Raw genomic sequence first — 57,186 nt, 5'->3', positions numbered from 1 at the left:
CGCGCGGTGGTGCGCTGGCTCACCGAGGAAGGGCTCAACCTCGACGTGTGCTCCGGCACCGAGCTGGCCGTCGCGCTGGACGCCGGGATGCCCGCCGAGCGGATCGCGCTGCACGGCAACAACAAGAGCACCGCCGAGATCGAGCGCGCGGTGACCGCCGGCGTGGGCCGGATCGTGCTGGACTCCTTCCAGGAGATCGCCCGGGTCGCGGCCGTGGCCGCCGAGCACGGGGTGCGCCAGCGGGTGCAGATCCGCGTCACCGTCGGTGTCGAGGCGCACACCCACGAGTTCATCGCCACTGCCCACGAGGACCAGAAGTTCGGGCTGTCGCTCGCCGACGGGCAGGCCGCCGAGGCGGTGCGCCGGGTGCTGATGCTGGACAGCCTGGAACTGGCCGGCATCCACAGCCACATCGGCTCCCAGATCTTCGACATGGCCGGCTTCGAGGTGGCGGCCCGCCGGGTGGTCTCGCTGCTCGGCGAGATCCGCGACGAGCACGGCGTGGAGCTGCCCGAGATCGACCTCGGCGGCGGCCTCGGCATCGCCTACACCACCGACGACGACCCGCGCGAGCCGCACGAGATCGCCAAGGCGCTCGGCGAGATCGTCGCCCGCGAGTGCGACGCCGCCCGGCTCACCCCGCCGCGGCTGTCGGTGGAGCCCGGCCGGGCCATCGTCGGCCCCACCGCCTTCACCCTCTACGAGGTCGGCACCGTCAAGCCGCTGGAGGGCCTGCGCACCTACGTGAGTGTGGACGGCGGCATGTCCGACAACATCCGCACCGCGCTCTACGACGCCGAGTACAGCGTCTCGCTGGTCTCGCGGGCCAGCGACGCCGAGCCGATGCTGGTGCGGGTGGTCGGCAAGCACTGCGAGAGCGGCGACATCGTGGTCAAGGACGCCTTCCTGCCGGCCGACACCGCCCCCGGCGACCTGCTCGCCGTGCCGGCCACGGGCGCGTACTGCCGCTCGATGGCGAGCAACTACAACCACGCGCTGCGGCCGCCGGTGGTGGCCGTGGCGGACGGGCGGGCGAGGGTGATCGTCCGCCGCGAGACGGAAGAGGATCTGCTGCGTCTGGACGTCGGCTGACCCGAAACGCCGGAGGAATGGCGGGCGGACGGCAAAAACCCCGCTGTCCGCGTCCGGTCTCGCAATCCGGACAGGTGGTGGCTTTGCCCGTCCGGTGCGTGAGACTGGACTCCTCCGAACCCCACCGCGGGGGAGGGGCGGGCCCGGGTGACGACAGGACCCGGCCGTACGGGGCTGTACGAGAGGCGAGGTCGGATGATGCGTACGCGTCCGCTGAAAGTGGCGCTGCTGGGCTGCGGTGTGGTCGGCTCCGAGGTCACGCGCATCCTCACGACGCAGGCGGACGACCTCGCCGCGCGGATCGGCGCCCCGGTGGAGCTGGCCGGGATCGCCGTGCGGCGGCCTCACCGGGTACGCGAGGGCGTGCCCGCGGAACTGCTCACCACGGACGCCACCGCGCTGGTCAAACGCGGCGACATCGACGTCGTCGTCGAGGTCATCGGCGGCATCGAGCCGGTGCGCACCCTGATCACCACCGCCTTCGAGCACGGCGCCTCGGTGGTGTCGGCGAACAAGGCGCTGCTGGCCGCCGACGGCGCCAATCTGCACGCCCGCGCGGTCGAGAACGGCGTCGACCTCTACTACGAGGCCGCGGTCGCCGGCGCCATCCCGCTGATCCGCCCGCTGCGCGAGTCGCTCGCCGGCGACAAGGTGAACCGGGTGCTCGGCATCGTCAACGGCACCACCAACTTCATCCTCGACAAGATGGACTCCACCGGCGCCGGCTACAGCGAGGCCCTGGACGAGGCCACCGCGCTCGGCTACGCCGAGGCCGACCCGACCGCCGACGTGGAGGGCTTCGACGCCGCCGCGAAGGCCGCGATCCTCGCCGGGATCGCCTTCCACACCCGCGTCACCATCGACGACGTGCACCGCGAGGGCCTCACCGAGGTCACCGCGGGCGACATCGCCTCGGCGCGCAAGATGGGCTGTATCGTCAAGATGCTCGCGATCTGCGAGCGCAGTGCCGACGGCCGTTCGGTCACCGCCCGGGTCCACCCGGCGATGATCCCGCTCAGCCACCCGCTCGCCTCGGTCCGCGAGGCGTACAACGCGGTGTTCGTGGAGGCGGAGGCGGCCGGCCGGCTGATGTTCTACGGTCGCGGCGCCGGCGGTGCACCCACCGCCTCCGCCGTCCTCGGCGACCTGGTGGCCGCCTGCCGCAACAAGCTCGCGGCGACCACCGGAGCCGGCGAGTCCGCGTACGCGCAGCTGCCGGTGAGCCCGATGGGGGATGTGGTCACCCGCTACCACATCAGCCTCGACGTGGCGGACAAGCCCGGCGTCCTGGCCCAGGTCGCCACGGTGTTCGCCGAGCACGGCGTGTCCATCGACACGGTGCGGCAGCAGAGCAGGAACCAGGGCGGCGGCGACGAAGGAGCCGTCGAGCAGGGCGCCGGTGGCGGGCGACGGGAGGGCGGCGAGGCATCGCTCGTCGTCGTCACCCACCGCGCGCAGGACGCCGCGCTCTCGGCGACCGTGTCCAGCCTGCGGAAGCTCGACACCGTACGCGGCGTGGCCAGCATCATGCGCGTGGAAGGGGAGTAACCCGCTATGAACGCAACCATCGACCAGCCCCGAATGTCCGGCACCCACCAGTGGCGCGGGGTCATCGAGGAGTACCGGGACCGGCTGCCGGTCACCGCGAGCACCCCGGTGGTCTCCCTGCTGGAGGGTGGCACCCCGCTCGTGCCGGCCCAGCTGCTCTCCGAGCGCACCGGCTGCGACGTCTACCTGAAGGTCGAGGGGGCCAACCCCACCGGGTCCTTCAAGGACCGCGGGATGACCATGGCGATCTCCAAGGCCAAGGAGGAGGGCGCCCAGGCGGTCATCTGCGCCTCCACCGGCAACACCTCGGCCTCGGCCGCCGCCTACGCGGTGCGGGCCGGGATGGTGTGCGCGGTGCTGGTGCCGCAGGGCAAGATCGCGCTGGGCAAGATGGGCCAGGCGCTGGTGCACGGCAGCCGCATCCTGCAGGTCGACGGCAACTTCGACGACTGCCTCGACCTCGCCCGCGGGCTCAGCGAGAAGTACCCGGTGGCGCTGGTCAACTCGGTGAACCCGGTGCGGATCGAGGGCCAGAAGACGGCCGCCTTCGAGGTGGTGGACGCCCTCGGCGCGGCGCCGGACGTGCACGTGCTGCCGGTGGGCAACGCGGGCAACATCACGGCGTACTGGAAGGGCTACCGCGAGTACGCCGCCGACGGCATGGCCGAGGGCACCCCGCGGATGTGGGGCTTCCAGGCGGCCGGCTCGGCGCCGATCGTCAACGGGGCGCCGGTGCGCGAGCCGCAGACCATCGCCACCGCCATCCGGATCGGCAACCCGGCGTCCTGGCGGTTCGCCGAGCAGGCGCGCGACGAGTCCGGCGGGCTCATCGACGCGGTGACGGACCGCCAGATCCTCGCCGCCTACCGGCTGCTGGCGGCCCGTGAGGGCGTCTTCGTGGAGCCGGCCTCCGCGGCGTCGGTCGCGGGCCTGCTCAAGGCGGCGGACGCCGGCCTGGTCGACCCGGGCCAGCGGATCGTCTGCACGGTGACCGGCAACGGCCTGAAGGACCCGGACTGGGCCGTCGCGGGCGCCCCGCGCCCCACCACGGTCCCCGTCGACGCGGACGCCGCTGCCCAGCACCTCGGCCTGGCCTGAGCGGACCCTGAGCAGCAAGGGCACCGCCTGAACGGACAGGGTTCGCCCCAGGGGCGCCGTGGGCGCCGCCGGGGCGAAGCCCGGGGGAGGAACCGCGTGCAATCGGCGGGGTGCCGCGCTTCGACACCGGCCGGGGGCAGCCCGGTGCGCGCCCGTGCCGCCGGGCCGGAACCGTTGGGTGAAAAGGGCTCCCCGCCCAGGCGGGAGGGGGTGCCGGCGGAACGCGGGGCGAGGTGATCCCGGGGGCGCACGGCCGCGAGCGCGACACGCTTCGCGCGCGGTACGTGCGCCCTATGTCGCGGGGGAACCTTGTTTCGATACGCTTACCTCAGCGGCGCGCGAGCGCGCCGACATCCGGCTGGTGCCCCCGCACCGCCACTCCCCGCCCCGCCGCCCGGCAACGGAGCCGCGCCCGCAGGGCGACCCGCAGCAAGGAGATTCGTCGAACGATGGCCGGTCCCGCGTTCCGCGCCGCCGCAGTACGAGTGCGCGTCCCCGCGACCAGCGCGAACCTCGGCCCCGGATTCGACGCCTTCGGCCTCGCCCTCGGGCTGTACGACGACGTGGTGGTCCGGGTGGCCGACGCCGGGCTGCACGTGGACATCGCCGGCGAGGGCGCGGACACGCTGGCCCGCGACGAGAAACACCTGGTCGTACGCTCGCTGCGGACCGCGTTCGACCTGCTCGGCGGCCAGCCGCGCGGCCTGGAGGTGGTGTGCGCCAACCGCATCCCGCACGGCCGCGGCCTCGGCTCCTCCTCCGCCGCCATCTGCGCGGGCATCATCGCCGCCCGCGCGGTCACCATAGGCGGGCCCGCCCAGCTCGACGACACCGCGCTGCTGGAGCTGGCCACCGAGATCGAGGGCCACCCCGACAACGTCGCCGCGTGCCTGATGGGCGGGTTCACCGTCGCCTGGACCGAGGGCGGCGCCGCGCGGGCGGTCCGGATGGACCCGGCCCCGTCGCTGGTTCCGGTGGTTTTCGTGCCCGGCGTGCCGGTGCTCACCGAGACGGCCCGCGGCCTGCTGCCGCGCACCGTCCCCCATGTGGACGCCGCCGCCAACGCCGGCCGGGCCGCGCTGCTGGTCGAGGCGCTGACCAGGCGTCCCGAGCTGCTGCTGCCGGCCACCGAGGACCGGCTGCACCAGGAGTACCGCGCCGCCGCGATGCCCGCGACGCTGGCTCTGGTGAACCGTCTACGCGCGGAGGGCGTCCCTGCTGTCGTGTCGGGTGCCGGCCCGACGGTCCTGGCGCTGACCGAGGACGGCGCCGCGGACAAGGTCTCCCGGCTCGCGGGCGAGGGCTGGGCGGCCAACCGCCTCGCCCTGGACGCCGCCGGGGCGAGTGTCCTGCCCCTCGCAGGTGGGCAGTGACACGATTGCCGGTCGAGGAGAGGGGGAATATGTGGTGGACCGGGTAGTGTTAACCTCAAGCCAGCATTCGTCGCCCACTGGGCGCGATGGGCTGTGTCCCCGCCGTGGGACCGCACTTCTTCCGGGAGCCTCCCACACCGCGTAGGCAGCACGTCCGGCCATGGGCCGGGTGATCTGTCCGGCAGTGTCGAGCACGCTCCGGATTCGGTACGAGATTCTCCCCCGTGCCGAGAGCACGTATGTATTTCTGCCGCCGACAGGCGGACCACCGCCCCGGATTCGAACAGCGGGAACGCCGAGTCCGGACAGCACGACCGGTCGCCGAGCCACTCAGGCCGACGCCCGCTCCAGGGAAGGACCCTTCGTGAGCGACACCACCGATCTGATGGGCGTGCGCGCAGACAACACTGTCGCCGCGTCCGAAGCCGCCGCGCCTGCCAACGGTGCTGCCACGGCCCCCGCACGGCGGCGGCGGTCCGGTACCGGCCTGGAGGGCATGGTCCTGGCCGAGCTCCAGCAGGTCGCCGCGGGCCTGGGCATCAAGGGCACCGCCCGGATGCGCAAGGGCCAGCTGATCGAGACGATCCGCGAGCGTCAGGCCGGCGGCTCCGCCCCGGCCGCGCCGGCCGCCGACGGCGCCGCTGCCGACAAGCCCAAGCGCCGCGCGACCTCGCGGGCCCGCCTGGAGCAGGCCGAGCCGATCGCCCCGGCGGGCGGCCCCTCGGCCACCGCGTCGAGCAACGGCACCGCCACCGCGACCGAGGCCCCGGCGAAGCAGCAGCAGATCGAGATCCCGGGCCAGCCGGCCGGGGAGAAGGCGAAGGCCGCGGTCGGCCAGGCCGCCGAGCGGACCGCGGAGGCGGCCGCCGACACCGCCGAGGGCCGCGCGGAGGCGAAGGACGGCCGCGAGGCCAAGGGCGAGGCCGCGGGCCGCCAGGGCGGCGGCGACGGCCAGCAGGGCGGCCAGGACGGCCGCCGCGGCCAGCGCGGCGACCGCCGGGAGCGCCAGCGCGACCGCCAGCGCAACCGCGGCGAGGACGGCGGGGACGGCCAGCAGGGCCAGTCCCAGGGCCAGCCGGCGAGCCGCCGCGAGCGGCAGCAGCAGGGCGGCCAGCAGGGCCAGGGCCAGCAGCAGGGCCAGCAGGGCGCGCAGCAGGACGACGACGAGTTCGGCGAGGGCCGCGGCCGGCGGCGCGGCCGCTACCGCGACCGCCGGGGCCGCGGCCGGGGCCGTGACGACTTCGGCGGCGGCGAGCCGCAGGTCGCCGACGACGACGTGCTGATCCCCGTCGCCGGCATCCTCGACATCCTCGACAACTACGCGTTCATCCGCACCTCCGGCTACCTGCCGGGCCCCAACGACGTGTACGTCTCGCTCGCCCAGGTCCGCAAGAACGGCCTGCGCAAGGGCGACCACGTCACCGGCGCGGTGCGCCAGCCCAAGGACGGCGAGCGCCGCGAGAAGTTCAACGCGCTGGTCCGCCTGGACTCCGCCAACGGCATGGGCGCCGACTCCGGCCGCGGCCGGCCGGAGTTCAACAAGCTCACCCCGCTCTACCCGCAGGACCGGCTCCGGCTGGAGAGCGACCCGGGCGTGCTGACCACGCGGATCATCGACCTGGTCTCGCCGATCGGCAAGGGCCAGCGCGGCCTGATCGTCGCCCCGCCGAAGACCGGCAAGACGATGATCATGCAGGCGATCGCCAACGCGATCACCACCAACAACCCCGAGTGCCACCTGATGGTCGTCCTCGTCGACGAGCGGCCCGAAGAGGTCACCGACATGCAGCGCTCGGTGAAGGGCGAGGTCATCTCCTCGACCTTCGACCGGCCCGCCGAGGACCACACCACCGTCGCCGAGCTCGCCATCGAGCGGGCCAAGCGGCTGGTGGAGCTGGGTCACGACGTGGTGGTGCTGCTGGACTCCATCACCCGTCTGGGCCGCGCCTACAACCTGGCGGCGCCGGCCTCCGGCCGCATCCTGTCCGGTGGTGTGGACTCCACCGCGCTCTACCCGCCCAAGCGGTTCTTCGGCGCGGCCCGCAACATCGAGGACGGCGGCTCGCTGACCATCCTGGCCACCGCGCTGGTCGAGACCGGCTCGCGGATGGACGAGGTGATCTTCGAGGAGTTCAAGGGCACCGGCAACATGGAGCTCAAGCTCGACCGCAAGCTCGCCGACAAGCGCATCTTCCCCGCGGTGGACGTCGACGCGTCCGGCACCCGCAAGGAGGAGATCCTGCTCGGCGGCGAGGAGCTGGGCATCGTCTGGAAGCTGCGGCGGGTGCTGCACGCGCTGGACCAGCAGCAGGCCATCGAGCTGCTGCTGGACAAGATGAAGCAGACGAAGTCCAACGCCGAGTTCCTGATGCAGATCGCCAAGACGACCCCTGGCCAGAACAACGACTGACGGTCACCGCGCCGCCAGGCACCCACCGAAGCCCGCGTATCCCGGCAGACCCGGGGTACGCGGGCTTTCGTGTGCCTGCGGGCGCCCTCGGGGGACCTGTGCGGCCACCGGGCCGGCACCGTGCGGAGCCCCTCGGATGGCGGCACCGCGGCAGGCGGCGCACGATGGAACGTCCGAGCCGGAAACGACCCAGGAGCCCGCCGCACATCCCCGCCACACCCCCTGCGCGGACCGCCGCAACCGCCCGCGCAAGCCGTCCGGGAAAGCCGAGGTGCCGCCATGCTGGACCACCAGCCGCCGCACACCGGCGCCAGCCCCAGCGGGGCCGGCCGGGCCCGGCGGCGCCGCCGCGGCCTGCGGATCGCGGCCTGGTCCGCGGCCGGCGTGGTGCTGCTGGGGGCGGCCGGCGCGGGCTACGTGTACCACCGGCTGGACGCGAACATCCACAGCGTGGACATCGACGGCGCCCTGCACGGCCACCGCCCCGCCCCGCTCGGCAACGGCTCCTCCGACATCCTCGTGCTCGGCTCCGACTCGCGCTCCGGCGCCAACCGCGAGTACGGGCACGACAGCGGCACCGCCCGCTCGGACACCGCGATGATCGTCCACCTGGCCAAAGGCCACCGCAAAGCGACCGTGGTGAGCATCCCGCGCGACACACTGGTGGCCCGCCCGGCGTGCACCGGACCGAAGGGCGCCGCCGTGCCGGCCGCCTCCCAGGCGATGTTCAACAGTGCCTACGAGGTCGGCGGGCCGGTGTGCGCGGTCAAGACCGTCGAGCAGCTGACCGGGCTGCGCATGGACCACTACGTCGAGGTCGACTTCACCGGCTTCAAGGACCTGGTGAACACCCTCGGCGGGGTCCCGCTGACCACCACGGCCGCCATCCACGACCCCAAGAGCCACCTGGACCTGGCGGCCGGCACCCACAAGCTCGACGGCGAGCAGGCGCTCGGCCTGGTCCGCACCCGGCACGGCGTCGGCGACGGCAGCGACCTGGGCCGCATCCAGCTCCAGCAGGCGTTCCTCAAGGCGCTCATGGACCGCATCGGCGGCCTCGGCCTGACCACGAACCCCGCCAAGCTGTTCTCGGTCGCCGACACCGCCACCCGGTCGGTCACCACCGACACCGGCCTCGGCTCGATCAACAAGCTGATGGGCCTGGCGCAGAGCCTGCAGCACCTGCACTCGGGCAATGTGCAGATGGTGACGCTGCCGGTGCGCTACGACCCCGCCGACCCGAACCGGGTCGAGCCGATGCCCAGGCAGGCCGCCATGGTGTGGGCCGCGATGCGCGCCGACCGGCCGGTGCCGGCCGCCGCCACCAAGGACTCGGCCGCGAGCCGGACCGACACCGGCCGGGTGGTGGAGAGCGGGCCCGCCCCCACCCCCGCCCCCAAGCGCCCCTGACCTGCGGCTGCGCCCCGGGAATGATCGCGGCCCCGATCCGGTTTTGGAAGGTGCGGGCAGTGCTGGCAGACTTGTCCGCTGGCCCCGGTTCACGCATCGGCAAACCCGCCGCTGCGACCCGGCGCCCTCCCGAACCTAGGAGCACCCTTGAAGCGCGACATCCACCCCGAGTACGTCGAGACCCAGGTCACCTGCACCTGCGGTGCCTCGTTCACCACCCGCAGCACCGAGAGCAGCGGCCAGATCCGCGCCGACGTGTGCTCCGAGTGCCACCCGTTCTACACGGGCAAGCAGAAGATCCTCGACACCGGCGGCCGCGTGGCCCGCTTCGAGGCCCGCTTCGGCAAGAACGCCGGGTCCGCCAAGAAGTAGCGACCTCATCCGCGCCGGTCTCCGGTCGCCCTCGCCAGGGTGACCGGACCGGCGCTTTGTCGTCCTGGCCACCGGGCCCCGCCCGCCGGCCGCACGCCCTACTCTCGTTCGGGAAGCCAAGATGTTCGAGGCGGTCGAGGAACTGATCGGCGAGCACGCCGACCTGGAGAAGCAGCTTGCCGACCCGTCGGTGCACGCCGACCAGGCCGGCGCACGCAGGCTCAGCAAGCGCTACGCCGAGCTCACCCCCATCGTCGCGGCCTACCGCTCCTGGCGGCAGACCGGCGAGGACATCGACACCGCCCGCGAACTGGCCGCCGACGACCCGGACTTCGCCGCCGAGGTCAAGGAGCTGGAGAAGGACCGCGAGGAACTCACCGAGCGGCTGCGGCTGCTGCTCGTGCCGCGCGACCCCAGCGACGACAAGGACGTGATCCTGGAGGTCAAGGCAGGCGAGGGCGGCGAGGAGTCCGCGCTGTTCGCCGGCGACCTGCTGCGGATGTACCTGCGCTACGCCGAGCGCCTCGGCTGGAAGACCGAGATCCTCGACGCCAACGCCTCCGACCTCGGCGGCTACAAGGACGTCCAGGTCGCGGTGAAGGCCCGCGCCTCGCACGAGCCGGGGCAGGGCGTGTGGGCCCGGCTGAAGTACGAGGGCGGGGTGCATCGGGTGCAGCGGGTGCCGGCCACCGAGTCCCAGGGCCGCATCCACACCTCGGCGGCCGGCGTGCTGGTCACGCCCGAGGCCGAGGAGGTCGAGGTCGAGATCAACCCCAACGACCTGCGGATCGACGTCTACCGCTCCTCCGGGCCCGGCGGCCAGTCGGTCAACACCACCGACTCCGCGGTGCGCATCACCCACCTGCCCTCCGGCCTCGTCGTCTCCTGCCAGAACGAGAAGAGCCAGCTGCAGAACAAGGAGTCGGCGATGCGCATCCTGCGCTCCCGGCTGCTGGCCGCGGCCCAGGAGGAGGCCGAGCGCGAGGCGTCCGACGCCCGCCGCAGCCAGGTGCGCACCGTCGACCGCTCCGAGCGGATCCGCACCTACAACTTCCCCGAGAACCGCATCTCCGACCACCGGGTCGGCTTCAAGGCGTACAACCTGGACCAGGTCCTCGACGGCGACCTGGACGCGCTCATCCAGGCGTGCGTGGACGCCGACTCCGCCGCCAAGCTCGCCGCGGCCGGCGACGGCAGCTGACCGGGAGGGGAGACGTGAACCTGCTGCTCGCCGAGGTCGCGCAGGCCGCCCAGCGGCTCGCCGACGCCGGGGTGCCCTCGCCGCGGTTCGACGCCGAGGAGCTGGCCGCCTTCGTCCACGGGGTCAAGCGCGGCGCGCTGCACACCGTCCCCGACGCCGAGTTCGACGCGCGCTACTGGGAGGCGGTGGCCCGCCGCGAGGCCCGCGAACCGCTCCAGCACATCACCGGCCGCGCCTTCTTCCGCTACCTCGAACTCCAGGTGGGGCCGGGGGTGTTCGTGCCGCGGCCGGAGACCGAGTCGGTGGTCGGCTGGGCGATAGACGCGGTGCGGGCGATGGACGTGGCCGAGCCGCTCATCGTCGACCTGTGCACCGGCTCGGGCGCCATCGCGCTCGCCCTGGCCCAGGAGGTGCCGCGCTCGCGGGTGCACGCCGTGGAGCTGTCCGAACAGGCCCTGGAGTGGGCCCGCAAGAACACCGCGGGCAGCAAGGTGGACCTGCGGCACGGCGACGCCTTCACCGCCTTTCCCGACCTGGACGGGCAGGTCGACCTCGTCATCTCCAACCCGCCCTACATCCCGCTCACCGAGTGGGAGCACGTCGCCCCCGAGGCCCGCGACCACGACCCCGAACTCGCCCTGTTCTCCGGGCCGGACGGCCTGCACGCCATCCGGGGCATCGCCCGCGCCGCCCACCGGCTGCTGCGCCCGGGCGGGGTCGTCGTGGTCGAGCACGCCGACTCCCAGGGCGGCCAGGTGCCCTGGATCTTCGAGGAGGACGCCGGCTGGGCCGACGCCGCCGACCACCCCGACCTCAACAACCGCCCGCGCTTCACCACCGCCCGCAGGGCCATGCCGTGACCGGGCCCGCCCCCCACCCGCACCAGCAGCACAACAGCCCAACGGAGGTCCCCTGATGGCACGGCGATACGACTGCGCGGACGCGACCGACCGGGCCACCGGCCTGCGCGAGGCCACCTCCGCCGTCAAGCGCGGCGAACTCGTCGTCCTGCCCACCGACACCGTCTACGGCATCGGCGCCGACGCCTTCGACAAGGAGGCCGTCGGCGACCTGCTGGAGGCCAAGGGGCGCGGCCGCAACATGCCCTCCCCGGTGCTGGTCGGCTCGCCCAACACCCTGCACGGCATCGTCACCGACTTCTCCGAGCTGGCGTGGGACCTGGTCGACGCCTTCTGGCCCGGCGCGCTCACCCTGGTCACCAAGCACCAGCCGTCGCTGCAGTGGGACCTCGGCGACACCCGCGGCACCGTCGCGGTCCGGATGCCGCTGCACCCGGTGGCGATCGAACTGCTCACCGAGACCGGCCCGATGGCCGTCTCCAGCGCCAACCTCACCGGCATGCCCTCGCCGCAGGACTGCGACGCCGCCCAGGGCATGCTGGGCGACTCGGTGGCCGTCTACCTGGACGCCGGCCCGACCCCCGCCGCGGTGCCCTCCTCCATCGTCGACGTCACCGGCCGCGTGCCCAAGCTGCTGCGGGCCGGCGCGATCAGCGCGGACGAACTGCGCAAGGTCGTACCCGACCTGGAGGAGCGCAGTTGACCACGCCCGACGGGCGTGCCATAGGGGGGTTCGCGCACCAGGGCGCGCCCCCCGGGGGAGGGCGCGACGTCCTGCGCGTCCTGCACGTGTGCACGGGCAACGTGTGCCGCTCGCCCATGGCCGAGCGGCTGATGCGGCACGGGCTGGCCCAGCGGCTCGGCACCCTGGCCGACGCCATCTCGGTGGAGTCCGCCGGCACCTGGGGCCACGAGGGCGCGCCCATGGAGCAGCACGCGGCCGCCGTGCTCGCCGAGTACGGCGCCGACGCCGCGGGCTTCCGCGGCCGCGAACTGCTCGACGACCACGTCATCGACGCCGACCTGGTGCTCACCGCGACCCGCGACCACCGGGCCCAGGTGATCTCCATGGGCCACGCGGCGGGCCTGCGCACCTTCACCCTCAAGGAGTTCACCCGCCTGGTGCGGGCGATAGACCCGGCCACCCTGCCCGAGGGCAGCGTCACCGAGCGGGCCCGCGCCCTGGTGCGGGCGGCTGCCGCGCTGCGCGGCTGGCTGCTGGCGCCGAGCCCGGACGCCGACGAGGTGCACGACCCCTACGGCGCCCCGCTGTCGTACTTCCGCAGCATCGGCGAGGAGATCCACGAGGCGCTCGACCCGGTGACGACCGCGCTGACCGGGATTCCGGCCACCGTGTAGGGGGCGCGCACGGTCACCGGCCGGCCGCGTGCGGTGACCGTGAAGGCGAATTCCGGCCGAAGCGGGCCCGGGACGGGGGAGTGATGCCGGGCGAGGCGGCGGGCGCAAACCGGTCGGCAGTGGGGCAGTTCCGGTAACGGCCGCGCGGGCGGCGGGCGTTGGGCGACCTTGTTACCTGCCCGCAACCCCGGTGCCGCAACCGCGCGGGGTCCCTGTGAGTCTTGACCGGTGTTCGCCGTCGCCACTCCGCCACCACTAGGGTGTGACGCTGTGAGGATCTCCCGGACGTGTGCGCGAGCCCGGCGCACTCCCGAGACCGTCGGAGGCTGCTCGTGCGCGAGTATCTGCTGACCCTGTGCGTCTCCGCCGCGGTCACCTACCTGCTGACCGGACCGGTGCGCAAGTTCGCCATCGCGGCGGGCGCCATGCCGCCGATCCGGGCGCGCGACGTGCACCGCGAGCCGACGCCGCGGCTCGGCGGCATCGCCATGTTCGGCGGCCTGTGCGCGGGCCTGCTGGTGGCGGCCCACCTGAGCAACCTGTCGTCGGTCTACAAGCTCTCCAGCGAGCCGCGGGCGCTGCTGTCGGGCGCGGGGCTGATCTGGCTGCTGGGCGTGCTGGACGACAAGTGGGGCGTGGACGCGCTGATCAAGCTCGGTGTGCAGATGATCGCCGCCGGTGTGATGGTCTTCCAGGGCCTGGCGATCCTGTGGATCCCGGTGCCGGGCATCGGCACGGTGATCCTCACGCCCGTGCAGTCCACGCTGCTCACCGTCGCCCTGGTGGTCATCACCATCAACGCGGTCAACTTCGTGGACGGCCTGGACGGCCTGGCCGCCGGCATGGTCTGCATCGCCGCCCTCGCGTTCTTCATGTACGCCTACCGCATGTGGTACGGCTACGGCATCGAGCAGGCCGCGCCCGCCACCTTGTTCGCCGCGGTGCTGATCGGGATGTGCCTGGGCTTCCTGCCGCACAACATCCACCCGGCCCGGATCTTCATGGGCGACTCCGGCTCGATGCTGATCGGCCTGGTGCTCTCCTCGGGTGCCATCTCCATCACCGGCCAGGTGGACCCCGACGCCATCACCGACTTCACCGGGTCCACCCGGGAGACGGTCCACTTCATGGTGCCGGTCTACATGCCGCTGCTGCTGCCGCTGACGATGATCGCGATCCCGGCCGCCGACCTGGTGCTGGCCGTGGTGCGGCGCACCTGGCGCGGCCAGTCGCCCTTCGCCGCCGACCGCGGCCACCTGCACCACCGGCTGCTGGAGATCGGCCACTCGCACAGCCGGGCTGTGATGATCATGTACTTCTGGGCCGCGCTGATCGCCTTCGCCGCCGTCGCGTTCTCGGTGACGTCCTCCAGCCTGTGGATCGTGCTGGTGATCGTGGCGCTCAGCGCCGTCGGCCTGGTCGTGCTGCTGCTGCCCACGTTCCGGCCGCACGCCCCGCGCTGGGCGGAGTCCGTGGTGCCGCCGCGCTACCGCAGGCGCCGCCGCCGGCTGAAGGCCGCCGCGGCCGCCGCCGAGCGCGAGATGCGCAACCCCGACCCGGCCGAGCGGCCCGCGCTCAACGGCGCGACGGCGATCGGCGATCGGCCCCGGCTGCCCGAACGCCCCACCGCGGGCAGCGGCCAGAGCATGTGAGCGGGAGTTCGAGCCGGGTGCCACGTCCGAGGTCCGGGCAGGCGCCCGGCTCAAACTCCCCCAAAAGGGACGGCGTGTCGCTAGCGTGAACCTGTGACAGGCAGCACACCTCCATGGTAAAGACCGCATCAAATACTTTGTGATACCGTTCACGAAAGCAGGGGACTCGCCGAAAGACCTCGAGTACGACGGTCTTCCGGCGAGACGCGCACCCTCGCCCCGCCCCCCGCTCGTCTCCGACGACACCCGCTCGCCCCAACTCCCGCCGGAGGAGCCGCCCCATGCAGCCCAACGACGCCCGGATCCTCCGCGGCTCCGCCCTCGTGGCCGGACCGGTCGGAGCCGTCGCAACCGTGGTCAGCGCCGTTCTGGCCGGCACCCACGGGCTGGTCGGCGGACTGGTGGCGCTGGCCGTGGTGGCCGTCTTCTTCGCCGGCGGCTCGTACGCGCTGATGCGGATCACCGAGAACAACCCGCAGGTCGCCATGTCCGCCGGGATGCTCGTCTACGCGGTGCAGATCCTGCTCATCGGCGTCTTCATCGTCGTCTTCAAGGACACCAGCGCCTTCAACGGCCGCGCGTTCGGCCTCAGTCTGCTGGTGACCGCGCTCGCCTGGGTGGGCGGGCAGATCAAGCAGAGCATGACCAGCCGGATGTTCTACGTCGATCCCGAACCCTCGGTCCCGCCGCGCAGCACGCAGGAGGCGGACGCGGTCGGGACGGGGTCGCGCGATGCTACCTGAGGGCTGGGTAAGGGCCCTTCACGCTGGTCTGATATCGTCCGGAGTCGCATCCGGACGTGAGGGCCCCTCTGCATCACTTGAGCAGAGGGTCATGCCCCCGCGCCCTGCGGTGTATTCGGAACCGGAACCGCACCCGCGGCACGGACGACGGATGGCCGCGCAGCGATGCGGGCCCCTTGCGGACCGCGCGGGCCTCGCCGCCACGCCCCGACCGCAGTGCCGAACAGCGGCCCCACCAGCCGCGCTGACACACAAGGTTGCCGTTACTTATGCGTCACGACGAAGGAGTCACGGGTGAGTGCCCACACGCTGCTCGCTGAAGCTGGATGCCACATCCAGCACGACTGCGCATTCCCCGCTCCGGGCCTCAACTCGTTCGACTTCAAGCCGCTCTTCAGCATCGGCAGCTTCGACTTCACCAAGCCGATGCTGCTCGCGATCATCGCCATGCTGATCGTGGTGGGGTTCTTCTGGGCGGCGTTCAACAAGCCCAAGCTGGTGCCGGGCCGGCTGCAGCTGGTCGGTGAGATCGGCTACACGTTCGTCGCCCGCAGCATCGCCCGCGAGGTGATCGGCAAGAAGGGCGACAAGTACGTCCCCTTCCTCACGTCGATCTTCTTCTTCGTGTGGTTCATGAACATCATGTCGATCATCCCGGTCGCCCAGTTCCCGCCCACCTCGCGCTTCGCGTTCCCGGTGGCCCTGGCCGCGCTGGTCTTCATCACGTACATGTACCTGACGTTCAAGACCCACGGCTTCCGCAAGGGCATCAAGAACCTGGTCTGGATCGAGGGCCTGCCCAAGCCGCTGGTCCCGCTGATCGTGGTGCTGGAGTTCATCCAGAACGTGATCACCCGCCCGTTCACCCTCGCGGTGCGGCTGTGGGCGAACATGTTCGCCGGCCACATGCTGATCGTGATGTTCAGCGTCGCCAGCTGGTACCTGCTCACCCCGTCCGCGCTTGCCGCGGTGGCGGGCGGCTCCTTCGCCCTCGCGGTCTTCATGACCGCCTTCGAGCTGCTGATCCAGTTCCTGCAGGCGTACATCTTCACCCTGCTCGCCTCGATCTACATCCAGGGCGCGCTCGAAGAGGGCCACTGAGCCGTACCGGCCCGCACGCCACCCGAGGCAACCGCCACGCAGCACCCGCACCACCCGCAGGACACCCACCACACACCTCCGCTGGGAAGCCCCCCATCGGACCGCATCACAAAGGAAGACAGGGAAATGTCTGCCGAGCTCGTTAACCTCGCCGCCGCCACGACCCCCGGCCGCCTGGGCGCGGTCGCCTACGGCCTCGCCGCCATCGGCCCCGGCGTGGGCATCGGTCTGGTCTTCGGCCACTCCATCGAGGCCATGGCCCGTCAGCCCGAGGCCATGCCGGTCATCCGCACCAACATGTTCCTCGGCTTCGCTCTCTGCGAGGTGCTCGCGCTGCTCGGCCTGGTCGTCCCCTTCATCTTCCAGAGCTGACCCGGCCGCCCAGCCGGCAGCCACTCGACGAAAGGTTCAGACATGATGGCCTTCCTTGCGGAGGAGGGGGCGCAGAACCCGCTCATCCCCGACACCGCGGAACTGGTTGTCGGCCTGCTCTGCTTCTTCATCGTCTTCGGCATCCTCGGTAAGAAGCTGCTGCCGAACATCCAGAAGACCCTCGCGGAGCGGCACGACGCGATCGAGGGCGGGCTGGAGCGGGCGGAGAAGGCGCAGGCCGAGGCCAACCGCACGCTCGAGGAGTACAAGGCGCAGCTCGCCGAGGCCCGCCACGAGGCTGCCCGGATCACCGAGCAGGCCCGCGAGCAGGGCGCGCAGATCATCACCGAGATGCGCGAGGAGGGCCAGCGCCAGCGCGATGCGATCATCGCCGCCGGCCACGCCCAGATCGAGGCGGACCGCCGCCAGGTCACCGTCGCCCTGCGCCAGGAGGTCGGCCGCATCGCCACCGACCTGGCCAGCAAGGTGGTCGGCGAGTCCCTGCAGGACACCGCCCGGCAGAGCCGTGTGGTCGACCGCTTCCTCGACGGACTCGAGGACAGCGCGGCGTCCGCCGAGGCGGCGCGATGAACGGAGCGAGCCGCGAGGCGCTGGCCGCGGCGCGTGAGCAGCTGGACACGCTCGCCGACAGCACGTCGGTGGACGTGACCGCGCTCGCCGCGGACCTGGCCTCCGTCACCGCCCTGCTCGACCGCGAGAGCGGCCTGCGGCGCGCGCTGACCGACCCGGCGCAGCCCGCCGAGGCCAAGGCCGACCTGGTCCGGCGGCTGCTGGGCAGCCGGGTCGGCGGCGAGGCCGTGGACCTGACGGCCGGCATGGTCCGCTCGCGCTGGTCCCAGTCCCGCGACCTGACCGACGCCCTGGAGGAGCTCGCCGACACGGCCGACCTGATCGCCGCCCAGCGGGCCGGCGCGCTGGACGACGTCGAGGACGAGCTGTTCCGCTTCGGGCGGATCGCCGCGGGCAGCCACGAGCTGCGCGCCGCGCTCGCCGACCGGGCCGCCACCGGCGAGGCCAAGACGGCCCTGCTGAACAAGCTGCTCGGCGGCCGGGCGAATCCGGTCACGCAGCGGCTGGTCGTCAGGCTGGTCAGCGCGCCGCGAGGACGTAGCCTGGAGGGCGGGATCGAATCCCTGTCCAAGCTGGCCGCGGCCCGCCGGGGCCGGACCGTCGCGGAAGTGGTCTCGGCGGTACCGCTGAGCGACCAGCAGAAGCAGCGCCTCGGCGCCGCACTGGCCAGGATCTACGGCCGCCCGGTCCACCTCAACCTCGACGTGGACCCCGCGGTCCTCGGAGGCTTGCGGGTCCGGGTCGGCGACGAGGTCATCAACGGCTCCATCGCCGACCGGCTCGACGAAGCCGCCCGGCGGATGGCCGGCTGAGGCTACCAACTCAAGAAGCATGAATGCGGCCCGAGTTGGGCCGTGAGGAATACAGGGCCCAACAAGGAGAGCAGGGAACCCAGATGGCGGAGCTCACGATCCGGCCGGAGGAGATCCGGGACGCGCTGGAGACTTTCGTCCAGTCGTACCAGCCGGACGCGGCCTCGCGCGAGGAGGTCGGCACGGTCAGCGTTGCCGGAGACGGCATCGCGAAGGTCGAGGGGCTGCCCTCGGCGATGGCGAACGAGTTGCTGAAGTTCGAGGACGGCACCCTCGGCCTCGCCCTCAACCTCGAGGAGCGCGAGATCGGTGCGATCGTCCTCGGCGAGTTCGACGGCATCGAGGAGGGCCAGTCGGTGCAGCGCACCGGCGAGGTGCTCTCCGTCGCGGTCGGCGAGGGCTACCTGGGCCGGGTCGTCGACCCGCTGGGCAACCCGATCGACGGCCTCGGCGAGATCGACACCGAGGGCCGCCGCGCCCTCGAACTGCAGGCGCCCACCGTCATGCAGCGCAAGTCGGTGCACGAGCCGATGCAGACCGGCCTGAAGGCCGTCGACGCCATGACCCCGATCGGCCGCGGCCAGCGCCAGCTGATCATCGGCGACCGGCAGACCGGCAAGACCGCCCTGGCCATCGACACGATCATCAACCAGCGCGACAACTGGCGCTCGGGCGACCCGAAGAAGCAGGTCCGCTGCATCTACGTCGCCATCGGCCAGAAGGGCTCCACCATCGCGGGCGTGCGCGCCTCGCTGGAGGAGGCCGGCGCGCTGGAGTACACCACCATCGTCGCCGCCCCGGCCTCCGACCCGGCCGGCTTCAAGTACCTCGCCCCCTACACCGGCTCGGCCATCGGCCAGCACTGGATGTACCAGGGCAAGCACGTCCTGATCGTCTTCGACGACCTGAGCAAGCAGGCCGACGCCTACCGCGCGGTCTCCCTGCTGCTGCGCCGCCCGCCGGGCCGCGAGGCCTACCCGGGTGACGTCTTCTACCTGCACTCCCGCCTGCTGGAGCGCTGCGCCAAGCTCTCCGACGACCTGGGGGCCGGCTCCATGACCGGTCTGCCGATCGTGGAGACCAAGGCGAACGACGTCTCGGCGTTCATCCCGACCAACGTCATCTCCATCACCGACGGCCAGTGCTTCCTGGAGTCCGACCTGTTCAACGCCGGGCAGCGGCCCGCGCTGAACGTCGGCATCTCGGTCTCCCGGGTCGGCGGCTCCGCCCAGATCAAGGCCATGAAGGGCGTGGCCGGCCGGCTGCGCGTGGACCTCGCCCAGTTCCGCGAGCTGGAGGCGTTCGCCGCCTTCGGCTCCGACCTGGACGCCGCCTCCAAGGCCCAGCTCGAGCGCGGCCAGCGGATGGTCGAGCTGCTCAAGCAGGGCCAGTACGCGCCCTTCCCGATCGAGGACCAGGTCGTCTCCATCTGGGCCGGCACCACCGGCAAGCTGGACGACGTCCCGGTGGTGGACATCCGCCGCTTCGAGCGCGAGCTGCTGGACTACCTGCACCGCGAGCACAAGTCGCTGCTCACCGGCATCGTCGAGACCGGCAAGCTGGAGGACGGCACCATCGACGCGCTGTCCGAGGCGCTGGCCGCGTTCAAGAAGCAGTTCGAGACGTCCTCGGGCGCGCTGCTGGTCGAGGGCTGATCGCATGGGCGCACAGATTCGGGTCTACAAGCGCCGGATCAGGTCCGTCACCGCCACGAAGAAGATCACCAAGGCGATGGAGATGATCGCGGCCTCGCGGATCATCAAGGCCCAGCGCCAGGTGGCGGCCTCGTCCCCGTACGCCGACGAGCTGACGCGCGCGGTGACGGCGGTGGCGACCGGCTCCAACACCCGGCACCCGCTGACCACCGAGGCCGAGCACCCGACCCGGGCCGCGGTCCTGCTCATCACGAGCGACCGCGGACTGGCCGGCGGCTACTCGTCCAACGCGATCAAGGCGGCCGAGCGGCTCACCGAGCGGCTGCGCGCGGAGGGCAAGGAGGTCGACTCCTACGTCGTCGGCCGCAAGGCGGTGGCGTACTTCGCCTTCCGCGAGCGCCGGGTGACCGAGTCCTGGACCGGCTTCTCCGACAACCCCTCGTACGCCGACGCCAAGGCCGTGGCGGCACCGCTCATCGCGTCGGTGCTCGCCGAGACCGAGCAGGGCGGGGTGGACGAGCTGCACATCGTCTTCACCGAGTTCGTCTCGATGATGACGCAGAACCCGGTCGACCGGCGGCTGCTGCCGCTCTCGCTCAAGCGGGACGGCGAGTCGCAGGACGCGGCCGGCCCGGCGAAGACCGAGGCGCTGCCGCTCTTCGAGTTCGAGCCGTCGGCGGAGGGCGTGCTGGACGCGCTGCTGCCCCGCTACGTCGAAAGCCGCGTCTACAACGCGCTGCTGCAGGCCGCCGCTTCCGAGCACGCGGCCCGCCGCCGGGCGATGAAGTCGGCGACCGACAACGCGGAAGACCTCATCAAGTCGCTCACGCGGCTTGCCAACGCGGCCCGACAGGCCGACATCACCCAGGAAATCAGCGAGATCGTCGGTGGCGCGAGCGCCCTCGCCGACGCTAGCGCGGGGAGTGACTGACCACATGACCACCACTGTTGAAACCACCACGGCCACCGGGCGCGTGGCGCGGGTCATCGGCCCGGTCGTCGACGTGGAGTTCCCCGTCGACGCGATGCCGGAGATCTACAACGCGCTGCACGTCGACGTGGCCGACCCGTCCGCGGACGGCACCACCAAGACGCTGACCCTGGAGGTCGCGCAGCACCTGGGCGACGGCCTGGTCCGCGCCATCTCCATGCAGCCCACCGACGGCCTGGTCCGCCAGGCCCCGGTGACCGACACCGGCGACGGCATCACCGTGCCGGTCGGCGAGGTCACCAAGGGCCGCGTCTTCAACACCCTCGGCCAGATCCTCAACGAGCCGGAGGCCGAGTCCGAGGTCACCGAGCGCTGGGCGATCCACCGCAAGGCGCCCGCCTTCGACGACCTCGAGTCGAAGACCGAGATGTTCGAGACCGGCCTGAAGGTCGTCGACCTGCTCACCCCGTACGTCAAGGGCGGCAAGATCGGCCTGTTCGGCGGCGCGGGCGTCGGCAAGACCGTGCTGATCCAGGAAATGATCATGCGCGTCGCCAAGCTGCACGAGGGCGTCTCCGTCTTCGCCGGCGTCGGCGAGCGCACCCGTGAGGGCAACGACCTGATCGAGGAGATGGCCGAGTCCGGCGTGCTCCCGCAGACCGCCCTCGTCTTCGGCCAGATGGACGAGCCGCCGGGCACCCGGCTGCGCGTCGCCCTGGCCGGCCTGACCATGGCGGAGTACTTCCGCGATGTGCAGAACCAGGACGTGCTGTTCTTCATCGACAACATCTTCCGGTTCACCCAGGCCGGCTCCGAGGTCTCCACGCTGCTCGGCCGGATGCCCTCCGCGGTGGGCTACCAGCCGAACCTGGCCGACGAGATGGGCCAGCTGCAGGAGCGGATCACCTCCACCCGCGGCCACTCGATCACCTCGATGCAGGCGATCTACGTGCCCGCGGACGACCTGACCGACCCGGCGCCGGCCACCACCTTCGCCCACCTCGACGCGACGACCGTGCTCTCGCGGCCGATCTCGGAGAAGGGCATCTACCCCGCGGTGGACCCGCTGGACTCCACCTCCCGCATCCTGGACCCGCGCTACATCTCGCAGGAGCACTACGACTGCGCCTCGCGCGTCAAGGGCATCCTGCAGAAGTACAAGGACCTCCAGGACATCATCTCGATCCTCGGCATCGACGAGCTCGGCGAGGAGGACAAGCTCACCGTCTTCCGCGCCCGCCGGATCGAGCGCTTCCTGTCGCAGAACACCCACGCGGCCAAGCAGTTCACCGGTGTGGACGGCTCGGACGTGTCGCTGGACGAGTCCATCGCGGCGTTCAACGCGATCGCCGACGGTGAGTTCGACCACTTCCCCGAGCAGGCGTTCTTCATGTGCGGTGGCCTGGACGACCTCAAGGCCAACGCCAAGAAGCTCGGTGTGAGCTGACCTGACGCGGTGAGCGGGCCGGCCGGCCCGCGCGACCGGGGGGCGACCCGGCGGCCCCGACCAGGGGTGGCCGGTCGAGCCCCCCGGCCGCACCCCTTATTCTTTGACCTACGCATCCCCGCAGGCGGTGGGTGCCAATCCGAGGAGCCGTCTTGGCCGATCTTCACGTCGAGCTGGTCGCCGCGGACCGCAACGTCTGGTCCGGGGAGGCCCACCTGGTCGTCGCCCGCACCAAGTCGGGTGACATCGGCATCATGGCCAACCACGAGCCGCTGCTCGGGGTGCTCCAGTCCGGTCCGGTGACGATCCGCACCAGCGAGGGGGGCACCGTGGTGGCGGCCGTCCACGGCGGGTTCATCTCGTTCGCGGACAACAAGCTGTCGATCCTCGCGGAGATCGCGGAGCTGGCCGAGGAGATCGACGTCGACCGGGCCGAGCGGGCGCTGCAGCGTGCCAAGGCCGAGTCGGACGAGAACGGCGAACGCCGGGCGGAGGTGCGGCTCGCCGCCGCGGCGGGCGCACACTGAGCACGGCGCCGCCGGCGCACGTATGACCCGCAGGACCACGGTGCCGCGGATCGCCCGGGAGGGTGGTCCGCGGCTCCGGCACAGCAAGGGCAGTAACTCATCGAGGCGAGGAGGTCGGTGGACATGGTCCTCGCTTTCGAGGTGGTCGGGGCCGTGCTGGTGGTCGCGGTGGCCGGGCTGTTCCTCTTCGGCCTGCGCCGCCGGCTGATCCAGCGCCCGGGCGGCACCTTCGACTGCAGCCTGCGCCCCGCGCCCGCCGACGAGGCCGACGCCGGCGGCAAGGGCTGGGTCTACGGGGTGGCCCGCTACAGCGGCGACCGGCTGGAGTGGTTCCGGGTGTTCTCCTACGCGTTCCGGCCGCGCCGGGTGCTGGAGCGCCCGGCGATCGAGGTGCTGGGCCGCCGGCTGCCGCAGGGCTCGGAGGAACTGGCGCTGCTCTCCGACGCGGTGGTGCTCTCCTGTCTGCACCGCGGCACCCGGCTGGAGCTGGCGATGAGCGACGACGCGCTCACCGGCTTCCTCGCCTGGCTGGAGGCGGCCCCGCCCGGCCAGCGGGTCAACGTCGCCTGACCGCCGCCGCGTTGACGGCCCCTTCGCTGTGCTGTGCGCCGGGCCCTCACGGTCAGGCCGCCGCAGGACCGGGGGAGTCGAGCCGGATCGGGCGGCCCTCGGCCCGGGAGCGGGCGGCCGCGTCGGCCACCGCCTGGGCGGCACGGGCGTCCTGCCCGGAGCAGGGGTTGTCCCGCTCGCCCGCCACCAGCTGCGTGAACGCGGTGAGTTCGGCCCGGTAGGCGGCCCGGAACCGGTCCATGAAGTGCCGGTGGGCGGGTCCGGCCGGCCAGGTGGCGCCCTCGGCCGGGACCAGCGGCACCTCGTCGGTCAGGCCCGCGACCATCGTCCCGCGCGAGCCGCAGACCTCCAGGCGGACGTCGTAGCCGGCGCCGTTGTAGCGGGTGGCGGTGCAGGTGGCCAGGGTGCCGTCGTCCAGGGTGAGCAGGCAGGCGCCGGTGTCCACGTCACCGGCCCCCGCGAAGAAGTCCTCGCCCCTGTTGGCGCCGGTGGCGTAGACCTCGGTGACCTCCCGGCCGGTGACCCAGCGGATCGCGTCGAAGTCGTGCACCGAGCAGTCGCGGAAGATGCCGCCGGAGCCGGGCAGGTAGCCGGGGTGCGGCGGCGCCGGGTCGCTGGTGCAGGCGCGCAGGGTGTGCGTCCAGCCGAGCCGTCCCGCCGCCACCGCCTCGCGGACGGCGCGGTACCCGGCGTCGAAGCGGCGCTGGAAGCCGATCTGCAGCGGCACGGGGGAGTCCGCGGTGGCCGCGAGCACCGCGTCGGTCTCGGCGAGGGTGCCGGCCACCGGCTTCTCGCAGAAGGCCGGCAGGCCCGCCCGGTGCGCGGCCAGCACCAGCTCGGCATGGGCGGTGGTGGGCGCGGCGATGACGACACCGTCCAGGCCCGCGCCGAGCAGGCCGTCCAGGTCCCCCGCGTGGCGTGCCCCGGTGCGCTCGGCGGTGGCGCGGGCCGACGCCTCGTCGGCGTCGTGCACCACGAGCGCCGTGACGGCCGGCAGGGCGGCGAGCGTCACCGCGTGGAAGGCGCCGATCCGGCCGGTGCCGATGAGTCCGATGCGCATGGCCGGTGCCCTCCGTGCGTGGATGACGGCGCTGACGGCTTTTCAGCGTCGCACAGCGGCGGGCGGCCGGGCAGGTCCCGCGCGGTGCTCAGCGGTTCCCGCCGGGCACCCACAGCACGTCGCCGCGCTCCTTGTTGGCGCTGCGGGCCAGGATGAACAGCAGGTCCGACAGGCGGTTGAGGTAGGTGGCGGTGAGCGCGTTCATCGTCTCGCCGTGCTCGGCGAGCGCCGCCCAGGTGGAGCGCTCGGCGCGGCGGACGACGGTCGCCGCCTGGTGGAGCAGGGCGGCGCCCGGGGTGCCGCCGGGCAGGATGAAGCTGTTCAGCTTCTCCAGGCCGGCCAGGAAGCGGTCGCAGTCCTCCTCCAGCCGGTCCACGTAGGACTGCACGACGCGCAGCGGCGGGTGCTCGGGGTCGGGCACCACGGGGGTGGCGAGGTCGGCGCCCACGTCGAACAGGTCGTTCTGCACGCGCGTCAGGACGGCCGCGATGTCCTCGGGCAGGGCGCCGAGGGCGAGGGCGGTGCCGATGGCGGCGTTCGCCTCGTTGGCGTCGGCGTAGGCGGCGATCCGGGTGTCGGTCTTCGCCGTGCGGCTCATGTCGCCCAGGGCGGTGGTGCCGTCGTCGCCGGTGCGGGTGTAGATGCGGGTGAGGTGGACCATGCCCGCGAGCGTACCGAGCCCGAGGCCCCGTCAGAGGCGCCCGCGCCGCCGAGACGGTGCGACCAAGGACACACGGTGACGCGCCCGACATCATGCTGCGCTCGGTGCGTGCCCGGCGCTATCGTCCGGCAGACGCCCCAACTACCCCAACGGAGAGGTGTGTGCCGTGGCGAAGAAGCTCGCCGTCATCGGAGCCGGACTGATGGGCTCCGGCATTGCGCAGGTGTCCGCGCAGGCGGGTTACGAGGTGGTGCTGCGGGACGTCACCGACGCGGCGCTCGCCCGGGGGAAGGACGCCATCGCCGCGTCCTACGCGAAGTTCACCGAGAAGGGCCGGCTCAGCGAGCAGGACGCCGAGGCCGCGCTCGCCCGGATCACCACCACCACCGACCTGGACGCCGCGGCCGACGCGGACATCGTGGTGGAGGCGGTCTTCGAGCAGATCGACGTCAAGCGGGAGATCTTCCGCACCCTTGACGGCCTGGTCGGCGACGACACCGTGCTCGCCTCCAACACCTCCGCCATCCCGATCACCAAGATCGCCGCCGCGACCGGCCGGCCCGAACGCGTGGTGGGCACCCACTTCTTCTCGCCGGTGCCGCTCATGCAGCTGTGCGAGCTGGTGCGCGGCCACAAGACCAGCGACGAAACGCTGGCCCGGGCCCGGGAGTTCGCCGAGAGCGCGGGCAAGACCTGCGTGGTCGTCAACCGGGACGTGGCGGGCTTCGTCACCACCCGGCTGATCTCGGCGCTGGTGGTGGAGGCCGTCAAGCTCCACGAGTCGGGCGTCGCCACCGCCGAGGACATCGACACCGCCTGCAAGCTCGGCTTCGGCCACGCCATGGGCCCGCTGGCCACCGCGGACCTGACGGGCGTGGACATCCTGCTGCACGCCGCGGAGAACATCTACACCGAGTCGCAGGACGAGAAGTTCGCCCCGCCGGAGCTGATGCGCCGCATGGTCGACGCCGGCGACCTGGGCCGCAAGAGCGGCCAGGGCTTCTACACGTACTAACCGGCGTCACTCGGATGAGTGAATTCGGTATCGGTTCGCTCACGGGCGGCAACTTCTGTATACGACGGACCGTCAGTTGTGTGAAGACAGAACGGGTCCATGCCGCCCACGCGGCGTACACACCAGCACTGTCCGGGGAGTGACTATGCACATCAGGGGCGACCACGCCGAGCTGGTCGTCGGGGGCCGCCTCGACGTCCGCAGCGCGGCGGACGCCCGTACGGCCCTGCACACCGCGCTCGACTCCGGCCAGGGCGACCTTGTCCTGGACCTGACCGAACTCGACTCCTGGGACGCCACCGGGCTCGGCGTGATCATGGGCGCCCACCGGCGGGCCGGCCGGGGCGGGCGCCGGCTCGTGCTGCGCGGGGTGCCCCCGCAGATGCAGCGCCTCCTGGTGGCCACCCGGCTGCACCGCATCCTCGCCATCGAGGCGACCGCGTCGGATAGGTGAGCAGAAGGTGACGTAAGGGGAGGCGGGCACCCCGGCACTTCATGGATGCCCGGTCAGCCCTTAGAGTTTGCGCATCGATGGCCAGGAGGCGTGCCACCGCGTGCGCCGCAAAGGGGATCCGGGCGGCCGGCGCGATTCGCCGCAGCCCGTGCAGCCCCCCACCGTGACGCACCTTGGGGGCGTACGACATGGATCACACCGAGGGTTTCGGCTCCGCCCCGGACCCGGACACCGGCAGCGGCACCGAGGGCGCGCCCGGCTCCGGCACCTCGCCCTTCGGCGCGTCCTCGCAGGGCTGGACCGGCCCGCAGACCACCGCGTTCGACGCCTTCGCGGCCGGCGCCCCCGGACAGCGCGGGCCGCGGCACCCCACCGGGCCCGGTGAGCCCCACGAGCCCTTCGGCCCGGTGCCGGACCTCGACGACGACAGCCTCGGCCTGACCGCGGGCGCGGGCGCGATCGCCCGGCTCAGCGGCGCCGAGAGCTTCGACGCCTTCGGCCCCGCCGCGGCCGCGGACGGCGACGCCGCCCCGCACGAGGAGGACCCCGACCGCTACGACAGCGGCGAGCTGACCGTCTTCGGAGCGGCCAGCCAGGAGGAGGGCGGCCCGGACGCGGCCGACGAGGGCGAGGACGACGGGGAGGACGTGAACGTCTTCGGCGTCGGCCTCGCCGAGCCCGCGGCCGAGGGACCGGGCCAGGAGCTCGTGCCCTACATATCCGGCGGGCGCGAGGTCGAGACGCTGTCGGGTGCCGCCGGCGGCGGGGGAGCCGAGGACGCGGCCGAGGTGCCCGACGACGGTGACGACGCCGAGGAGAGCGGCGGGTCCGCGGTGGACGCCGTCTTCGCCGCCTTCGGGCCGGCCCCGGGCGGGTCCACCCCGGCGGACTCCTCCGGCGGGCCGGCCGGGAGCCCGGCGGAGGGGAGCTTCGACGCCTTCGGGTCCGGTGCGCCTTCCGCACCCGCCCCCGGCGGCTCCGGCGGGTTCGGCGTCTCCGATGCGGCCGCCGGCAGCTCCTTCGACCCCTTCGGCGGCCCCGCCACCCCCGAAAGCCCGGTTGCCTCCGGCGGGTTCGACGCCCCCGCCGACTCCCCGCGCGGCTTCGACGCCTTCGGCAGCGCGCCTGCGGCCGGCGGCTCCTTCGACGCCTTCGGGACGGGCGCCCGCGGCAAGGCCGACCCCGCCGGGACCTTCGACGCCTTCGGCACCGGGGCCCGCAACGCCGCCGGGGACACCGGCTCGCTGCCCGCCCTGCGCCGCTCCGGCACCCCCTCCCTCTTCGACGGCTCCGCGCCCGTACCCGGCACCGCCCGGCCCGCGCGGGACCCGCTCGCCCCCGACGCCGGCACCGGCCACGGCGGCGGCAGCGCCCGTGTCGAGCAGGTCGTCACCGCCGGATACCTGCTGACCATCAACCACGTGGACGGCACCGAAGTCAGCCCGTGCCCGCCCGAGCAGGAGCAGGTGCCCGTACGCCGCTCCCGCGAGGAGCGCGAGCGGCAGGTCGCCGCCCGCCGCCCCACCCCGCCGCCCGGCCCGCCCGGGCCCGAACTGCCGCTGCTGGAGCGGGAGGAGGACCGCGAACGGCTGATCCGCCTGCTCGGCCGCGGCCGCTCCATACGCGTCACCGGCCCGTCCGGGGCCGGCCGCACCGCCCTGCTGGAGTCCGTCGCCCACGCCTGCGGCGACCTCGCGCCCGACGGCGTGCTGTGGCTCTCCGGCTACCACCGCACCGCCGCCGACCTGCTCCAGGACCTCTACACCCTGGTCTACGCCGGCGAGCGCTACCGCCCCACCCGCACCGAACTGCCCGGCCTGCTGCGGCAGACCGGCGCCGTGGTCGTCGTGGACGACCTGGAGATCGGCGGCGCCGCGCTGGAGGAACTGCTCGCCGCCGCGCCCGAGTGCGCCTTCCTGATGGCCGCGACGCCCGACGTGTCGCCCCCGGCAGCGGAGTCGGCGGTCGAGGAGGTGCTGCTGTCCGGGCTCAGCCGCGGGGCCTGCACCGAACTGCTCCAACTCGCCGCCGGACGGCCCTTGGAGGACGACGAGGCGGCCTGGGCGGCCGACCTGTGGTTCGAGTCCGAGGGACTGCCGCTGCGCTTCCTGCAGGCCGGAGCCCTTTTGCGGCAGCGCGACGCCCAGCGCCGCCCGCACACCGGGCCGGACCGCGAGGAGGGCTGGGAGCACGGCACCCCGCCGATACCCGACCTCTCGCCCTTCGACGGCCCCGCCGCCGCCCCGGCCGTGCCCGCGCTGCCGCCCAGGCCGCGCACCGCCCCCGCCGCGCCGCTGCCCGCCTCCGCGGTGCCGCTGCCGCCGCTCGCCGAGAGCGCCGCCCCCGCCGACCTGCTCGCCGCGCGGCTGAGCGACTCCGGCCGCGAGGCGCTCGCCTTCGCCGTCGCCCTGGACGGCGAGTGCCCGCACCCCTCGCACCTGCCCGCGCTCGTGGGCGACACCCACGGGGACGCCGCGCTCGGCGAACTCACCGCGGTCGGCCTCGCCGTCCCGGTGGACGCGCACTTCCGGCTCGCCGCCGGGGTCACCGAGCAACTGGCCGCCTCGCTGAACGGCGACGGCGAACTGAGCGACGTGCAGGCCCACACCGCCGCCCTGCACTACGCCTGGTGGACCGGCCACCCCTCCGTCACCCCCGAGCGGGCCGCCGCCGAGTCCGAGGCGATCATCGCGGCGATGACGGCCTGCCGCGACGGCGGCCACGCGAGCGCCGCGGTGCTGCTGGCCCGCACCGTCGCCCCCGCGTTCGCCGCGGCGCTGCACTGGGGCGCCTGGGAGCGGACGCTGCGGGTCGGGCAGGAGGCGGCCCGGCTCTCCGGCGAGGTCGCCGAAGAGGCGTACTTCCTGCACGAGTTGGGCGTCCTCGCGCTCTGCCAGGGCAACGCCGACCGGGCGCGGGCGGAACTGGAGGCGTCCATCGCGCTGCGGGCCGCGCTCGCCGACCGGCAGGGCACGGTCGTGGGCCGCAGGACGCTCGCGCTCGTGGACGACATGGAGGGCGCGGCCGGCGCCGCCGGTACCGCTCCCGCTCTCCCCGCCGCTCCCGCGGCCCTCACGGAGGAGACGGCGGTCCTGCCGCAGTTGCTGGAGCTGCCGCCGGCCACGGTCGAGGCGCTCGCCCTCTTCCCGCCGCTGGACCCCGCGCCGGCGCTGCCCGAGGCGGCTCCGACGATCGTGGGCAAGCCGGTGGCTGCCGCCGGCTCCGGGTCCTCCGGCGCCCGGCGCTTCCCGGTGATCGGCTCCCGCCGCACCCTGGTCGCCGTGGGCACGGCCGTCGTCCTGGCCGCGGTCCTGGGCACGATCGTCACCCTGGGCGCCACGTCCCACGACACCCCCGACAACAACCAGGTCAAGCCGCTCGAATCCGTCCAGCAGGACCCTCCGGTGGACGACGAGGCGACGTCGTCGGCCGATGCGACGACCACCTCGCCGAAGTCGACGTCCGGCTCTCCATCGGCGACGACGACCTCGGCGACGCCCTCTACGCCGGCCGGCACCTCAACGGCTCCGCAGGGTGGCAGCATCACCTCGCCTCCGGCCGACCAGTCGACGACGCCCCCGGCTCACAACGGCGACGGCGGCCCGAGTTCGCACCCCACCACGAAGCCCGGGCACCCGACTCAGACGACAAAGCCGCCGACGACCCCTCCGACGACCCCTTCGACCACGCCTTCCACCACCCCGCCCACTACGCCCACGGAGACGCCCACCGGTTGACGCGGTCGCCACCGCGCGGGCGGCCCGGAGCGGACCGGGGTGCCCCTGCGGCCCGGTGGCGGGGTCCATCGCCGTCCGAACTGGGCGCGCAGTTCCCCGCGCCCCTCGGGTTCCCGTCTGCCTCACGGGGTCGTATGCCGTCCAGAGGCCGGTGGCCTCTGGAGGTGCCCCCTCTGGGCGCGCAGTTCCCCGCGCCCCAGGAACGGTAACGCGTCTGCCCCGCCAGGTCCGTTGCCGGCCGCCAGGCCGGTCGGTGGTTGTGGGGGTACCCCCTCTGGGGGAGCAGTTTCCCGCGCCCCTTTACGGCAACCCGTCTGCCCCACGGGGCTGTCGGCCGTCGCGAGGCCGGTGGTCTCTTCTGGGGGTACCCCCTCTGGGGGAGCAGTTCCCCGCGCCCCTGTTGAGCTTGCCCTTTGCGCGCACAGCGAGCCCCGTACAACCCAGGGGCGCTGGGGGTACCTCCCAGGCGAAGCCCTGGGGGAGGAACTGCGCGACCAGCCATCCTCCTGCCTGCGGCCGGGAACGCGTGGAAGCCCCTACGGCGGGGAGCCGCCCTCCGTGGAAACCGGGCGGCGGGGACCCTCAGAAGAGGCGGAGCTTGTCGTCCTCGATGCCGCGCAGCGCGTCGTAGTCGAGCACGACGCAGTCGATGCCCCGGTCCAGGGCGAGCACCCGCGCCTGCGGCTTGATCTCCTGCGCGGCGAAGATGCCCTTGACGGGCGCCAGCAGGCTGTCCCGGTTGAGGAGTTCGAGGTAGCGGGTGAGCTGCTCGACACCGTCGATCTCCCCGCGCCGCTTGATCTCGATCGCCACCGTCCCGCCGGCGGCGTCGCGGCACAGGATGTCCACCGGGCCGATCGCCGTGGGGTACTCGCGGCGGATCAGCGACCAGCCCTCACCCAGGACCTCCATGCGGTCGGCGAGCAGCTCCTGCAAGTGCGCCTCGACGCCGTCCTTGATCAGGCCGGGGTCCACGCCCAGTTCGTGCGAGGAGTCGTGCAGTATCTCCTCGATCGTGATGATCAGCTGCTCGCCCGCCTTGTTGGTGACCGTCCAGACGTCGTCGGTCTCCTTGAGGGAGCACGGCGGCGACATCCAGTTCAGCGGCTTGTAGGCGCGGTCGTCCGCGTGCACGGACAGGCTGCCGTCCGCCTTGATCAGCAGCAGCCGGGTGGCCGAGGGGAGGTGGGCGGAGAGCCGCCCGGCGTAGTCCACGGAGCAGCGGGCGATGACGAGGCGCATGGTCGGCAACGCTACCCGCCCGCGCCCCCGCCCGGAAAATTGGCTGGTTGTGGGCGCTGCCGCCTGGTGCGGCCGCGCGGGGGACCCCTACGGTTGAAGCTCGGGAGCCGCGCACCGCACGCAGGCGGCCCCGGGCACACCCGTCCTCCCCCACGGCCGCGCGCGGCTGGGGGGTGCCCGCAGACCCCGTCCCCCGGGACGCGCGGTCAGGAGAGGAGTACCCATGTCCCTCGACGTCTCACCGGCCCTTCTCGCGCAGGCCGAGCGAGGCGAGGTCGACGAGCGGGAGTTCGTCGACTGCGTCCGGACCTCCCTCCCTTACGCGTGGGAGATGATCAGCACGCTGACGGCCCGACTGAAGGTCGACGGGGGCGACTTCGCCGACAACCAGGTGCCGCCGCCGAGCGAGAAGGAGCGCGGCCAGCTGCTGCGCGCGCTCGCCAGCGACTCCATCCGCGGTGCCCTGCAGCGGCACTTCGGGGTCCGGCTGGCCTTCCAGAACTGCCACCGGGTCGCGGTCTTCCCGCTCGACGCCGCGGACGGGGACAGCTACCGCGACTTCACCTCGATCCGCTCCCAACTGCTCAACCAGTCACCGGAGTTGCGCGACTGCTGAGGCCCCAGGGCGGGCCGGCGGCTGCGGCCCCGGCCCGCCACCCGCCGGCGCGCCCGGCCGTGACGAGCGGCAGCGGGCCCGGCAACTCCCCGTCGCCTAACGGGATTCAGGCCAGTTCCGGCAGCACCTCGCCGCCCAGCCGCGCCACGTTCGCCACTGTGGCGTCGGTGTCGCCCGAGCCCTCGGCGAGGAGGGCGAAGCGGGTGATCCCGGTGCGGTGCGCGGTGGCCGCGAGCCGGTCCGCGCACAGCCGCGGGGTGCCCACCGGGTGCAGGGCGCACAGCAGCTCGGTGTACTCCACCGGGTCCCGCATCGGCCGCACCGAGCCGTCGTACGTGCGGTGGGCGCCGAGCCCGTGCCGCAGCCAGCCCGGCATCGCCTTCAGCAGCGTCTCCACGGCGTCGGCCCGGGTGTCGGCGACCTGGACCACTCCCGCCGAGACGTGGCCCGCCTCCGCCACCTCCTGCGGGTCGCGGCCCGCCTCCAGCGCCGCCTGCCGCCACAGCGCGACCATGCCGGCCTTCTCCTCGTCGCCGCAGTGCATGCCCAGCAGCATCGGCAGGCCGTGGCGGGCGGCGAGGCGGACCGTGGCCGGCGAGGTGCAGGCCACCACGACCTGCGGTCCCGCCGGGCCCTCCGGCTCGGCCGGCCGCGGCACCACCGCGACCTCACGGAAGGCGTAGCGGGGGCCGTCCGCGCCCACCGCGGGCTCGCTCAGCCAGCGCAGCAGCAGCTCCAGCGACTCGGGGAAGCCGTGCTCGAAGGCGTCCGGGCCGGCGCCGAAGACCTCCAGGTCCACCCAGGGGCCGCCGCGGCCCACGCCGAGCGTGAAGCGCCCGCCGGAGGCCAGGTGCAGCAGCGCGGCCTGCTCGCCGAGCGCCACCGGGTGCGCGGTGGGCAGCACGCTCACCGCGGTGCCCACCCCGATCCGGGAGGTGCGGCCGAGCACCATCGCGGCCAGCGTGACCGCCGACGGGCAGACGCCGTAGGGCACGAAGTGGTGCTCCGCGAGCCAGACCGCGTCCAGCCCCGCGGCCTCGGTCGCCTCCGCCGCGGCCAGCGCCCGGTGGAGCGCCTCCCCTTGGCCCTGACCGGGGAACTGGGCGGCAAGTACGAACGTCCCCACGCGCATCGCTCACTCCCTCTTTGCCGGTCCAACGTCCTGGCACGTGCCCAAGGCACGGCTTCGGGGGCGTTCTCATGATTGTCGGCAGTGCCGCGACCCCTGCGGGGACGCCTGCCCGGCGATCGGCCCGGTGCTTCCTCCGGCGCCCGCCCGCACCGTGCCCGTGCGCGGCCCGCCCGCGGCGCACGGCACGCATCCCGCACACCTGGCGCCTCTTTGTCCAGTGCCGCGTATAACCTGGACGGACAGCCTGATTCCGACCAGTAGCCGTCCGGCCGGCCCCGCCGGACAGAGGCGCGAGGTGAGCCGTGTCGCCGCGACGCAACCACCAGAACCGGCCCCGGCCGGCCGAACGCGAGAGCGGCTTCGGCACCCCCGCCACCCAGGAGTGGCGGGGCGAGGACTGGGTGGTGCGGCCGATCGCCGGCAGCGCCGCGGGCAAGCACTACCGCTGCCCCGGCTGCGACCAGGAGATCCCGCCCGGCGTCGGCCACGTCGTCGCCTGGCGCGAGTACGACGGGCTGGACGACCGGCGGCACTGGCACCGCGCCTGCTGGAACGCCAGGGACCGCCGCACCAGCAAGGTGCAGCGGTCCCGTAACGCGCCCCGGTACTGAGCCGGTCGTGAACCGGTTGCGAGTCGATCCTGAGTCGGTCCTGAGCCGTTCGGGCCGGTGGCCCGGTCCGGGCGCCCCTCAGGCGTCCCTGTTGCGCAGGACCAGGTAGCCGCCGAGGAGGGCGGCCGCCACCCAGATCGCCATGATGAGGATGCCGCCCCAGGGGCCGTAGTGCGTGTGATCGTCGGAGGACGGCACCACCTGCATGATCTTCTGGCCGGCCTGGTCGGGGAAGTAGCGCGCCACCGACTTGACCTTCGGCACCGCCGACAGGATCGGCGAGACCAGGAAGAAGAACGGCATCAGGATGCCGAGCCCCAGCATCGGGCTGCGCAGCATCGCCGCCGCGCCCACGCAGAGCAGCACCAGCAGCGTCATGTAGAGGCCGGCGCCGAACACCGCGCGCAGCACGCCCGGGTCGCCGATCTGCGCCTTGTGCGGGCCGAGCAGCGCCTGGCCGACGAAGAAGGTCAGAAAGCTCGTCACCATGCCGACGACCAGCGCCAGCAGGCCCGCCACCGCGACCTTCGCCAGGTAGAAGTGGCCGCGCTGCGGCACCGCGGCCAGCGAGGTGCGGATCATGCCGGTGCTGTACTCGCTGGAGAACACCAGCACCCCGAAGACGATCAGCGCGAGCTGACCGAGCGTCATGCCGAAGAAGCTGGTGTTCGTCGGGTCGAAGGTGAGCTTGTCGGACGTCGACATCGAGTCCCACTGGCTGTTGAAGACCAGGCAGATCACGGCGCCGAGGACGAGGGTGACGAGGAAGGCGAGGGCGAGGGTCCACACGGTGGAGCGCACCGAGCGGATCTTCGTCCACTCCGACTGCAGGACGGCGGAGGTGGCGGCCATGTCAGCGCCCCTTCCGCTTGCCGGAGTCGCGCCAGCCCGCGCCCCACTGGGGCTGCCCCGGCGGCTGGTAGGGCGGCTGCTGCTGCGGCGGGCCCTGCTGGCCCTGCTGTCCCGGGTAGGGCTGCTGGTACGGCGACGGCGGCACCGGCGGCCCCTGCTGCCCCTGGTACGGCTGCGGGGGCTGCACGACCGGCGGCTGCACCTGGCCCGGCGGCAGCGGCGGCGCGGGCTGTCCCGGGGCGCCGGCCGGCTGCCAGGGGCCGCCGGCCGGGACGGGCCCCGGCCCACCCGCGTGGTACTCCACCGACTCCGCGGTGAGCTGCATGAACGCTTCCTCCAACGACGCCCGCTGCGGGCTGAGTTCGTGCAGCACCAGCTGATGCCGGGCCGCGAGTTCGCCGAGCGCCGCCGCGTCGGCACCGGGGACCTCGAAGGAGCCGTCGGCGCTCTCCACCAGGGTGAGGCCGGCCGCGCTGCCCGCGTCCTTGAACTGCTCGCGCTGCGGGGTGCGCACCCGCACATAGGAGCGGGAGTTGCGCTCGATGAACTCCGACATCGAGGTGTCCGCCAGCAGCCGGCCGCGGCCGATGACGATGAGGTGGTCGGCGGTCAGCGCCATCTCGCTCATCAGGTGGCTGGAGACGAAGACGGTGCGGCCCTGGGCGGCCAGACCCTTCATCAGGTTGCGGATCCAGTGGATGCCCTCCGGGTCCAGCCCGTTGACCGGCTCGTCGAACATCAGGATCTCGGGGTCGCCGAGCAGGGCGCCGGCGATGCCCAGGCGCTGCCCCATGCCGAGCGAGAAGCCCTTGGAGCGCTTTTTGGCCACCGCCGTGAGGCCGACGGTCTCCAGCACCTCGTCCACCCTGCGGCGGGGGATGCGGTTGGACTGGGCCAGGCACAGCAGGTGGTTGTAGGCGGTGCGGCCGCCGTGGATCGCCTTGGCGTCCAGCAGCGCGCCGATGTACTTCAGCGGCTCGCTGAGCTGCGCGTAGTGCTTGCCGTCGATCCGCACGTCCCCGCTGGTGGGGGTGTCCAGGCCGAGCAGCATGCGCATGGTGGTGGACTTGCCGGCTCCATTGGGCCCGAGGAAGCCGGTCACCACGCCGGGGCGCACGGTGAAGGTCAGATGGTCGACAGCGGTCTTGTCCCCGTACCGCTTGGTGAGCCCCTGCAACTCAATCATGCAGCGAGGCTACAAGAGAGCGCACAACCCCCGCCCGAGGAGGGGCGGGGGTTGTGGACAAACGCTCCGGCCGAGAACCGGCCGGCACTCCGGCCGGCAACCGGCCGACGCTGCGGCAGGTGTCAGCGGGACTGCTGGGCCGGCACCCCGCGGGAGACCGGCTCGTCGTCGGCGGGCGAGCCCGCCGCGGCGACCGCGGCACCGGTGAGGGTGGCCAGCATCTCGCGCACGTTCGTCAGCTGCGCGTTGATGCTGTCGCGGCGGTTGGTGAGCGCCGCCAGCTCGCGCTCGGACTCGCTGCGGATCCGGTCGGCCTTGGCGTTCGCGTCCGCGACGATGTCCTCGGACTGCCGCTGCGCGGTCTCCACCGTCTGGCGGGCCCGGCGCTCGGCGTCCGTACGCAGCTTCTCGGCCTCCAGGCGCAGCTGCTCGGCGCGGTGCTCGATCTCCGCCAGCCGCTTCTCCGCCTTGGCCTGACGGGACGCCAGGTCACGCTCGGACTGCTCGCGCCGCTTGGCGAGGTTGGTCTCGAAGTCGGCCGCGGCCTGGGCGGCCTTGGCGCGGGTCTCCTCGAAGAGGGCGTCGGCCTCCTCGCGCTTGGCGGAGGCGTCCTTCTGGGCCTCGGCGCGCAGCTGGGTCGCGTCGCCCTTGGCCTTGTCGACGATCCGCGCGCCCTCGTCCTCGGCCTTGGCCTTGCGGTCGGCGGCGTACGCCTCGGCGTCGCTGCGCACCTGCGCGGCCGCGGACTCGGCCAGCTCGCGGTGCTGCTCCGCGGCCCGGCGGGCCTCCTCGCGCAGGTCCTTCGCCTCCTCCTCGGCGAGGCGGAGGATCTTCTCCACGCGGGCGCCGAGCCCGGCGTAGGAGGGCTCGGAGTCCGAGACCTGGGCCTGGGCGTTCTGCGTCTCGAGGTGCAGTTCCTCGATGCGCTTCTCCAGCGCGGTGATGCGGGTCAGCGCGCTGTCACGGTCGGCGACGAGCTTGGTGATGCGGTCGTCCACCTGTCCGCGGTCGTATCCGCGACGCACGAGCTCGAAGCCGAAAGGGGAGGAAGTGTCGCTCATGGGGTTCCTGTCGATGATTCAGACCGGTGAGGTGATAGGGGGAATCCTAGGGGGCGCGGCGGCGTGTCACCGAGCCATTGCTTATTCGATATGGAGAATGTGCACTCAATCGAGTTGAGCATCTTCGATGCGCTTGCCGCTCGCACGCGTGGTCGGGGCGCCCGCAGCAGCGGCGACGGCGCTCTTGCCGCCGCCCGAGCCGGGGGCTTCGAAGGACTCCAGCGCCTCGAGCACGTCCTGCACCCGTGAGATCTCGGCGTTGATGTCCTCCCTGCGGCGCACCAGGGTCTCCAACTCCCTTCTGCCCTCGGCCACGATGCGCTCGGCCTCGGCACGGGCCTCCCCCTTGACCCGCTCCGCCTCGCGCTCGGCCTCCGCCTTCTTCTGCTCGGCCTCCTTGAGCAGGCCCTCGACCTTCTTCACCGCGGCGATGCGCACCTTGCTCGCCTCCGACGTCGCGGTGGAGCGGATCTCGGCGGCCTTGGCCTCGGCCTCCGCGAGCTGCCCGGTGGCCGCGGCCACCAGCTTGTCGACCCGCTCGCCGACCGACTTCATCGCCTCCGCGGCCTCCTTGCGGGCCCGCTCGTGCAGCTCCTCCACCTCGGTCTCGACCCGGCGGCGCAGCTCCTCGGTGCGGTTGCGGATGGCGGTGGCGTCGGTGCGCGCCTCCACCAGCAGCGTATCGGCGTCGGTACGGGCCCGCTCCACCAGGCCGTTGCCCTCCGCGGTGGCCTCGGCGACGATCCGCTCGGCCTCCGCGCGGGCCGCCCCCACCATGGTGTCGGCCTGCTCCTCGGCGGCGGTCTGGGTGGCGACCGCCTCCGCCTGCGCCTTGCCGATCAGTTCGTCGGCCTGCTCGGCGGCCTCGCTGCGGCGCTTGTTGGCCGCCTCGCGGGCCTCGTCGAGCAATTGCTGGGACTGCGCCCGCGACCGCTCGGCCTCCTGCTCGGCCCGCTCCAGGGCCTCCTTGGCGAGCCGGTCCAGGCGCTCGGCCTCGGCCCGCGCCTTGCCGACCAGCTGGTCCGCCTGGTTGGCGGCGTCGGTGCGCATCCGGTTGGCGTCCTCGCGCGCCTCGGTACGCAGCCGGTCGGACTCCTCGATCGCCTCGCCGACAGTGCGGTCGGCCAGCGCCCGGGCCGCCTCGGACTCCTCCTGCGCCACCCGGCGCATCCGGGCGGCGTCCTCACCGGCCCGCTCCCGCTCGGAGTTGGCGTCGGCGTGCAGCCGGTCGGCCTCGCCCTGCGCCTCGGCCCGCAGCCGCTCGGCGGCGTGCTCGGCGGCCGAGCGCAGCCCGGCGATCTCCTCCTCGGCCTCCTGGCGCAGCCCGGCGACGGAGTCGCGCACCTGCTGGGCGTGCGCCTCCGCGGCGGCCACCAGCTCGGTCGCCCGCTGCTCGGCCTCGGCGACCAGCCGGTCCGCCTCGGCGCCCGCGTCCTCCACCCGGCGGCGGGCGGTGGCGAGCAACTCCTCGCTCTCCCGGCGGGCCTGGGCGCGCTCCTGCTCGGCCTCGCTGCGGGCGGCGCCCAGCACCTCCTCGGCCTCGCGGCGGCGCCTGGCGGCCTCCTCGCGGGCGGCCTCCAGCGCCTCGGCGGCCTCCACGCCCAGCCGTTCGGCGGCGGCCGCGGCCTCCGCGCGCAGCCGGTCGGCGGTCTCCTGGGCCTCGGTCCTGCGCTGCTCGGCCTCCGCGGCGGCCTCGGCCTGCAGCCGTACCGCGACGCTCTCGCCCTCGGCGCGGGTCTGGGCCGCGTCCGCGGCCGCCTCGTCGCGCAGCCGGACCGCCTCGGTCTCGGCCTGCTTCTGCAGGGTGCGGACCCGCTCGGCGGTCTCCGACCGCAGCCGCTCGGCCTCCTCGGCCGCCTCGGCGCGGATCCGGTCCGCCTCGGCGCCCGCGTCGCGCAGCGCGGCCTCGGCGGCGCCGACCCGGGCCTCGGCCTCCTCGCGCAGCCGGGTCAGGTCCGCCTCGGCCTCGGCCCGCATCCGCGCGCCCACGGCCTCGGCCTCGCTGCGGGCGTCGGCCAGCGCCTGCTCGGCGGCCTCCTTGGCGGACTCCGCGTGCCGGGCCGCCTCCGCGCGCAGCTCGTCGGCCTCCGCGCGGGCCTGCCGCAGCGCCTCCTCCGCCTTGGAGTTGAGCGCCGAGGCGCGCTCGACGGACTCGGTGCGCATCCGCTCGGCCTCGCCGGCGGCGGCCTGGCGCACCTCGTCGCTGTCGGCCTTCGCCTTGGCCAGCAGCTCCTCGGCCCGGCTCGCGGCCTCCTCGATCTGCTGGACGGCCTCGCGCCTGGCCTCGCCGCGGATGCGCTCGCCCTCGGCGACCGCTTCGGCCCGCAACTGCTCGGCCTCGCCGCGCAGTCGGCGGGCCTCCTCCTGCAACTCCACGGTCCTGGCGCGGTATTCGGCCGTGTCGTCCTGGGCGGCGCCGCGCAGCTCCTGGGCCGACGCCTCGGCCTCCGCACGCAGCCGCTCGGCCTCCGCGTCGGCCTCCCGGCGGATCCGCTCGGCCTCCTCGGCGGCCGCCTTGGTGGCCGAACGGGCGTCCTCCGACGCCTTGGTGAGGATTTCCTCGGCCGACCTCGCGGCCTGTGCGAGCTGGGCCGCGGCGTCCTCGGTGGCCTTCGCGCGGGCGGTCTCGGCGGCCTCGGCCTTGATCCGCTCGGCCTCGGCCCGGGCGTCGGCGACCGCCTGCTCGGCCTCGGCCTTGGCGGCCTCGGCCTCCTTGGTGGCCTCGGCGACCATGCGGGCGATCTCGGCGCGGGCGGTGCGGGTGCGCTGCTCGTTCTCGGTCTCCGCCGCGGCGAGCCGCTTGGCGGCGCCCGCGGTGGCCTCCTCGCGCAGCCGCTCGGCCTCCGCGCGGGCCTGCCGCAGCGTCTCCTCGGCCTCGCGGGCCCGCTCGTCGGCGAGCCGGGTCAGCTCGGTGGCCCTGATCCGGGCCTCGTCGGACTCGGTGCGGCTGGTGCTGCGCAGCTGCTCGGCCTCGGCGGTGGCCTCGCCGGCCTGCGCGGAGGCGGCGGTCAGCAGCCGCTCGGCGTCGGCGCGGGCCCGGCGCAGCAGCTGCTCGGCCTCGTTCCTGGCCGCCTCCGCCTCGGCGGTCAGCCGCTGGGCGGTCTGCTCGGCGACCCGGGTGGCCTCGGCGCGGGCCGCGGCCAGGGCCGCCTCGCTCTCCGCGCGGGTCTCCTCCAGGAGCCGCCGGGCCTGGGCCTCGCTGCGGGCCCGCAGCTGCTCGGCCCAGGCGACGTTCTCGTTGACGTGGGTCTCGACGGTGGCCCGCCGCTCGGCCAGCTCCTCGTCCAGCTGGCGGCGGCGGGCGACGGCCTCGGCGTGCCACTCGGCCTCGAAGCGGGCCTGGTGCTCGGCCTGCTCCTGGAGCAGCCGCTGGGTCTGGGCGCGGGCCTCGCGCAGCTCGCGCTCGGCGTCGGCGCGCAGCTGGTCGGCCTGGATCTGGGCGTTGCGCAGGAGCTGGTCGGCCTGGTGGCCGAGGTTGTCGTAGGCGGGCCGGGCGGCCAGGTTGCGGCGGGCCTCGTGCAGCTTGGCGCGCAGCACCTCGACCTGGTAGCCGAGGTCGTCGGCGTGGTCGACCGCCTTGCCGCGCTCGGTACGCAGCCGCTCCATCTCGGCTTCGAGCCGAGAGAGCTGGTCGTCAGCCCGGTAGCTGTCGTTGCCCCGCACTCCGCGGTCCCATCGGTCTCCTGGCGTCCTCACCCGCCAACCGGGTGAGATTCTCCGTCGCTCGGTTTGAAGGAACAGAGCTGTACGGAGAATGGTGTCAGATCTGCGTCGCGGAGCGGGAGCCCACCCGGGAGCGTGCTCCCCGGCCGCCCACCCCGGTCGGCCCCGGTCACTCTACCGGGCGGCGGCCGCCTTGGGTCAGTGGTCCGGAGCGGTCAGGGGGCGGTCCGCGGCGCGCGGAAGCACCTCGGGGGAGCGCCGGGGGAGTGCCCGGGGCGGGGGAGCGGCGGTGAGGGGTGCTCAGCCCTCGGCGGCGGCACGTGCGGCCCCCGCGGATTCCACCAGCTCGGTGAGCACGCCGTGGCAGTCCTTCGGGTGGAGGAAGGCGATCCGGGAGTCCATCGTGCCGTGCCGCGGCTCGGCGTCCAGCACCCGCACGCCCTTGCTGCGGATCTCGGCGGAGTCGCCCTCGACGTCCGGGGTGCCGAAGGCGATGTGGTGCACGCCCTCGCCGTTCTTCGCCAGCCACTTGCCGACCGGGGAGTCCTCGCGGGTGGGCTCCAGCAGCTGCAGGAAGGTGGCGCCGCCGTCGGAGGTCTCGTTGACCATCAGCATCGCCTCGCGGACGCCCTGCTCCTCGTTGACCTCGGTGTGGAACACCTCGAAGCCGTAGGTGGCCCGGTAGAACTCGGCGGTGGCGTCGAGGTCGCGGCACGCGATTCCGATGTGGTCGATACGAGTCAGCATGCAACACAGTGGACCGTACGGACATGTGGTCACGCAACGTGCGCGCCATCACACGATCCGCCGGGTGACCGATGCGCTACTGCTCAGTACATTGAAGATAACCCTCGTTAACCTCTCTTCCGCCGAAGGGGCCGCACATGACCAGTCAGGAAGCGCGCACCACCTCCGTCATCGTCGCCGGCGCCCGGACCCCGATGGGGCGGCTGCTGGGCAGCCTGCGCTCCTTCTCCGGAGCCGAGCTGGGCGCCATCGCCATCCGGGCGGCGCTGGAGCGGGCCGGCATCGGCGGCGAGCAGGTGCAGTACGTGATCATGGGACAGGTGCTGCAGGCCGGCGCGGGGCAGATCCCGGCCCGGCAGGCGGCGGTGAAGGCCGGCATCCCGATGAGCGTGCCGGCGCTCACGGTGAACAAGGTGTGCCTGTCGGGGCTGGACGCCATCGCGCTCGCCGACCAGCTGATCAGGGCCGGGGAGTTCGACATCGTGGTGGCCGGCGGCCAGGAGTCCATGACCAACGCGCCCCACCTGCTGCCCAAGTCCCGCGAGGGCCACAAGTACGGCGCGATGGAGCTGCTGGACTCCATGGCGCTCGACGGGCTCACCGACGCCTACGAGGGCATCGCCATGGGCGCCTCCACCGAGGCGCACAACGCCCGCCTCGGCATCGCCCGCGAGCCGCAGGACGAGTTCGCCGCGCTGTCCCACCAGCGGGCCGCCGCCGCCCGCAAGAACGGGCTCTTCGACGCCGAGATCACCCCGGTGGAGGTGCCGCAGCCCAAGGGCGAGCCGGTGGTCTTCGCGCAGGACGAGGGCATCCGCCCGGACACCACCGTCGAGCTGCTCTCCCGGCTGCGGCCGGCCTTCCCCGACGCCGACGGCCGGGGCACCATCACCGCCGGCTCCTCCTCGCAGATCTCCGACGGGGCCGCGGCGGTGGTCGTGATGAGCCGGGCCAAGGCCGAGGAGCTGGGCCTGGAGTGGCTCGCCGAGATCGGCGCGCACGGCAATGTGGCCGGGCCGGACAACTCCCTGCAGTCCCAGCCGTCGAACGCCATCAACCACGCGTTGGCCAAGGCCGGGCTGACCGTGGCCGACCTGGACCTGATCGAGATCAACGAGGCGTTCGCCGCGGTGGCCGTGCAGTCGATGAAGGACCTCGGGGTGACCCCGGAAAAGGTGAATGTCAACGGCGGCGCCATCGCGCTCGGTCACCCGATCGGGATGTCCGGGGCGCGTCTCGTGCTGCACCTCGCGCTCGAACTGCGCCGCCGCGGCGGCGGCACCGGCGCCGCGGCCCTGTGCGGGGGCGGCGGCCAGGGCGACGCCCTGATCATCCGCGTGCCCGGCGCCGGGGCGCAATAGCGCGGAGCGGGACCGAGCAGGGGTAAGAAGGAAGCGGAACGGGGCGGCCGCAGGCCGGCCGGCGGTGCGGCCGTGCTCCGGTGCGCGGCCGGTTCCGCAGCCCGGCGGGACTCGGGCGGCGGGGCCGGGCTCCGATGCGCGGACGGCGGTTCGGTGGCGCCCGGGCGTCGCCGGCGGTCCGCGGTGGTCCGGTCCGTGGTACGGCGGTGGTTCGGTCGGCGGTCGAGGAGAGAGAGCGGGCACGGTGAGCGGAGCGAAGGAGCAGGCGGCGGGCTCGGGCCGCGGCGGGGTGCGGCAGGTGGACGTCGCCGCCCTCGTCGAGCAGGCGCGCGAGGGGCGGCCGCGGGCCGTGGCGCGGCTGATCTCCCTGGTGGAGGGCGCCTCGCCGCAGTTGCGCGAGGTGATGGCCGCCCTCGCCCCGCTCACCGGCGGCGCCTACGTCGTCGGGCTCACCGGGTCGCCCGGCGTCGGCAAGTCCACCTCGACCTCCGCGCTGGTGACCGCGTACCGCAGGGCCGGGCGGCGGGTCGGCGTGCTCGCCGTCGACCCCTCCTCGCCGTTCTCCGGCGGCGCCCTGCTCGGCGACCGGGTGCGGATGTCCGAGCACGCCTCCGACCCGGGCGTCTACATCCGCTCGATGGCCACCCGCGGCCACCTCGGCGGCCTGGCCTGGGCCGCCCCGCAGGCGATCCGGGTGCTGGACGCCGCCGGGTGCGACGTGGTGCTGGTGGAGACGGTCGGCGTCGGCCAGTCCGAGGTGGAGATCGCCGCCCAGGCGGACACCTCGGTGGTGCTGCTCGCCCCCGGGATGGGCGACGGCATCCAGGCCGCCAAGGCCGGCATCCTGGAGATCGGCGACGTCTACGTGGTCAACAAGGCCGACCGGGACGGGGCCGACGCCACCGCCCGCGAGCTCAACCACATGCTGGGCCTGGGGGAGTCGCGCGCCCCGGGCGCCTGGCGGCCGCCGATCGTCAAGACGGTCGCCGCCCGCTCCGAGGGTACCGACGAACTCCTCGCCGCCCTCGACAAGCACCGCGCCTGGATGGACGAGCACGGCGTCCTCGCCGAGCGGCGCCGGGCCCGCGCCGCCAAGGAGATCGAGACCATCGCCCTGACCGATCTGCGCGCCCGGATAGCCGCCCCCGCCAGCGCCACCTCCCTGACCGCCCTGGCCGACCAGGTCACCCAGGGCACCCTGGACCCCTACACAGCAGCCGACACCCTCCTCACCGACCTCACCACCGCCCCCTGAGCCCTTTCCGAGCCCCCTTCGAGGCCGCCGCGGGTCAGCGCGCCAGATCGGCCGGCACCACGTCCAGAGCGAAGGGCACCGCGGTCTTGAACCGCTCGCGGTGCACGCCTGTGGCGACGTAGCCGCGGGTGGTGGCGTCCAACTCGTAGGTGTGCAGGACCGGCAGGCCGTTCTCGTCCTCGACGCGCCACAGGTGGTCGATGCCCGCGTCGGCGTACAGCCCCGGCTTCCAGCGGCGGTCGCGGTGCTCGGACTCGGCGGAGACGACCTCCACCACCAGCGCGACCTCCTCGGGCAGGAAGCGGGTGCGCTCGGGGTCGTAGGGCACGCGTGCGGCCACGATGTCGGGCTCGGGCCGGCTGCGGCGGTTCAGCTTCACGGTCATTTGGGCCTCGACGGTCCAGCCGGAGGGGGCCGCGGCCTCCAGGGCGGCGGTGAGGCGGCGGATCACCCGGTCGTGCCGACTGCGTCGCGGCGATGTGTCGAGGATCAGGGCTCCGTCGAGCAGTTCGATGTGGCGAGGAGCATCCGGCGGGAGCAGGTCCAGGTCGTCCGCCTCCCACCCGGTGTCCCGTGGCGGATACATCCACGACGGCAGTGCTGTGCTCACCGCGGCGCTCCCTTCGGTGAGGATCATGGGCACCGGCGCCCGGTGCGGCCGGCACCGCCGGCGTATCGGGGTGTGCGGGTCGGCTCCGCCGCTCCGGCGCGGTGCGGCGGGGGGCGTCAGGCGGGGGTGGGGACGCCGGTGTCGCGGACCGAGCGGAGGACGGCCAGGACGCTTGCCGTGCCGATCAGGCCGGCGCCGCAGATGACCGCGTACGGGGGGACCGCCTCGGCGACCGCGCCGCCCGCGGCCATGCCGACACCCTGCAGGGTCATCAGGCCCGCGCCCATCAACGTCATGGCGCTGCCGCGCAGTTCGGGCGGCACCACGTGGACGAACCAGCGGTCCATGCCCAGGGCGTAGGCCGCGCACAGCCCGGTGAGCACCAGCAGCGCCACCGACAGCGGCAGCGAGGGGTTCACGCAGAAGACGGCCATCGGCAGCAGGGACAGGGCGGCCAGCGGAATCGCGATACGGTCACGGGCCCGCGCGTCCAGCAGGGTGCCGGCCAGCACCTCGCTGGCCACCGTGCCGGCCGGCATCGCCGCCAGGAAGACGCCGTAACCGACCGCGCCCGCGCCCGCGTCCGCGGCGAAGGGCACCGCCACCCCCTCGGCCACCCCGAAGAACATCGGCGGCACCCACCACATCAGCATCAGCGCCCTGATCCGGGGGTGCCCCATGATCTCCCCGGTCGCCGCCAGCGACTGCCGCATCAGCGCCGCCTTGCGGCTGCTGCGGGCCGGCCGGCTGCGGGTGCCCAGCCGCAGCAGCAGCGCCGAGCACAGGAACGTGCAGACCGTCACCAGCAGCGTCTGCCGCGGGCTCAGCCACGCCACGATCAGCCCGGCCAGCCCGAAGCCGACGATCTGCGAGCCCTGCGAGACGATCCGGATCAGCGAGCGGCCCAGCACGAACAGGTCGCCGGTGAGGATGTCGCCCAGGCTCGCCGCCCTGGTGCCGGTGAAGAGCGTGGCGATCATCGACGTCACCACCCGCAGTAGGAACAGCGCCGCCAGCGGCATCCCCGGCACGATCATCGCCGCGATGCACACCGCCGACAGCAGGTCGCAGCCGACCAGCACCTGCCGGGAGGGGAAGCGGTCGGCGATCCCGGACAGCAGCAGGCCGCTGAGCGCGAACGGCAGCACGGTCAGCGCGAAGACCAGCGCGGTCAGCACCGCCGAGTCCGTCTCCCGGTAGACCAGGACGGCCAGCGCGACCTCGGAGACCACCGTGCCCAGCATGGACAGCACATGGGCGGCGAACATCGCCCGGAACTCCCGTACCGCGAAGACCGCGCCGTACCCGGCGCTCGTGGCGCCGTCCTCGCCCGTGCCGGCGGAGCCGCCACCGCTGCCGTCCGCGGCGCCGCCCGTGCTCTGGTTGGCGCTCTCGGGCCTGGTCCCGGGGGTGGTGGGAGTCGGGTCCGGTGCGGCCGGCGACGGCGGGGTGCCCTCACGAGGGGGCTGCTCGCTGTCCGTTGTCATGACATCACACTGGTGGCATTGGCCCCACCCGTCGTAGTCTTTCGGCCTCCGCCGAATCTTGGGGGGCGTGATGTCGTTTCGCATGCGTTTTGCGGCAGAGGACCTGCTACGGTGCCGGTTCGCGATCTCGCCGTTGCGCGAGACGCAAGGGGCGATCAGGACCCTGTCCCGCCCCGACCGGCACGGCTACCACCTGCCCTGGCTGCGCCAGGTCCGCTCCGCGGCCGCAAGCCTCGACCTCGCCGCCTTCTGGCTGCTCGCCCCCGAGAACGGCTACGGCCCCGACTTCCTGCACCCCGTGCCCGAAGTCCCGCTGGCCACGCTGGAGGACGAACTGGCCGCCGTGCGGGCCACCGACCCCGACACGGCCCGCCGGCAGATCGCCCAGGCACTCGCCCAGACCCCCGGCGCCGCCCGCACCCGCCGCGGCCGCGGCATGCTCGCCGACCCGGCCGGCACCGTGGCCCAGCTCGCCGGGCTCTACGCCCACGTCTGGTCCGAATTGCTTGCCCCGCACTGGCCCCGGCTGCGCGCCGTCCTGGAGGCCGATGTCGCCTACCACGCACGGCGGTTGGCCGACGGCGGCATGCAGCGCCTGTTCACCGGCCTGCACCCCAGGCTCAGCTGGCACGACGGCGCCCTGGACGCGGTGTCTGCCACCCACCCGCGTCCCCCGGAGCCCGGTGAGGCCCCGGTCGCGGCGGAACCCGGCGGCGAGCAGGGGGTCGCCGCCCCCGCGGGCGGGCTCGTGCTGGTGCCCAGCGTCTTCTTCTGGCCCGAGTCGGGCAGTGCCTTCGACCCGCCCTGGCAGCCCACCGTGGTCTACCCGGCCCGCGGCATCGGCGGGTTGTGGGCGCAGAGCGGCCCGGCCGCCTCCACCGCGCTGGTCAGACTGCTCGGCCCCAACCGCGCGGCCATACTGACCGGCATCGACGCCCCGACCACCACCACCGCGCTCGCCCACCGGCACGCGATGGCGATGTCCTCGGTCTCCGCGCACCTGGCCGTCCTGCGTGACGCCGGCCTGCTGCGCTCGCGCCGCTACGGCCACCAGGTGCTCTACGAGCGCACCCCGCTCGGCATCGCCGTCGCGACCGGTGGGCTGCTCTGAACGGCCCGCTGACGAACAGCGCGCGCGTGCAGGGCCCGCGCAGGAGCGGCCGGTACAAGAACGGGGCGGACAGCGCGCGTTCGAACGGCCGCCCCGCTCATTGGGCCAGGTAGCGCTCGACCGTCTCGACCTTCGAGGTCAGCCCGTCGGTGACCGAGGGCCGCAGGTCGGCCTTGAGCACCAGCGAGACCCGCGGCGCGCGCGCCTCCACAGCCGCCACCGCCTGCTTCACCACGGCCATCACCTCGTCCCACTCGCCTTCGATCGAGGTGAACATCGCGTCGGTCCGGTTCGGCAGCCCGGACTCGCGCACCACCCGCACGGCGTCCGCGACGTATTCGCCGACGTCCTCGCCCACCCCGAGCGGGGTGACGGAGAAAGCCACGATCACGCCGGGGTCACCGCCTGGCCCGGCTCCTGCTCCTGGGCGTCCTGCGCGCCTTGCTCCTGCTTCGTACGGGCCGCGGCGACCGCCTCCTCGCACTCGCGGGCCAGCATCCGCTCGGCGAAGAAGCCGCCGGTGGGCAGGATGGACAGCGCCAGGTACAGCGCCGAGCGCCCCAGCGGCCAGCGCGCGCGGTTCCACGCGTCGGCCCAGAAGAGCACGTAGACGATGAACAGCACCCCGTGGATCGGGCCGAGCACCGGCACCGCGTTGAAGTCGGTGGTGTACTTCAGCAGGGTGCAGACCAGCAGGATCAGGAACGAGGCCGCCTCGGGGGCGGAGACGAGGCGGAGCCGGCGCAGCGCGGCGGCGGTCTTCAGGTCCACGGGAACCTCTCTTCCGTAGTCCTTGTGAAGGCGATCACAAGGTCGCCCTCCATTATCACCGGACCGTATCGATGGCCATACGCCGGGGTCGGCAACCACCCGGCAGGCGATAACGTCCCCTTCCACGGAAGACCGCAGCCGCCGCACCGACACAGCACCGACCGCGGCACCGACCGCCGCACCGACACGGCACCGGCACCGCACCGACCGCAGCACCGACCGAATCCACGGGGACGAGACGATGAGCATCGACTGGGACCGCAGGCACTGCGCCCGCAAGGGCCACATCACCTACGCGCCCGACGAGCCGCGCCTGCACGCCAGGCTGCAGACCAGCACCGCGGTCGGCACCGCCTGGCGCTGCCTGCGCTGCGGCGACTTCGTCCTCGGCGAGCCGCACGGCCGCGGCCCCGCCGCCGAGGCGCCCCTGGTGCCCCGCGGCCGCGCGCTGCGCGACCTGTTCATCCTGCGCTTCCTCGCCGTGGAGCGGGTGCTGCGCGGCGTCCTGGTGATCCTCGCCGCCTGGGCGGTGTGGAAGTTCTCCAACTCCCAGGACGCGGTGCGCCGCCTCTTCGAGGACGACCTGACCGTCTTCCGCCCGGTCGCCCACCACTTCGGCTACGACCTGGACCACTCGCCGGTCGTCGACACCATCCAGAAGACCTTCGACTACAAGAAGTCCACCCTCCACGAGGTGGCCGCGGGGCTGCTCGGCTACGCCCTGATCGAGACCGTCGAGGGCGTCGGCCTGTGGTTCGGCAAGCGCTGGGCGGAATACCTCGCGGTCGTTGCCACCGCGGCCTTCCTGCCGATCGAGGTCTACGAACTCACCGAGAAGACCAGCTGGTTCAAGATCGGCACCCTCGCGCTCAACGTGCTCGCCGTCCTCTACATCCTCATCGGCAAGCGGCTGTTCGGGCTGCGCGGCGGGCACGCCGCCTTCGAGGCCCAGCGGCGCGGCGCCTCCCTCATCGAGGTCGAGGCCGCCGCCGGCGAGGCCACGGGCACCGCCAAGGCACCGCTGCCGGTCCGGGAGCGCGGCGCGGCGGCCGGTCCCGCAGCCGGTCCCGCAGCCGGTCCTGCGGCCGGGCCCGGGGCTGCTTCTGCGGCTCCTGCGGCTCCTGCCAAAGCCGCCCCCGGTGCCGCCACCGCCGATACGGTCTGAGGCATGGCGACCTTCCGGCTGCAGGGCACCCGCGTGCTCGCCGTCGACCTCGCGGGAGAGGCGGTCAAGGCGAAGAACGGGGCCATGGTCGCCTACGACGGCGAGATGACGTTCAAGAAGATGACCGGCGGTGGCGAGGGCCTGCGCGGCCTGGTCACCCGCCGCATCACCGGCGAGCACATGGCCGTCATGGAGGTCCGCGGCACCGGCACCTGCTGGTTCGCCGACCGCGCCACCGAGATCAACCTGGTCCGCCTCACCGGCGAGACCCTCCATGTGGAGGCGAGCAACCTGCTGGCCACCGAACCCGCGCTGCGCACCGGCACCACCTTCACCGGGCTGCGCGGCGCCTCCCAGGGCAACGGGCTGTTCACCACCACCGTCGAGGGCAGCGGGCAGGCCGCGATCCTCTCCGACGGCCCGGCGATCGTGCTGCGCGTCACCAAGCAGACCCCGCTCACCGTCGACCCCGGCGCCTACGTCGCCCACACCGGCAACCTGCGCCAGCACCTGCAGAGCGCGCTGGGCTGGCGCACCCTGGTCGGCGAGGGCTCCGGTGAGAGCTTCCAGATCCGCTTCGAGGGCGAGGGCCTGGTCTACGTCCAGCCCAGCGAGCGGACCACCATCGGGGGGCAGCTGTAGTGCCGTTCACCCGGATCAACTCCAAGATGGTCGAGGCCCAGGTGCACCCGGGGCAGCGCATGTTCAGCCAGCGCGGCGCCATGCTCGCCTACCGCGGCCGGGTCACCTTCACCCCCAGCATCACCGGCGGCCAGGGCGGCGTGATGTCCATGATCGGCCGCCGCGTCGCGAACGAGGCGACCCCGCTGATGGTCGTCGAGGGCGAGGGCACGGTGATGTTCGGCCACGGCGGCCACCACATCCACACCGCCGACCTGACCGGCGAGACCCTCTACGTCGAGTCCGACCGGCTGCTCGCCTTCGACGGCTCGCTGCGGCAGGGCACCATGTTCATGGGCTCCCAGGGTGGCGTGATGGGCGTCATCCGCGGCCAGGCCACCGGCCAGGGCCTGTTCACCACCACCTTGCAGGGCGTCGGCTCGGCCGCCTTCCTCGCCCACGGCGGCGTCATCGAACTCCCCGTCACCCCGCAGCGCCCGGTGCACGTGGACCCGCAGGCGTACGTCGCCCACCGCGGCGAGGTCCGCAACCGGCTGACCGCCGCCCTCGGCTGGCGCGAGATGGTCGGCCGCGGCTCGGGCGAGGCGTTCCAGCTGGAGCTGTCCGGCCAGGGCACCGTCTACGTCCAGGCGTCGGAGGAGAAGCTGTGACCTACCCGCCCCCGCCCGCCGCCCCGCCGCAGCCGCCCGGCGGCCCGGTCGTCTTCGACGCGGCCACGCTGCCCGCCGACGACAACGTCAACCCGTACGCCTTCAGCGTCGCCCTGGACGGCCAGTGGTTCCTGCAGAAGGGGAAGATGATCGCCTACTACGGGCAGATCGACTTCCAGGGCATCGGCGCCGGCCCGCTGGACCGGCTCATCGCGGAGAACTTCCACTCCCCGGCGCACGCCGCCGACTGGGTCGTCGCCCAGGGCCGCGGCCGGCTGCTGCTCGCCGACCGCTCCTACGACATCAACTCCTACGACCTCGACGAGGGCAACCTCACCATCCGCTCGGGCAACCTGCTCGCCTTCCAGCCCGGCCTGTCGCTCAAGCAGTCGATCATCCCCGGCTTCCTCACCCTGCTCGGCACGGGGAAGTTCGTGGCCGCCTCCAACGGCGCCGTGCACTTCGTGGAGCCGCCGATCCGGGTGGACCCGCAGGCGCTGGTCGGCTGGGCCGACTGCCCCACCCCCTGCCACCACTACGACCACGCCTACCTGCGCGGGGTCCTCGGCGGCATCCGGGCGCTGACCGGCATCGGCGGAGCCTCCGGCGAGGAGCACCAGTTCGAGTTCACCGGCGCCGGCCAGGTGCTGCTGCAGTCCACCGAGTCCGTGCTCGCCGAGCGCGACACGGGGGCGGGACCGCAGCCCGGCACGTGACGGCCCCGGCCGGCCCCGACCCGTCTCCGACCGCCCCCGAGCCACGTCTGAGCGACACCTGAGCCACCCCTGACGCACTGCTGACCCACCCGTCCCGCGGCGCCCTGCCGCCCGGGACCGGCACCACCGCACCCCGCGAGGGCACGCGCCGTGACCGCACGGCTACCCACGCGATCATCCGAGATTCAACCACAGCTAGGATTGACGACATGGAGACACAGACCGCGGACGGCGTGACGACCTGGCTCAGCGAGGACGAACAGCGGGCCTGGCGCATCCACCTCGACGTCAGCCGGCTGCTGATGCACCAACTGGAGCGGGACCTGCAGCCCTTCGGCCTGACCAACAACGACTACGAGATCCTGGTCAACCTCTCCGAGGCCGAGGACCGGCGGATGCGGATGAGCGACCTCGCCAGGTCCACGCTGCAGTCCAAGAGCCGCCTCTCGCACCAGATCACCCGCATGGAGAGCGCCGGGCTGGTCCGCCGGGAGAACTGCGACACCGACCGCCGGGGCCTGTTCGCGGTCCTCACCGAGCAGGGCTGGGCCACCATGCGCGAGGTCGCCCCCCGCCATGTCGCCTCCGTGCGCGCCCACTTCATCGACCTGATGACCCCCGAGGCGCTGGCCGCCTACGGCGAGGCGCTCACCCCGGTCGCCGCCCACCTGCGAGCCGAGCGCGCCCGCTGACCGGACGCGCGCCCACTGGGTGGACGCCTGTGCCCGGCATGTGACCGGCGGGTAGGCTCGGGGCCGTGCCTAAGCCCCTGAGCCTGCCCTTCGACCCCATCGCCCGTGCCGACGAGCTGTGGACCCGGCACTGGGGCGGGGTGCCCTCGATGGCCGCGATCACCTCGATCATGCGCGCCCAGCAGATCCTGCTCGGTCAGGTCGACGCCGTCGTCAAGCCGTACGGGCTGACCTTCGCGCGCTACGAGGCGCTGGTGCTGCTCGCCTTCTCCAAGGCGGGCGAGCTGCCGATGTCCAAGATCGGTGAGCGGCTGATGGTGCACCCCACCTCGGTCACCAACACCGTGGACCGCCTCGCGGCCGCCGGCCTGGTCGCCAAGCGCCCCAACCCCAACGACGGCCGCGGCACGCTCGCCTCCATCACCGACAAGGGCCGCGAGATCGTGGAGTCCGCCACCCGGGACCTGATGGCCATGGACTTCGGGCTGAGCGTGTACGACGCGGAGGAGTGCGCCGAGATCTTCGCCCTCCTGCGCCCCCTGCGGATAGCGGCGGGCGACTTCGAGGAGGAGTGAGCGTGCCGCCCGTGCCGTCGCGGGGCCGTCGCAGGGCCGGTGTGGGGCCGGCGCGGGCCCTGCGGGACCCGGGTCCGGGGGGAAATACGGGGCGGTTAGGCTCGTGTCCATGAAATCCAGCGTGCTCACCCGCTACCGGGTGATGGCCTACGTGACGGGCGTGCTGCTGATCGCGCTCACCCTCGGCGTGATCGCCAAGTACGGGCTCGACATGAACGGCGCGGGCACCTTCACCGCGGCCGTCGGCTTCGCCCACGGCTGGCTGTACGTCGTCTACCTCGTGCTCGCCTTCGACCTGTGCATCAAGGCCAAGATGCCGATCGGCCGGATGGTCCTCATCCTTCTGGCGGGCACGATCCCCACCGCCGCCTTCTTCGTCGAGCGCCGGGTCACCCGTGAGCTCGGGCCCAAGGTGATCCACCGCGAGAGCGCCGACGCCGTCGAGGCGTAGGACCCCAGGGGACGCGCCGGGCCCGTCCGGGGCGCCCCCCGTAGGGCCGTCCGGGGCAGCCCGGGCGGCGGTGGCCCTTGCCGCATCGACATTTACTTGGACGTCCTAGTAAATTCGATGGTATGGACGCCGACGAGATCGAGACAGGCCGCCTGCGCTGGCAGGCGCGCTACGACTCCGCACACAAGCGCGACGCCGACTTCGGCACGCTCTCGGGCGACCCCGTCGAGCCGGTCTACGGGCCGCCCGCGGGCGCCGACGTGCCCGGCTTCGAGCGCATCGGCTGGCCGGGGGAGTACCCCTTCACCCGCGGCCTGCACCCGACCGGCTACCGCGGCCGCACCTGGACCATCCGCCAGTTCGCCGGCTTCGGCAACGCCGAGCAGACCAACGAGCGGTACAAGATGATCCTGGCCGGCGGGGGCGGCGGCCTCTCGGTCGCCTTCGACATGCCGACCCTGATGGGCCGCGACTCCGACGACCCGCGCTCGCTCGGCGAGGTCGGCCACTGCGGGGTCGCGATCGACTCCGCGGCCGACATGGAGGTCCTCTTCAAGGACATCCCGCTCGCCGACGTCACCACCTCGATGACGATCTCCGGGCCCGCCGTCCCCGTCTTCTGCATGTACCTGGTCGCCGCCGAGCGCCAGGGCGCCGACCCCTCGGTGCTCAACGGCACGCTGCAGACCGACATCTTCAAGGAGTACATCGCGCAGAAGGAGTGGCTCTTCGCCCCCGAGCCGCACCTGCGGCTGATCGGCGACCTCATGGAGCACTGCGCCCGGGCCATCCCCGCCTACAAGCCGCTGTCGGTCTCCGGCTACCACATCCGCGAGGCCGGTGCCACGGCCGCCCAGGAGCTCGCCTACACCCTCGCCGACGGCTTCGGCTACGTGGAGCTCGGCCGCAGCCGCGGCCTGGACGTGGACGTCTTCGCACCCGGCCTGTCCTTCTTCTTCGACGCGCACCTGGACTTCTTCGAGGAGATCGCCAAGTTCCGCGCCGCCCGCCGGATCTGGGCCCGCTGGATGCGCGACGTGTACGGGGCGGCGACGCCGAAGGCGCAGTGGCTGCGCTTCCACACCCAGACCGCGGGCGTCTCGCTGACCGCCCAGCAGCCGTACAACAACGTGGTGCGCACCGCCGTGGAGGCGCTGTCCGCCGTGCTCGGCGGCACCAACTCGCTGCACACCAACGCCCTGGACGAGACGCTGGCGCTGCCCAGCGAGCAGGCGGCCGAGATCGCGCTGCGCACCCAGCAGGTGCTCATGGAGGAGACCGGGGCGGCCAACGTGGCCGACCCGCTGGGCGGCTCCTGGTACGTCGAGGCGCTCACCGACCGGATCGAGGCCGACGCCGAGAAGATCTTCGACCGGATCAAGGAACTGGGCGAGCGGGCCGTGCCGGACGGTCGGCACCCGGTGGGCCCGATGACCTCGGGCATCCTGCGCGGCATCGAGGACGGCTACTTCACCGGCGAGATCGCCGAGTCCGCCTTCCGCTACCAGCAGGCGCTGGAGAAGGGCGAGAAGAAGGTGGTGGGCGTCAACGTCCACACCGGCTCGGTCACCGGGGACCTGGAGATCCTGCGGGTCGGCCACGAGGTGGAGCGCGAGCAGGTGCGCGCGCTGGCCGCCCGCCGGGCGGCCCGGGACGACGGGGCGGTGCGCGCCGCGCTCGCGGCCATGCTGACCGCCGCCCGGGAAGGCGCCAACATGATCGAGCCGATGCTCGACGCCGTGCGGGCCGAGGCCACCCTCGGCGAGATCTGCGGGGCGCTGCGCGAGGAGTGGGGGTCGTACACCGAGCCGGCCAGGTTCTGACCCAGCATCACCCGGACGGGGCAACGCCCCCTTCCGCGGGCCCAGTTGATCTCCAGGTGGGGCTGTGGCGAACGAACGTACCCTCGTACGCACCCAACCGGCCCTCCGAGGAAGGAACCTGGTGTCCCTCGAAGCGACCGTCGGTGACGACGGGATGATCTACATCCGCGAGACAGAGCAGCCGGACGTGGTGGCGGTGACCACACCCGCGAAGTGGGAGGCGTTCGTCAAGGGTGTGAAGGCCGGGGAGTTCGACCACTTCGTCGCCGGGCTGGAGGCGGAGGCGGGGTGAGGCCGGCGGAAGCACGCGGGGGCGGGGCCAGGTGCCCGCCGCCTTCCGGTGGAGCGGGCGGGGCCGTCAGCAGCCGGCCGCCAGCCCCTCCACCAGCAGGCGGGCCAGCCGGTCGGCCCAGTCCCGGTCCACCGGGCCGGAGCTGACCATCATCCGGTGCACCACCGCGCCCGCCACCACGTCGAAGATCAGGTCGTCCCTGGCCGGGTCCGGGCCGCCCACGTCCCGGGGCATCTCGCCGCGCCGCTGGGCGCGCTCGCGGCCGGCCAGCACCAGGTGCTTCTGCCGGTCCACCAGCGCCTGCCTGATCCGGGTCCGCAGCGCCTCGTCGGTGCCGGCCTCGGCGACCACCGCCATCAGGGCGGTCCGCATCTCCGGGCGGTCCAGCAGGCCGGCGAAGCGCAGCACCACGCCCTGGATGTCAGCACGCAGGCTGCCGCGGTCGGGCAGGTGCAGCTGCTCGTCGAACAGGGCCGCCAGCGCGTCCACCACCAGTTCGTTCTTGCCCGCCCAGCGGCGGTACAGGGTGGTCTTGGCGACCCCGGCGCGGGCCGCCACGTCCCCCAGGGTGAGCCCGCCCCAGCCCAGCTCCACCAGCGCCTGCCGGGTCGCGGCCAGGATCGCCCGGTCGGCGTCCGCGCTGCGTGGCCGGCCGGTGCGCCGGGGCCGGGGCCCGGGGGCGGGGGAGGCAGGACACATAGGCCGGACCATACCGGCCGGTAGCCGACGGGACGAGTGACCGGCGTCACACAGTGTGGCGCCTGCGGCCCGGCCCGCCGCCAGTTACGCTACGACCCGTAGCGTAAGGGCGTTCCGCCGCCCCGCGCGACAGCCACCGTACGGACGGGGACCCCTACGGTCGGTGAACGGCCCGCAGCCCCCACCGCGCGGACGGCGGTGGAGTACGGCCGCGGGAAACGGGGAAGATGCGTCCCGGTCGCCCGCAATCCGGCGGGAACCGGGGTATGTGCACGATCGGGCCCACGAGGGGGGAGGATTGACCCCATGCAGCCACGCAACATGTCCATGAGCGGTGTCGTCGACCTCGCCGCGGTGAAGGCGGCCGGCGAGGCCAAGGCGAAGGCCGAGCAGGCGCGGGCCCAGCGGCGGCAGGCCGGTCCCGGCGAGGCGCCGGCGGCCCCGCTCGTCATCGAGGTCACCGAGGCGACCTTCGAGGCCGACGTCCTGCAGCGCTCCTCCGAGGTCCCGGTCGTCATCAGCTTCTGGACCGACCAGATCGAGCAGAGCCGGCAGCTGAACACGGTGCTGGAGCGCCTGGCGGCGCAGTACCGCGGCCGCTTCGTGCTGGCCACCGCCGACGTCTACGCCAACCAGCTGCTCTTCCAGCAGTTCGGCGTCCAGGGCGTGCCCGCGGTCTTCGCGGTGCTGGCCGGGCAGGCGATGCCGCTCTTCCAGGGCGCCGCCCCCGAGGACCAGATCACCGAGGTGCTCGACCAGGTGATCGCGGTCGCCGAGCAGCGGTTCGGCATCGTCGGCCAGGAGACCGGGCCGCAGGACGCGGCCGAGCCGGAGCCGGCCCCCCGCCCGGCCACCCCGCAGGAGCTGGCGCTGTCCGCCGCGCACGACGCGCTGGACGCCGGCGATCTGTCGGGTGCGATTCAGGCGTACAAGAACGTGCTCGCCGACGAGCCGGCCAACGTCGAGGCCAAGCTGGGCCTGGCGCAGGCCGAGTTGCTGGCGCGGGTGGAGGGCGCGGACCCGCAGAAGGTGCGCGCCGCGGCCGCCGAGGCGCCGGGTGACGTGTCGGCGCAGCTGGCCGCCGCCGACCTGGACCTGGTCGGCGGCCATGTCGAGGACGCCTTCTCCCGGCTGGTGGACACCGTGAAGCGCACGGTGGGTGAGGACCGCGACCGGGCCCGGCTGCGGCTGCTCGACCTGTTCGAGGTGATCGGCCCGGATGACCCGCGGGTCGCCGCCGCGCGCACCGCGCTCGCCCGCGTGCTGTTCTGACTGTTCTGACCGGAACCCGCAGGCCTCCACCGGAGTCCATCGGGCCCGATGAGGACGGCGGTCCCGCGTGCGGCATATGCCCGGCGCGGGACCGTACGACGATTTGCCGACACGGCGACAGCGTTTACCAAAACGTGACCCGGATCGGTGACTGTTACTTCCGGTAAGAACACTGCCCCGCTTTGTGGGCCCTTCCGTGCTTATGTCGGACTTACCTACCCAGGTACCTGTTACTCGGCGTGACATCACTCCGCGTGTTGGTCCCGCCTGCGGCGATTTGGCGTTACTCACTGGTAACGAACCCCCTTGTGCCCGGGCCGCGAATGGACCACGATCGGCCAAGCTCGGTCCGTCACCCCAGCCCGGCAGCCAGCCGCGCGAGGGGCACGGGTCCCCGCCGGGCGGGGTGGGCGGTGACCGCCGCCACCCTGGGACAGGGGGGTCTTCGGCCGC

General features: G+C 73.3%; 52 protein-coding genes and 2 pseudogenes (1 of these 54 running past the window's edge). 40 read left to right on the top strand and 14 right to left on the bottom strand.

Going from position 1 to position 57,186, the window contains the following annotated elements:
- The 22 genes from lysA to BLR33_RS06990 form a co-directional block, all read left to right on the top strand.
- Positions 1–1,092 carry the 3' portion of a diaminopimelate decarboxylase gene (gene lysA, locus BLR33_RS07095; protein ID WP_093783423.1) on the top strand. It extends 300 nt beyond the left edge of the window, so the window shows 1,092 of its 1,392 coding nt (coding positions 301–1,392); the start codon falls outside the window, past its left edge; the stop codon is at positions 1,090–1,092.
- A 195-nt stretch (positions 1,093–1,287) separates the two neighbouring features.
- The gene (locus BLR33_RS07090; RefSeq protein WP_093783422.1) at positions 1,288–2,640 is read left to right on the top strand and encodes a homoserine dehydrogenase; all 1,353 of its coding nucleotides are present in this window, start codon (positions 1,288–1,290) and stop codon (positions 2,638–2,640) included.
- Between the two features lie 33 nt (positions 2,641–2,673).
- Complete coding sequence (thrC, locus tag BLR33_RS07085) at positions 2,674–3,738, top strand: threonine synthase (RefSeq protein ID WP_093783776.1); 1,065 nt, start codon at positions 2,674–2,676, stop codon at positions 3,736–3,738.
- Positions 3,739–4,187: 449 nt separating this feature from the next.
- Positions 4,188–5,111, top strand: a complete 924-nt coding sequence (gene thrB, locus BLR33_RS07080; RefSeq protein ID WP_093783421.1) for a homoserine kinase — start codon at positions 4,188–4,190, stop codon at positions 5,109–5,111.
- Positions 5,112–5,475: 364 nt separating this feature from the next.
- Positions 5,476–7,521, top strand: coding sequence for a transcription termination factor Rho (rho, locus tag BLR33_RS07075; RefSeq protein WP_093783420.1), 2,046 nt, complete (start codon positions 5,476–5,478; stop codon positions 7,519–7,521).
- Positions 7,522–7,800: 279 nt separating this feature from the next.
- Positions 7,801–8,931, top strand: coding sequence for an LCP family protein (locus BLR33_RS07070; RefSeq protein WP_093783419.1), 1,131 nt, complete (start codon positions 7,801–7,803; stop codon positions 8,929–8,931).
- Between the two features lie 147 nt (positions 8,932–9,078).
- Positions 9,079–9,303, top strand: coding sequence for a 50S ribosomal protein L31 (gene rpmE / locus BLR33_RS07065; protein WP_093783418.1), 225 nt, complete (start codon positions 9,079–9,081; stop codon positions 9,301–9,303).
- Between the two features lie 121 nt (positions 9,304–9,424).
- The gene (prfA, locus tag BLR33_RS07060) at positions 9,425–10,504 is read left to right on the top strand and encodes a peptide chain release factor 1 (protein WP_093783417.1); all 1,080 of its coding nucleotides are present in this window, start codon (positions 9,425–9,427) and stop codon (positions 10,502–10,504) included.
- Between the two features lie 14 nt (positions 10,505–10,518).
- The gene (gene prmC / locus BLR33_RS07055) at positions 10,519–11,364 is read left to right on the top strand and encodes a peptide chain release factor N(5)-glutamine methyltransferase (RefSeq protein WP_093783416.1); all 846 of its coding nucleotides are present in this window, start codon (positions 10,519–10,521) and stop codon (positions 11,362–11,364) included.
- A gap of 55 nt (positions 11,365–11,419) precedes the next feature.
- On the top strand, positions 11,420–12,067 hold the full coding sequence (locus BLR33_RS07050; RefSeq protein ID WP_093783415.1) for an L-threonylcarbamoyladenylate synthase: 648 nt from the start codon (positions 11,420–11,422) through the stop codon (positions 12,065–12,067).
- Positions 12,064–12,723, top strand: coding sequence for an arsenate reductase/protein-tyrosine-phosphatase family protein (locus BLR33_RS07045; protein WP_407639644.1), 660 nt, complete (start codon positions 12,064–12,066; stop codon positions 12,721–12,723). The genes BLR33_RS07050 and BLR33_RS07045 overlap by 4 nt, the downstream gene beginning before the upstream one ends.
- A 332-nt stretch (positions 12,724–13,055) precedes the next feature.
- Entirely contained in the window at positions 13,056–14,375 is a 1,320-nt protein-coding gene (locus tag BLR33_RS07040; protein ID WP_093783413.1) for an MraY family glycosyltransferase, read from the top strand.
- A gap of 281 nt (positions 14,376–14,656) precedes the next feature.
- Positions 14,657–15,118 carry a hypothetical protein gene (locus BLR33_RS07035; RefSeq protein WP_093783412.1) on the top strand — a complete coding sequence of 154 codons (462 nt, stop codon included), beginning with the start codon at positions 14,657–14,659 and terminating at the stop codon, positions 15,116–15,118.
- Between the two features lie 294 nt (positions 15,119–15,412).
- Complete coding sequence (gene atpB / locus BLR33_RS07030) at positions 15,413–16,219, top strand: F0F1 ATP synthase subunit A (RefSeq protein WP_093783411.1); 807 nt, start codon at positions 15,413–15,415, stop codon at positions 16,217–16,219.
- A 126-nt stretch (positions 16,220–16,345) separates the two neighbouring features.
- Entirely contained in the window at positions 16,346–16,591 is a 246-nt protein-coding gene (atpE, locus tag BLR33_RS07025; RefSeq protein WP_093783410.1) for an ATP synthase F0 subunit C, read from the top strand.
- Positions 16,592–16,633: 42 nt separating this feature from the next.
- Positions 16,634–17,182 (top strand): F0F1 ATP synthase subunit B, encoded by a 549-nt coding sequence (locus BLR33_RS07020; protein WP_093783409.1) that lies wholly within the window; start codon positions 16,634–16,636, stop codon positions 17,180–17,182.
- Positions 17,179–17,994 carry a F0F1 ATP synthase subunit delta gene (locus BLR33_RS07015; protein ID WP_093783408.1) on the top strand — a complete coding sequence of 272 codons (816 nt, stop codon included), beginning with the start codon at positions 17,179–17,181 and terminating at the stop codon, positions 17,992–17,994. Before BLR33_RS07020 ends, BLR33_RS07015 begins: the two co-directional genes overlap by 4 nt.
- A gap of 83 nt (positions 17,995–18,077) precedes the next feature.
- Positions 18,078–19,649: a F0F1 ATP synthase subunit alpha gene (atpA, locus tag BLR33_RS07010; protein WP_093783407.1), complete on the top strand. Its 1,572-nt coding sequence runs from the start codon at positions 18,078–18,080 to the stop codon at positions 19,647–19,649.
- Positions 19,650–19,653: 4 nt separating this feature from the next.
- Positions 19,654–20,580 carry a F0F1 ATP synthase subunit gamma gene (locus BLR33_RS07005; protein ID WP_093783406.1) on the top strand — a complete coding sequence of 309 codons (927 nt, stop codon included), beginning with the start codon at positions 19,654–19,656 and terminating at the stop codon, positions 20,578–20,580.
- 4 nt (positions 20,581–20,584) lie between these two features.
- A complete protein-coding gene (gene atpD / locus BLR33_RS07000) occupies positions 20,585–22,027 on the top strand; it encodes a F0F1 ATP synthase subunit beta (protein ID WP_093783405.1) in 1,443 nt (480 codons plus the stop codon).
- Between the two features lie 152 nt (positions 22,028–22,179).
- Entirely contained in the window at positions 22,180–22,554 is a 375-nt protein-coding gene (locus BLR33_RS06995; RefSeq protein WP_176930170.1) for a F0F1 ATP synthase subunit epsilon, read from the top strand.
- A 123-nt stretch (positions 22,555–22,677) separates the two neighbouring features.
- Positions 22,678–23,124 (top strand): DUF2550 domain-containing protein, encoded by a 447-nt coding sequence (locus BLR33_RS06990; RefSeq protein ID WP_093783774.1) that lies wholly within the window; start codon positions 22,678–22,680, stop codon positions 23,122–23,124.
- A 52-nt stretch (positions 23,125–23,176) separates the two neighbouring features.
- Here BLR33_RS06990 and BLR33_RS06985 read toward each other — a convergent pair whose 3' ends face one another.
- Complete coding sequence (locus BLR33_RS06985) at positions 23,177–24,184, bottom strand: Gfo/Idh/MocA family protein (protein ID WP_093783404.1); 1,008 nt, start codon at positions 24,182–24,184, stop codon at positions 23,177–23,179.
- A gap of 88 nt (positions 24,185–24,272) precedes the next feature.
- On the bottom strand, positions 24,273–24,845 hold the full coding sequence (locus BLR33_RS06980) for a cob(I)yrinic acid a,c-diamide adenosyltransferase (RefSeq protein WP_093783403.1): 573 nt from the start codon (positions 24,843–24,845) through the stop codon (positions 24,273–24,275).
- A 166-nt stretch (positions 24,846–25,011) separates the two neighbouring features.
- Between BLR33_RS06980 and BLR33_RS06975 the strand changes: the two genes are divergently transcribed.
- The 3 genes from BLR33_RS06975 to BLR33_RS36685 all read left to right on the top strand — a co-directional run bounded on the left by BLR33_RS06975 (position 25,012) and on the right by BLR33_RS36685 (position 30,051).
- Positions 25,012–25,860 carry a 3-hydroxyacyl-CoA dehydrogenase family protein gene (locus BLR33_RS06975; protein WP_093783402.1) on the top strand — a complete coding sequence of 283 codons (849 nt, stop codon included), beginning with the start codon at positions 25,012–25,014 and terminating at the stop codon, positions 25,858–25,860.
- Positions 25,861–26,005: 145 nt separating this feature from the next.
- Positions 26,006–26,314 carry an STAS domain-containing protein gene (locus BLR33_RS06970; RefSeq protein ID WP_093783401.1) on the top strand — a complete coding sequence of 103 codons (309 nt, stop codon included), beginning with the start codon at positions 26,006–26,008 and terminating at the stop codon, positions 26,312–26,314.
- 188 nt (positions 26,315–26,502) lie between these two features.
- Positions 26,503–30,051 carry a hypothetical protein gene (locus BLR33_RS36685; protein WP_093783400.1) on the top strand — a complete coding sequence of 1,183 codons (3,549 nt, stop codon included), beginning with the start codon at positions 26,503–26,505 and terminating at the stop codon, positions 30,049–30,051.
- A gap of 582 nt (positions 30,052–30,633) precedes the next feature.
- On the opposite strand, the gene nucS is transcribed toward BLR33_RS36685, so the two are convergent.
- Complete coding sequence (gene nucS, locus BLR33_RS06960) at positions 30,634–31,293, bottom strand: endonuclease NucS (RefSeq protein ID WP_093783399.1); 660 nt, start codon at positions 31,291–31,293, stop codon at positions 30,634–30,636.
- 223 nt (positions 31,294–31,516) lie between these two features.
- Between nucS and BLR33_RS06955 the strand changes: the two genes are divergently transcribed.
- Positions 31,517–31,909, top strand: coding sequence for an SCO5389 family protein (locus BLR33_RS06955; protein WP_093783398.1), 393 nt, complete (start codon positions 31,517–31,519; stop codon positions 31,907–31,909).
- A 106-nt stretch (positions 31,910–32,015) separates the two neighbouring features.
- On the opposite strand, the gene BLR33_RS06950 is transcribed toward BLR33_RS06955, so the two are convergent.
- Complete coding sequence (locus tag BLR33_RS06950) at positions 32,016–33,041, bottom strand: LLM class flavin-dependent oxidoreductase (protein ID WP_093783397.1); 1,026 nt, start codon at positions 33,039–33,041, stop codon at positions 32,016–32,018.
- A gap of 302 nt (positions 33,042–33,343) precedes the next feature.
- Between BLR33_RS06950 and BLR33_RS06945 the strand changes: the two genes are divergently transcribed.
- Entirely contained in the window at positions 33,344–33,652 is a 309-nt protein-coding gene (locus BLR33_RS06945) for an ATP/GTP-binding protein (protein ID WP_093783396.1), read from the top strand.
- Between the two features lie 78 nt (positions 33,653–33,730).
- On the opposite strand, the gene BLR33_RS06940 is transcribed toward BLR33_RS06945, so the two are convergent.
- The 5 genes and pseudogenes from BLR33_RS06940 to mce all read right to left on the bottom strand — a co-directional run bounded on the left by BLR33_RS06940 (position 33,731) and on the right by mce (position 41,161).
- Positions 33,731–34,504: an ABC transporter permease gene (locus tag BLR33_RS06940; RefSeq protein ID WP_093783395.1), complete on the bottom strand. Its 774-nt coding sequence runs from the start codon at positions 34,502–34,504 to the stop codon at positions 33,731–33,733.
- 205 nt (positions 34,505–34,709) lie between these two features.
- Positions 34,710–35,690, bottom strand: a pseudogene (locus BLR33_RS06935) (ABC transporter ATP-binding protein); the annotation flags it as partial.
- 122 nt (positions 35,691–35,812) lie between these two features.
- Positions 35,813–36,751, bottom strand: coding sequence for a coiled-coil domain-containing protein (locus BLR33_RS06930; RefSeq protein ID WP_093783393.1), 939 nt, complete (start codon positions 36,749–36,751; stop codon positions 35,813–35,815).
- 105 nt (positions 36,752–36,856) lie between these two features.
- Complete coding sequence (gene scy, locus BLR33_RS06925) at positions 36,857–40,414, bottom strand: polarized growth protein Scy (protein WP_093783392.1); 3,558 nt, start codon at positions 40,412–40,414, stop codon at positions 36,857–36,859.
- 300 nt (positions 40,415–40,714) lie between these two features.
- Entirely contained in the window at positions 40,715–41,161 is a 447-nt protein-coding gene (mce, locus tag BLR33_RS06920; protein WP_093783391.1) for a methylmalonyl-CoA epimerase, read from the bottom strand.
- 137 nt (positions 41,162–41,298) lie between these two features.
- Here mce and BLR33_RS06915 point away from each other — a divergent pair, with 137 nt between their 5' ends.
- Both BLR33_RS06915 and meaB read left to right on the top strand, forming a co-directional pair.
- A complete protein-coding gene (locus BLR33_RS06915) occupies positions 41,299–42,522 on the top strand; it encodes an acetyl-CoA C-acetyltransferase (protein ID WP_093783390.1) in 1,224 nt (407 codons plus the stop codon).
- Positions 42,523–42,811: 289 nt separating this feature from the next.
- Positions 42,812–43,777, top strand: coding sequence for a methylmalonyl Co-A mutase-associated GTPase MeaB (gene meaB, locus BLR33_RS06910; protein ID WP_093783773.1), 966 nt, complete (start codon positions 42,812–42,814; stop codon positions 43,775–43,777).
- Positions 43,778–43,811: 34 nt separating this feature from the next.
- Here the strand turns inward: meaB and BLR33_RS06905 are convergent, their stop codons facing one another.
- On the bottom strand, positions 43,812–44,387 hold the full coding sequence (locus BLR33_RS06905) for a Uma2 family endonuclease (protein WP_245771227.1): 576 nt from the start codon (positions 44,385–44,387) through the stop codon (positions 43,812–43,814).
- A 116-nt stretch (positions 44,388–44,503) separates the two neighbouring features.
- On the bottom strand, positions 44,504–45,874 hold the full coding sequence (locus BLR33_RS06900; RefSeq protein ID WP_107408848.1) for an MFS transporter: 1,371 nt from the start codon (positions 45,872–45,874) through the stop codon (positions 44,504–44,506).
- Between the two features lie 70 nt (positions 45,875–45,944).
- Between BLR33_RS06900 and BLR33_RS06895 the strand changes: the two genes are divergently transcribed.
- Positions 45,945–46,985 carry an ArsR/SmtB family transcription factor gene (locus BLR33_RS06895; protein WP_093783389.1) on the top strand — a complete coding sequence of 347 codons (1,041 nt, stop codon included), beginning with the start codon at positions 45,945–45,947 and terminating at the stop codon, positions 46,983–46,985.
- 97 nt (positions 46,986–47,082) lie between these two features.
- Here the strand turns inward: BLR33_RS06895 and BLR33_RS06890 are convergent, their stop codons facing one another.
- Both BLR33_RS06890 and BLR33_RS06885 read right to left on the bottom strand, forming a co-directional pair.
- Complete coding sequence (locus BLR33_RS06890; protein ID WP_093783388.1) at positions 47,083–47,376, bottom strand: MTH1187 family thiamine-binding protein; 294 nt, start codon at positions 47,374–47,376, stop codon at positions 47,083–47,085.
- Entirely contained in the window at positions 47,373–47,756 is a 384-nt protein-coding gene (locus BLR33_RS06885; protein WP_093783387.1) for a DUF3817 domain-containing protein, read from the bottom strand. The genes BLR33_RS06890 and BLR33_RS06885 overlap by 4 nt, the downstream gene beginning before the upstream one ends.
- A gap of 241 nt (positions 47,757–47,997) precedes the next feature.
- Between BLR33_RS06885 and BLR33_RS06880 the strand changes: the two are divergent.
- The 9 genes and pseudogenes from BLR33_RS06880 to BLR33_RS06840 all read left to right on the top strand — a co-directional run.
- Positions 47,998–48,750, top strand: a pseudogene (locus tag BLR33_RS06880) (DUF2127 domain-containing protein); the annotation flags it as partial.
- Between the two features lie 174 nt (positions 48,751–48,924).
- Positions 48,925–49,563 (top strand): AIM24 family protein, encoded by a 639-nt coding sequence (locus BLR33_RS06875; protein ID WP_093783385.1) that lies wholly within the window; start codon positions 48,925–48,927, stop codon positions 49,561–49,563.
- A complete protein-coding gene (locus tag BLR33_RS06870) occupies positions 49,563–50,213 on the top strand; it encodes an AIM24 family protein (protein WP_093783384.1) in 651 nt (216 codons plus the stop codon). The genes BLR33_RS06875 and BLR33_RS06870 overlap by 1 nt, the downstream gene beginning before the upstream one ends.
- A complete protein-coding gene (locus BLR33_RS06865) occupies positions 50,210–50,929 on the top strand; it encodes an AIM24 family protein (RefSeq protein ID WP_093783383.1) in 720 nt (239 codons plus the stop codon). Before BLR33_RS06870 ends, BLR33_RS06865 begins: the two co-directional genes overlap by 4 nt.
- A 209-nt stretch (positions 50,930–51,138) precedes the next feature.
- On the top strand, positions 51,139–51,621 hold the full coding sequence (locus BLR33_RS06860) for a MarR family winged helix-turn-helix transcriptional regulator (protein WP_093783382.1): 483 nt from the start codon (positions 51,139–51,141) through the stop codon (positions 51,619–51,621).
- Between the two features lie 65 nt (positions 51,622–51,686).
- Complete coding sequence (locus tag BLR33_RS06855; protein WP_093783381.1) at positions 51,687–52,196, top strand: MarR family winged helix-turn-helix transcriptional regulator; 510 nt, start codon at positions 51,687–51,689, stop codon at positions 52,194–52,196.
- 109 nt (positions 52,197–52,305) lie between these two features.
- Complete coding sequence (locus BLR33_RS06850) at positions 52,306–52,647, top strand: DUF3817 domain-containing protein (RefSeq protein ID WP_176930169.1); 342 nt, start codon at positions 52,306–52,308, stop codon at positions 52,645–52,647.
- Between the two features lie 122 nt (positions 52,648–52,769).
- Complete coding sequence (locus BLR33_RS06845; protein ID WP_093783379.1) at positions 52,770–54,470, top strand: acyl-CoA mutase large subunit family protein; 1,701 nt, start codon at positions 52,770–52,772, stop codon at positions 54,468–54,470.
- Between the two features lie 121 nt (positions 54,471–54,591).
- Positions 54,592–54,762, top strand: a complete 171-nt coding sequence (locus BLR33_RS06840) for a DUF397 domain-containing protein (RefSeq protein ID WP_322987141.1) — start codon at positions 54,592–54,594, stop codon at positions 54,760–54,762.
- 66 nt (positions 54,763–54,828) lie between these two features.
- On the opposite strand, the gene BLR33_RS06835 is transcribed toward BLR33_RS06840, so the two are convergent.
- Positions 54,829–55,461 (bottom strand): TetR/AcrR family transcriptional regulator, encoded by a 633-nt coding sequence (locus BLR33_RS06835; RefSeq protein ID WP_093783378.1) that lies wholly within the window; start codon positions 55,459–55,461, stop codon positions 54,829–54,831.
- Positions 55,462–55,767: 306 nt separating this feature from the next.
- Here BLR33_RS06835 and BLR33_RS06830 point away from each other — a divergent pair, with 306 nt between their 5' ends.
- Positions 55,768–56,733 (top strand): tetratricopeptide repeat protein, encoded by a 966-nt coding sequence (locus tag BLR33_RS06830; protein ID WP_176930168.1) that lies wholly within the window; start codon positions 55,768–55,770, stop codon positions 56,731–56,733.
- The last annotated feature ends 453 nt before the right edge of the window (positions 56,734–57,186 follow it).

The organism is Actinacidiphila guanduensis, from assembly GCF_900103985.1.
GTDB classification, from domain to species: Bacteria; Actinomycetota; Actinomycetes; order Streptomycetales; family Streptomycetaceae; genus Actinacidiphila; species Actinacidiphila guanduensis.
Note: the sequence above shows the minus strand (reverse complement) of the source record. Positions and strands in the feature narration are given on the sequence as shown.

Coding starts and splice junctions, on each gene's coding strand:
- BLR33_RS06930 (WP_093783393.1), bottom strand. CDS start 36,751: ATGAGCGACACTTCCTCCCCTTTCGGCTTCGAGCTCGTGCGTCGCGGA.
- BLR33_RS06830 (WP_176930168.1), top strand. CDS start 55,768: ATGCAGCCACGCAACATGTCCATGAGCGGTGTCGTCGACCTCGCCGCG.
- BLR33_RS07015 (WP_093783408.1), top strand. CDS start 17,179: ATGAACGGAGCGAGCCGCGAGGCGCTGGCCGCGGCGCGTGAGCAGCTG.
- BLR33_RS07020 (WP_093783409.1), top strand. CDS start 16,634: ATGATGGCCTTCCTTGCGGAGGAGGGGGCGCAGAACCCGCTCATCCCC.
- BLR33_RS06860 (WP_093783382.1), top strand. CDS start 51,139: ATGGAGACACAGACCGCGGACGGCGTGACGACCTGGCTCAGCGAGGAC.
- BLR33_RS06845 (WP_093783379.1), top strand. CDS start 52,770: ATGGACGCCGACGAGATCGAGACAGGCCGCCTGCGCTGGCAGGCGCGC.
- prfA (WP_093783417.1), top strand. CDS start 9,425: ATGTTCGAGGCGGTCGAGGAACTGATCGGCGAGCACGCCGACCTGGAG.
- BLR33_RS06915 (WP_093783390.1), top strand. CDS start 41,299: ATGACCAGTCAGGAAGCGCGCACCACCTCCGTCATCGTCGCCGGCGCC.
- thrC (WP_093783776.1), top strand. CDS start 2,674: ATGTCCGGCACCCACCAGTGGCGCGGGGTCATCGAGGAGTACCGGGAC.
- BLR33_RS06955 (WP_093783398.1), top strand. CDS start 31,517: ATGTCCCTCGACGTCTCACCGGCCCTTCTCGCGCAGGCCGAGCGAGGC.
- atpD (WP_093783405.1), top strand. CDS start 20,585: ATGACCACCACTGTTGAAACCACCACGGCCACCGGGCGCGTGGCGCGG.
- BLR33_RS07005 (WP_093783406.1), top strand. CDS start 19,654: ATGGGCGCACAGATTCGGGTCTACAAGCGCCGGATCAGGTCCGTCACC.
- atpA (WP_093783407.1), top strand. CDS start 18,078: ATGGCGGAGCTCACGATCCGGCCGGAGGAGATCCGGGACGCGCTGGAG.
- BLR33_RS06980 (WP_093783403.1), bottom strand. CDS start 24,845: ATGGTCCACCTCACCCGCATCTACACCCGCACCGGCGACGACGGCACC.
- BLR33_RS07070 (WP_093783419.1), top strand. CDS start 7,801: ATGCTGGACCACCAGCCGCCGCACACCGGCGCCAGCCCCAGCGGGGCC.
- BLR33_RS36685 (WP_093783400.1), top strand. CDS start 26,503: ATGGATCACACCGAGGGTTTCGGCTCCGCCCCGGACCCGGACACCGGC.
- BLR33_RS06950 (WP_093783397.1), bottom strand. CDS start 33,041: ATGCGCGTGGGGACGTTCGTACTTGCCGCCCAGTTCCCCGGTCAGGGC.
- BLR33_RS06900 (WP_107408848.1), bottom strand. CDS start 45,874: ATGACAACGGACAGCGAGCAGCCCCCTCGTGAGGGCACCCCGCCGTCG.
- BLR33_RS07090 (WP_093783422.1), top strand. CDS start 1,288: ATGATGCGTACGCGTCCGCTGAAAGTGGCGCTGCTGGGCTGCGGTGTG.
- atpE (WP_093783410.1), top strand. CDS start 16,346: ATGTCTGCCGAGCTCGTTAACCTCGCCGCCGCCACGACCCCCGGCCGC.
- BLR33_RS06835 (WP_093783378.1), bottom strand. CDS start 55,461: ATGTGTCCTGCCTCCCCCGCCCCCGGGCCCCGGCCCCGGCGCACCGGC.
- nucS (WP_093783399.1), bottom strand. CDS start 31,293: ATGCGCCTCGTCATCGCCCGCTGCTCCGTGGACTACGCCGGGCGGCTC.
- BLR33_RS06895 (WP_093783389.1), top strand. CDS start 45,945: ATGTCGTTTCGCATGCGTTTTGCGGCAGAGGACCTGCTACGGTGCCGG.
- BLR33_RS07050 (WP_093783415.1), top strand. CDS start 11,420: ATGGCACGGCGATACGACTGCGCGGACGCGACCGACCGGGCCACCGGC.
- mce (WP_093783391.1), bottom strand. CDS start 41,161: ATGCTGACTCGTATCGACCACATCGGAATCGCGTGCCGCGACCTCGAC.
- thrB (WP_093783421.1), top strand. CDS start 4,188: ATGGCCGGTCCCGCGTTCCGCGCCGCCGCAGTACGAGTGCGCGTCCCC.
- BLR33_RS06940 (WP_093783395.1), bottom strand. CDS start 34,504: ATGGCCGCCACCTCCGCCGTCCTGCAGTCGGAGTGGACGAAGATCCGC.
- BLR33_RS06985 (WP_093783404.1), bottom strand. CDS start 24,184: ATGCGCATCGGACTCATCGGCACCGGCCGGATCGGCGCCTTCCACGCG.
- BLR33_RS06970 (WP_093783401.1), top strand. CDS start 26,006: ATGCACATCAGGGGCGACCACGCCGAGCTGGTCGTCGGGGGCCGCCTC.
- BLR33_RS06850 (WP_176930169.1), top strand. CDS start 52,306: ATGAAATCCAGCGTGCTCACCCGCTACCGGGTGATGGCCTACGTGACG.
- BLR33_RS06875 (WP_093783385.1), top strand. CDS start 48,925: ATGGCGACCTTCCGGCTGCAGGGCACCCGCGTGCTCGCCGTCGACCTC.
- BLR33_RS06990 (WP_093783774.1), top strand. CDS start 22,678: ATGGTCCTCGCTTTCGAGGTGGTCGGGGCCGTGCTGGTGGTCGCGGTG.
- BLR33_RS07035 (WP_093783412.1), top strand. CDS start 14,657: ATGCAGCCCAACGACGCCCGGATCCTCCGCGGCTCCGCCCTCGTGGCC.